The organism is Pantoea sp. SJZ147, from assembly GCF_007828605.1.
Classification (GTDB): Bacteria; Pseudomonadota; Gammaproteobacteria; order Enterobacterales; family Enterobacteriaceae; genus Pantoea; species Pantoea allii.
The window spans coordinates 1-57,671 of the sequence record NZ_VIVB01000004.1 but is presented as its reverse complement, the minus strand read 5'-3'; the positions used below and the strand labels follow the sequence as shown (position 1 = coordinate 57,671).

General features: G+C 50.4%; 51 protein-coding genes, 1 tRNA gene and 3 pseudogenes (1 of these 55 running past the window's edge). 7 read left to right on the top strand and 48 right to left on the bottom strand.

Features of this window, described 5'->3' with window-relative positions; translation table 11 throughout:
- Positions 1-423: the 3' portion of a hypothetical protein gene (locus FBY13_RS07395; RefSeq protein ID WP_063879992.1), read on the top strand. The gene continues 798 nt to the left of window position 1, outside the view; 423 of the gene's 1,221 nt are visible here — the last part of the coding sequence; its start codon lies beyond the left edge, outside the window; its stop codon occupies positions 421-423.
- A gap of 90 nt (positions 424-513) precedes the next feature.
- Here the strand turns inward: FBY13_RS07395 and FBY13_RS07390 are convergent, their stop codons facing one another.
- From FBY13_RS07390 to FBY13_RS07375, 5 genes are all read right to left on the bottom strand, one after another.
- Complete coding sequence (locus FBY13_RS07390) at positions 514-696, bottom strand: YodC family protein (protein WP_063879993.1); 183 nt, start codon at positions 694-696, stop codon at positions 514-516.
- Between the two features lie 172 nt (positions 697-868).
- Positions 869-1,000, bottom strand: a complete 132-nt coding sequence (locus tag FBY13_RS23695) for a hypothetical protein (protein ID WP_255474456.1) — start codon at positions 998-1,000, stop codon at positions 869-871.
- Between the two features lie 35 nt (positions 1,001-1,035).
- Entirely contained in the window at positions 1,036-1,947 is a 912-nt protein-coding gene (locus tag FBY13_RS07385) for a DUF808 family protein (RefSeq protein ID WP_145393855.1), read from the bottom strand.
- Between the two features lie 90 nt (positions 1,948-2,037).
- On the bottom strand, positions 2,038-2,325 hold the full coding sequence (locus FBY13_RS07380; RefSeq protein WP_145393854.1) for a hypothetical protein: 288 nt from the start codon (positions 2,323-2,325) through the stop codon (positions 2,038-2,040).
- Between the two features lie 65 nt (positions 2,326-2,390).
- Positions 2,391-2,870: a very short patch repair endonuclease gene (locus FBY13_RS07375; RefSeq protein ID WP_096010441.1), complete on the bottom strand. Its 480-nt coding sequence runs from the start codon at positions 2,868-2,870 to the stop codon at positions 2,391-2,393.
- Positions 2,871-3,109: 239 nt separating this feature from the next.
- On the opposite strand from FBY13_RS07375, the gene dcm reads away from it, so the two are divergent.
- Entirely contained in the window at positions 3,110-4,489 is a 1,380-nt protein-coding gene (gene dcm, locus FBY13_RS07370) for a DNA (cytosine-5-)-methyltransferase (RefSeq protein WP_096010440.1), read from the top strand.
- 111 nt (positions 4,490-4,600) lie between these two features.
- Positions 4,601-6,217, top strand: coding sequence for a methyl-accepting chemotaxis protein (locus tag FBY13_RS07365; RefSeq protein ID WP_145393853.1), 1,617 nt, complete (start codon positions 4,601-4,603; stop codon positions 6,215-6,217).
- An 85-nt stretch (positions 6,218-6,302) separates the two neighbouring features.
- Here the strand turns inward: FBY13_RS07365 and FBY13_RS07360 are convergent, their stop codons facing one another.
- Positions 6,303-6,554, bottom strand: coding sequence for an Arc family DNA-binding protein (locus tag FBY13_RS07360; RefSeq protein WP_063879999.1), 252 nt, complete (start codon positions 6,552-6,554; stop codon positions 6,303-6,305).
- A gap of 72 nt (positions 6,555-6,626) precedes the next feature.
- On the bottom strand, positions 6,627-7,331 hold the full coding sequence (locus tag FBY13_RS07355) for a phosphohydrolase (RefSeq protein WP_145393852.1): 705 nt from the start codon (positions 7,329-7,331) through the stop codon (positions 6,627-6,629).
- Between the two features lie 612 nt (positions 7,332-7,943).
- On the opposite strand from FBY13_RS07355, the gene FBY13_RS07350 reads away from it, so the two are divergent.
- The 3 genes from FBY13_RS07350 (at position 7,944) to FBY13_RS07340 (ending at position 9,748) form a co-directional block, all read left to right on the top strand.
- Complete coding sequence (locus tag FBY13_RS07350; protein WP_063880001.1) at positions 7,944-8,621, top strand: hypothetical protein; 678 nt, start codon at positions 7,944-7,946, stop codon at positions 8,619-8,621.
- 171 nt (positions 8,622-8,792) lie between these two features.
- Positions 8,793-9,560, top strand: a complete 768-nt coding sequence (gene mtfA, locus FBY13_RS07345) for a DgsA anti-repressor MtfA (protein ID WP_255474455.1) — start codon at positions 8,793-8,795, stop codon at positions 9,558-9,560.
- A 112-nt stretch (positions 9,561-9,672) separates the two neighbouring features.
- Positions 9,673-9,748, top strand: a tRNA-Asn gene (locus FBY13_RS07340).
- A gap of 465 nt (positions 9,749-10,213) precedes the next feature.
- On the opposite strand, the gene FBY13_RS07330 is transcribed toward FBY13_RS07340, so the two are convergent.
- The 6 genes from FBY13_RS07330 to hemH form a co-directional block, all read right to left on the bottom strand.
- Complete coding sequence (locus FBY13_RS07330) at positions 10,214-10,432, bottom strand: hypothetical protein (RefSeq protein ID WP_145393850.1); 219 nt, start codon at positions 10,430-10,432, stop codon at positions 10,214-10,216.
- An 87-nt stretch (positions 10,433-10,519) separates the two neighbouring features.
- Entirely contained in the window at positions 10,520-11,515 is a 996-nt protein-coding gene (locus FBY13_RS07325) for a phosphoglycerate dehydrogenase (protein WP_145393849.1), read from the bottom strand.
- Complete coding sequence (locus FBY13_RS07320; protein WP_063880005.1) at positions 11,496-12,827, bottom strand: MFS transporter; 1,332 nt, start codon at positions 12,825-12,827, stop codon at positions 11,496-11,498. Before FBY13_RS07320 ends, FBY13_RS07325 begins: the two co-directional genes overlap by 20 nt.
- Before the next feature lie 67 nt (positions 12,828-12,894).
- Entirely contained in the window at positions 12,895-13,815 is a 921-nt protein-coding gene (locus FBY13_RS07315; RefSeq protein WP_145393848.1) for a dihydrodipicolinate synthase family protein, read from the bottom strand.
- 37 nt (positions 13,816-13,852) lie between these two features.
- Positions 13,853-15,058, bottom strand: a complete 1,206-nt coding sequence (gene rbsK, locus FBY13_RS07310; RefSeq protein ID WP_063880007.1) for a ribokinase — start codon at positions 15,056-15,058, stop codon at positions 13,853-13,855.
- A 956-nt stretch (positions 15,059-16,014) separates the two neighbouring features.
- Positions 16,015-16,977, bottom strand: coding sequence for a ferrochelatase (hemH, locus tag FBY13_RS07305; RefSeq protein WP_063880008.1), 963 nt, complete (start codon positions 16,975-16,977; stop codon positions 16,015-16,017).
- 758 nt (positions 16,978-17,735) lie between these two features.
- On the opposite strand from hemH, the gene FBY13_RS07300 reads away from it, so the two are divergent.
- Positions 17,736-18,974 (top strand): MFS transporter, encoded by a 1,239-nt coding sequence (locus tag FBY13_RS07300; RefSeq protein ID WP_063880009.1) that lies wholly within the window; start codon positions 17,736-17,738, stop codon positions 18,972-18,974.
- A 336-nt stretch (positions 18,975-19,310) separates the two neighbouring features.
- On the opposite strand, the gene FBY13_RS07295 is transcribed toward FBY13_RS07300, so the two are convergent.
- The 35 genes and pseudogenes from FBY13_RS07295 to FBY13_RS23675 form a co-directional block, all read right to left on the bottom strand.
- On the bottom strand, positions 19,311-20,063 hold the full coding sequence (locus FBY13_RS07295) for a macro domain-containing protein (protein ID WP_145393847.1): 753 nt from the start codon (positions 20,061-20,063) through the stop codon (positions 19,311-19,313).
- Positions 20,057-24,169: an RHS repeat-associated core domain-containing protein gene (locus FBY13_RS07290; RefSeq protein ID WP_145393846.1), complete on the bottom strand. Its 4,113-nt coding sequence runs from the start codon at positions 24,167-24,169 to the stop codon at positions 20,057-20,059. Before FBY13_RS07290 ends, FBY13_RS07295 begins: the two co-directional genes overlap by 7 nt.
- A gap of 10 nt (positions 24,170-24,179) precedes the next feature.
- Positions 24,180-24,308, bottom strand: coding sequence for a hypothetical protein (locus FBY13_RS23685; RefSeq protein ID WP_096010432.1), 129 nt, complete (start codon positions 24,306-24,308; stop codon positions 24,180-24,182).
- Positions 24,305-25,855 (bottom strand): hypothetical protein, encoded by a 1,551-nt coding sequence (locus FBY13_RS07280; RefSeq protein ID WP_145393845.1) that lies wholly within the window; start codon positions 25,853-25,855, stop codon positions 24,305-24,307. The genes FBY13_RS23685 and FBY13_RS07280 overlap by 4 nt, the downstream gene beginning before the upstream one ends.
- 12 nt (positions 25,856-25,867) lie before the next feature.
- Positions 25,868-28,081, bottom strand: coding sequence for a type VI secretion system Vgr family protein (locus FBY13_RS07275; protein WP_145393844.1), 2,214 nt, complete (start codon positions 28,079-28,081; stop codon positions 25,868-25,870).
- A gap of 320 nt (positions 28,082-28,401) precedes the next feature.
- Complete coding sequence (locus FBY13_RS07270; protein WP_257469387.1) at positions 28,402-29,379, bottom strand: iron ABC transporter permease; 978 nt, start codon at positions 29,377-29,379, stop codon at positions 28,402-28,404.
- A gap of 29 nt (positions 29,380-29,408) precedes the next feature.
- Positions 29,409-30,338: an ABC transporter substrate-binding protein gene (locus FBY13_RS07265; RefSeq protein ID WP_186440804.1), complete on the bottom strand. Its 930-nt coding sequence runs from the start codon at positions 30,336-30,338 to the stop codon at positions 29,409-29,411.
- Positions 30,339-30,372: 34 nt separating this feature from the next.
- A complete protein-coding gene (locus FBY13_RS07260) occupies positions 30,373-31,173 on the bottom strand; it encodes an ABC transporter ATP-binding protein (RefSeq protein WP_186440797.1) in 801 nt (266 codons plus the stop codon).
- Between the two features lie 257 nt (positions 31,174-31,430).
- Positions 31,431-31,727, bottom strand: a complete 297-nt coding sequence (locus FBY13_RS07255) for a hypothetical protein (protein ID WP_145393840.1) — start codon at positions 31,725-31,727, stop codon at positions 31,431-31,433.
- Positions 31,728-31,806: 79 nt separating this feature from the next.
- A complete protein-coding gene (locus FBY13_RS07250; RefSeq protein WP_145393839.1) occupies positions 31,807-32,295 on the bottom strand; it encodes an Hsp20 family protein in 489 nt (162 codons plus the stop codon).
- 220 nt (positions 32,296-32,515) lie between these two features.
- Positions 32,516-33,688: a carbohydrate porin gene (locus FBY13_RS07245; protein ID WP_145393838.1), complete on the bottom strand. Its 1,173-nt coding sequence runs from the start codon at positions 33,686-33,688 to the stop codon at positions 32,516-32,518.
- A 42-nt stretch (positions 33,689-33,730) separates the two neighbouring features.
- Entirely contained in the window at positions 33,731-35,638 is a 1,908-nt protein-coding gene (locus FBY13_RS07240; RefSeq protein WP_145393837.1) for a PTS sugar transporter subunit IIA, read from the bottom strand.
- Between the two features lie 2 nt (positions 35,639-35,640).
- Positions 35,641-38,274, bottom strand: coding sequence for a mannosylglycerate hydrolase (gene mngB, locus FBY13_RS07235; RefSeq protein ID WP_145393836.1), 2,634 nt, complete (start codon positions 38,272-38,274; stop codon positions 35,641-35,643).
- A gap of 26 nt (positions 38,275-38,300) precedes the next feature.
- Entirely contained in the window at positions 38,301-39,404 is a 1,104-nt protein-coding gene (locus FBY13_RS07230; RefSeq protein ID WP_255474453.1) for a PTS fructose transporter subunit IIC, read from the bottom strand.
- Between the two features lie 13 nt (positions 39,405-39,417).
- The gene (locus tag FBY13_RS07225) at positions 39,418-39,741 is read right to left on the bottom strand and encodes a PTS fructose transporter subunit IIB (RefSeq protein ID WP_063880021.1); all 324 of its coding nucleotides are present in this window, start codon (positions 39,739-39,741) and stop codon (positions 39,418-39,420) included.
- Entirely contained in the window at positions 39,738-40,199 is a 462-nt protein-coding gene (locus tag FBY13_RS07220; protein WP_145393834.1) for a PTS sugar transporter subunit IIA, read from the bottom strand. Before FBY13_RS07220 ends, FBY13_RS07225 begins: the two co-directional genes overlap by 4 nt.
- A gap of 384 nt (positions 40,200-40,583) precedes the next feature.
- A complete protein-coding gene (locus FBY13_RS07215) occupies positions 40,584-41,165 on the bottom strand; it encodes a hypothetical protein (RefSeq protein WP_145393833.1) in 582 nt (193 codons plus the stop codon).
- A 208-nt stretch (positions 41,166-41,373) separates the two neighbouring features.
- Positions 41,374-41,694 (bottom strand): hypothetical protein, encoded by a 321-nt coding sequence (locus FBY13_RS07205; protein WP_145393832.1) that lies wholly within the window; start codon positions 41,692-41,694, stop codon positions 41,374-41,376.
- 8 nt (positions 41,695-41,702) lie between these two features.
- The gene (locus FBY13_RS07200; protein ID WP_145393831.1) at positions 41,703-42,002 is read right to left on the bottom strand and encodes a hypothetical protein; all 300 of its coding nucleotides are present in this window, start codon (positions 42,000-42,002) and stop codon (positions 41,703-41,705) included.
- 214 nt (positions 42,003-42,216) lie between these two features.
- Complete coding sequence (locus FBY13_RS07195) at positions 42,217-42,426, bottom strand: hypothetical protein (RefSeq protein ID WP_145393830.1); 210 nt, start codon at positions 42,424-42,426, stop codon at positions 42,217-42,219.
- 273 nt (positions 42,427-42,699) lie between these two features.
- Positions 42,700-42,981, bottom strand: coding sequence for a hypothetical protein (locus FBY13_RS07190; RefSeq protein ID WP_145393829.1), 282 nt, complete (start codon positions 42,979-42,981; stop codon positions 42,700-42,702).
- Positions 42,982-43,421: 440 nt separating this feature from the next.
- Positions 43,422-43,808: a hypothetical protein gene (locus FBY13_RS07185; protein ID WP_145393828.1), complete on the bottom strand. Its 387-nt coding sequence runs from the start codon at positions 43,806-43,808 to the stop codon at positions 43,422-43,424.
- Between the two features lie 262 nt (positions 43,809-44,070).
- Complete coding sequence (locus FBY13_RS07180; protein WP_145393827.1) at positions 44,071-44,286, bottom strand: hypothetical protein; 216 nt, start codon at positions 44,284-44,286, stop codon at positions 44,071-44,073.
- A gap of 234 nt (positions 44,287-44,520) precedes the next feature.
- Positions 44,521-44,766 (bottom strand): hypothetical protein, encoded by a 246-nt coding sequence (locus FBY13_RS07175; RefSeq protein ID WP_145393826.1) that lies wholly within the window; start codon positions 44,764-44,766, stop codon positions 44,521-44,523.
- Between the two features lie 383 nt (positions 44,767-45,149).
- Positions 45,150-45,536, bottom strand: a pseudogene (locus FBY13_RS23885) (hypothetical protein); the annotation flags it as partial.
- 698 nt (positions 45,537-46,234) lie between these two features.
- Positions 46,235-46,519 (bottom strand): hypothetical protein, encoded by a 285-nt coding sequence (locus tag FBY13_RS07160; RefSeq protein ID WP_145393825.1) that lies wholly within the window; start codon positions 46,517-46,519, stop codon positions 46,235-46,237.
- Positions 46,520-46,521: 2 nt separating this feature from the next.
- Positions 46,522-46,905, bottom strand: a pseudogene (locus FBY13_RS23405) (RES family NAD+ phosphorylase); the annotation flags it as partial.
- Positions 46,906-46,947: 42 nt separating this feature from the next.
- Positions 46,948-50,932: pseudogene (locus FBY13_RS07155) on the bottom strand (RHS repeat-associated core domain-containing protein); the annotation flags it as partial.
- 3 nt (positions 50,933-50,935) lie between these two features.
- Entirely contained in the window at positions 50,936-51,376 is a 441-nt protein-coding gene (locus FBY13_RS07150; protein WP_096010411.1) for a DcrB-related protein, read from the bottom strand.
- Positions 51,377-51,388: 12 nt separating this feature from the next.
- A complete protein-coding gene (locus FBY13_RS07145) occupies positions 51,389-52,189 on the bottom strand; it encodes a hypothetical protein (protein WP_255474450.1) in 801 nt (266 codons plus the stop codon).
- A gap of 1,068 nt (positions 52,190-53,257) precedes the next feature.
- The gene (locus tag FBY13_RS07135; protein ID WP_145393823.1) at positions 53,258-53,605 is read right to left on the bottom strand and encodes a hypothetical protein; all 348 of its coding nucleotides are present in this window, start codon (positions 53,603-53,605) and stop codon (positions 53,258-53,260) included.
- A gap of 285 nt (positions 53,606-53,890) precedes the next feature.
- Positions 53,891-54,583: a hypothetical protein gene (locus tag FBY13_RS07130; protein WP_255474449.1), complete on the bottom strand. Its 693-nt coding sequence runs from the start codon at positions 54,581-54,583 to the stop codon at positions 53,891-53,893.
- Positions 54,584-54,593: 10 nt separating this feature from the next.
- Positions 54,594-55,154, bottom strand: a complete 561-nt coding sequence (locus FBY13_RS07125) for a hypothetical protein (RefSeq protein ID WP_255474448.1) — start codon at positions 55,152-55,154, stop codon at positions 54,594-54,596.
- An 82-nt stretch (positions 55,155-55,236) separates the two neighbouring features.
- On the bottom strand, positions 55,237-56,016 hold the full coding sequence (locus tag FBY13_RS07120) for a hypothetical protein (protein WP_145393822.1): 780 nt from the start codon (positions 56,014-56,016) through the stop codon (positions 55,237-55,239).
- 1 nt (position 56,017) lies between these two features.
- The coding region (locus FBY13_RS23675; protein ID WP_255474447.1) for a type VI secretion system Vgr family protein at positions 56,018-57,671 on the bottom strand (1,654 nt) is incomplete at its 5' end.

Below are 57,671 nucleotides of genomic sequence, written 5' to 3'. Positions count from 1 at the left end.
GAGATTGCGGATAACTATGACCACAAACATCAGCCGCTGGCGGAAGATGATGGCACCGGCGGCCTGAAGCGCATGAGCAACGATATTGTTCAGTCACTGCTGCGCAAGCTGGCGACCATGGGCGTGCCGTTAACCAGTGACTCCTTCCGGGTGCTTAAAGCGACCTATTACCGTAATGCGCTGGATATGATGGAAATCTACAATCACGAAGCGGCCATGAACGGTTTGAAATTCGATCAGCACGTTGAGGAAGCCGCCGTCGAAATGTTTACGCAGTCGATTCTTGACGCCGGACAGTCATTTATTGAGCGCCCAAATGATAAACCCTTTATCCCCAGCTGGAGTCGGGTCCAGTCGGCTTTTCCGGATATTCTGCAGCGTATTTATAAAGCGGTAGAAGAGGATAACGACGGCAACGTCTGATGCTGCGCGCGCCTTGTGATAACGGCGTGTAAGCCAGGTAGCATAAAATCGGCCAGGCCAGTGAGCAATCACAGGCCTGGACGGCAGAAATCAGGACGTAAACTGGGGCTGCGATTCGCTGGAATGACTAAGCTCATCACTGCGAAAAGCTTCATTCCTGACCGCATAACCATCATACCATCGACATTCCACCATGCCGCTGGCATGTCCGGTCACCACCATCGTTTGCCCGCCTTCCTTATGCTGTACTTCATCACTGATTGCAAAAACCATGTTGCGCCCTCTTTGAGAATTGGCTGTCATTGAAACCATTTCTTTATAGCACGGTAAAAGAGTTGCTGCTGTTAAGACGCGCATAAAAATGGCTAATTCAGAATAACGTAGAAGGATATAGCGGAAATAAATAAAGCGGATAAGGCATTATCCGCTTCGGGGGTTGAGTAGATTAGATTTTGCAGCCTTCGCAATCGGCGTCGTCAATCAGGTCTTCTGGCACTTCTGCCGCCTTTTTTTCTGCCTTCGCTTCGGCCTGCTCTAACTGAGCATCAATATCAAATTCAAACATGTCGTCGCTCATAGTTTTCTCCCCAGAACGCGTTAAAGAATGCGCTTTTATACCGATGACTCACGCAGTTTGGCAATAAGGTTAACCACTAACAGCACGATTGACCCAATGATAAAACCAATCACTAAGTTTGCGCCGTTACTGAGCAGGCTTGAAACCAGCGCACTGAACGGTGCAATCGCATTTTCAATCAGATGATGTAATGGGGTCAGGCCATGGACAATAATGCCGCCACCGACCAGGAACATCGCCAGCGTGCCGACCACGGTCAGAATCTTCATCAACCAGGGGGCAGCGGCCAGTAATACCGCACCCAGCGCCTGCGCCACGCGTGAGGATTTTTCACGCAGCCAGAACCCCAAATCATCAATTTTAACAATGCCGGCCACAATGCCGTAGACGCCAATCGTGACCAGAATCGCGATACCTGCCAGGATCACGACCTGATTCAGTAACGGAGCTTCGGAGACGATGCCTAAGGTGATGGCGACGATTTCGGCTGACAGAATAAAATCGGTTCGCACAGCGCCTTTGATCTTTTTCTTTTCGAAATCGCGCGGATATTGTTTGGACAACTTATCCAGACGTGCCTGACGCGCCTCTGGCGAGTTTTCTTGTTTATCATGCTGTAGGCTGTGCAGCACTTTCTCCACGCCTTCATAACAGAGGTACGCCCCGCCAATCATCAACAATGGCGTAATCAGCCAGGGCGCAAACGCGGAGATAATTAGCGCCAATGGCACTAATATCAGTTTGTTCAGGAAGGAGCCTTTGGCAACGCCCCACACGACCGGCAACTCGCGGTTGGCTTTCACACCGCTCACCTGCTGTGCATTCAGTGACAGATCGTCACCGAGCACCCCTGCCGTTTTCTTTGCGGCGACTTTTCCCATTACCGAGATATCATCCAGCAGCGTGGCGATATCATCAAGTAGCGTTAATAAACTGGTTCCTGCCAAAATATTTCCCTTATTCGGTCATCAGCAACGGTTTCTGCCTGCATCAGCCGCAACACATCATCCTCGACGATGTGCAAGGCGATGCGGTGTTCACCGTGGTGCCTGTTCCGGTTCGTTATGTTGACAACACGGGCATCGTTCAATTTCTCTCACGGTCATATCAGCGATGCCCTCACAATCCCATTCGACACGCACTGCTTGTCCGGACGGACCCGCCATATGCAGATATTTACTGACCGGGCTTTCCGTCATCCCGGTAATCTCTTCCGTGGCCACCAGCGTTTCCCCAGCATAGATTCTGGCGGTGGCTTTGGTGTTCACCATGCGCTCATCACGAATCTGATAAAGGCGTTTAACCGTCAGTTTTATGCTGCTCATTTTGGGCTCCCGGTCACGGAAAAGCGTCTATCTAACCTTTTACGCGACGGATTAGCAAGGCTGGCTCATTCACTCTCGCGGTAATGATGAATGCCCTGGTGATCAATCTCGGCGCTGTCACTCATCGCCAGCAGCCACTCTTCCAGGCGTTCAAGCAGCGCCTCATCGTCCAGTTTGACTTTACCGCGTAGTGCACATTCCCAGATGATCAGTACCTTCCAGCCATTTTCCCGTAACTGCCGGACGTAACGCTGGTCGCGCTCCACATTGCTGTTAATTTTGCCCGTCCAGAATTCGGTGCGCGTGGCGGGCACTTTAAACAAATAACAGTGATGGCGATGCCAGAAGCAGCCATGAACAAAGATAATGGCCTGATGCGACGTCACGACAAAATCGGGCCGGCCCGGAAGATTTTTATCCTGTACCCGGTAGGTGAATCCACGATCTTTGAGCAACAAAGCTATCCGCTGCTCGATGGCTGTGTCCTGCTGACGAATGGCGCGCATATTTTTACTGCGCGTTTCGCTGGAGTGAACGTCGACCATAGCACCTCCTTAATAGCGACTTATTCAACTTTAGTCGCCGTCCTGAAAAGTGAAAGCCAGCACCATGAAAGTGGGGCAAATATTTAGCTTGATGTCCACGCGTTCCGTGACGACGCGGGCAACAATTGTCTCTTTTTTGAAGCCCGCGCACACGGAAACACCGTCTAACCCCGTGCCTGCGGATTTCCTCATTGAGCAAGGAGTGTTAGCATAGGCGCTTCACTGTTAAGGATATTTGCATGCACGCCGTCGCACCCGCTGAACCTCTTCTCCCTGCCGCTCTGCATTCCGATGAACTGAACATGTTACACCAGGTGCTGTCGATCTATTCCGTCCGGGATGTGGTCGAACGTTTGCATCAGGCAGGCTTTTCGCACTGGACGCCGCCGCTGCTGAACAGTATTCGTCAGGGCAAGCGCGCGTTGCCCTCTCTGGCCTCTGCGGAACGATCACTGTTACAGGCGTTATTGCCTTCACGGCCGGCGCATTATGATTCACCCGATTTCCGCTTTATCGATCTGTTTGCCGGTATCGGCGGCATTCGACGTGGGTTTGAACGTATCGGCGGTAAATGCGTATTTACCAGTGAATGGAATAAAGAGGCGATTCGTACTTATCGGGCCAATCACTACAGCGATCCGCAGGAACACCATTTTAATACGGATATCCGCCAGGTGACGCAGCCCGCCGGGCTCACGGACGAACAGGCGATTTATCAGTCAATTGATGCGGCAATTCCCGATCATCAGGTTCTGTTGGCCGGCTTTCCTTGTCAGCCTTTTTCCCTCGCCGGGGTCAGCAAGAAAAATGCACTGGGCCGGGCGCATGGGTTTGAATGTCAGGCTCAGGGCACGCTGTTTTTTGATGTTGCACGCATTCTGGCGGCCAAGAAGCCGCCGTTCTTCGTCCTGGAGAACGTGAAGAATCTCAAGAGCCATGATAAAGGCCGGACCTTTGCGATCATTATGGAAACGCTGAATGAGCTGGGATACGACGTGGCGGATGCAGATGCCACGTCCCCCGATCCTAAAGTGATTGATGCTCGCTATTTTCTGCCACAGCACCGAGAACGTATCGTTCTGGTCGGCATCCGGCGGGACATTGCCGGTTCAGAACAGTTTACGCTGCGCGATATCCGCAAATTTTTTCCTGCACAGGTCCCCAGCTTACAAAGTTTGCTGGAGCCTCAGCCTGACGAAAAATACATTTTGTCGCCTGTATTATGGCGTTATCTCTATGACTACGCCAAAAAGCACAAGGCACTGGGGAACGGCTTCGGCTTTGGCCTCAACGATCCGCAAAATCAACAGTGCTGTGTGCGAACCCTGTCAGCCCGCTACTATAAAGATGGCTCGGAAATTTTAATCGATCGCGGTTGGGATCGGGAAAAAGGCGAAGCCGACTTTCTTGATGCCCGTAATATGGCACGACGTCCGCGTCGTTTAACGCCACGGGAATGCGCGCGATTAATGGGGTTTGATACCGCAGACAGTCAACCGTTCCGTATACCGGTGTCCGACACCCAGGCCTACAAACAATTTGGTAACTCCGTAGTGGTGCCGGTATTTGCCGCCGTCGCACAGCTACTTTCACCGTATATCCGCGATTTAAAAGCCTGACTCACACTGAAAGTTGCGCTTAGGCGCAACGATTCCTCTCTTTTCCTGCTACCCGGTGGGATTGTCACAACATCGTCACGCAAGCCCAGAATACTGCTGCTTTTTCACTTGATGGGTAGAATGATGTCACCTCTCACTTTATTGTCGCTGCGCGTTCTGAAGCAACGCCCCAGGTTTATACTTCCCGCCATCCCCACCTGGCTGACCAGCCTGCGCGGGAATTTTATGCTCTTTGTGGTGCTGTTCTGTTTATTGCAGTCCATCGGTATTGTTCTGCTTACCGCTCAGGTCAGCCATACTCAAGTCAACCTGACCCAGGCCAGCGCCATGCGTGACCGGCTGGCTTTGCTGGATCGTGCGCGCGTTGAGCTGCTGACAGCCAGCGATAACAGCCATCGCGCCGGCCTTTATCTGATGGAAGATCAGAAAAGCGGTTCCGTTGACAGCTGGAAAAGCCTGGCGGAGACCGCTAAATCGTCTTTGCTGCATGCGGAACAGCTTTTTGCCAACTATCACGCGGCGCCTGGCGGCGAACTTCAGCAGGGATTTGTGTTGCTGACCCAGGGATTAGAAGAGCAGTTGAAAGGTCTGGAGGCGAACAACATCGATGCCTTTTTTATGGTACCGATGCAGGCCTATCAGCAGCAGTTTAATAGCGCATGGTTTAACGAAATCACCCAGACCAATAAGCAACTCACTGCCGTAAACAGCCTGACGCTGCAAACGCTGACTGAAAGCCGCAACCTGTCGCTGATGGTAACCGCGCTGCTGTTTACGCTGCTGCTCACCGGCGGCGTACTGTTGCTGCGAGGTGTGATCATTCCATTACGCCTGGCCAGCCGTCAGTTACAGGATATTGCAACCGGGGACTTAATTAGCTGCCCGATTCCGCCCCGTTTGCAGTCGCTGGAAACCGCTAAACTGTTCAATGCGGTGGCGGAGATGCGCCAGGGGCTGCGCACCATTGTGGTAGAAATCAATACCATTGCAGCAAGTGTGGCAGACGGAACGCGTGAAATGCAGCACACCAATGAACAGGTGAGTGAGCAATATACAGCGCAAAACAGCAGCTTTAGCCATATTTCACAGCGTTTACACCGCGTGTCTGAAGAAGTTGAAAACAGTACCCTGTTTTCACAGCAGGCCTCCGAGCAGGCCCATTTCGCCGATGACCTGATGCAGCAGTGTACGCTTCAGGTGGATGAAATGGAGGTTCAGATGCGCCACATTGTAGATTCCTCAGGGGAAATTGCCGGTATCGTTGAGATGCTGGATGGTCTGTCGTTGCAAACGCGTTTGCTGGCGCTCAACGCCGCGATTGAATCCGCCCATGCGGGGGTTTATGGACGCAGTTTTGGCGTGGTTGCGAAAGAGATGGGAAATCTGTCCAATAAGAGTGGCGAATCTGCTCAACAAATTAATGGCCTGGTAAATAATACGCAGCTGCACATTTCAGAGGGCTTCAATAAGGTGAAATCGCTGGAAGCGCTGTTTAACCAGATCAGCGCATCAGTCAGCGCCGTCGTGGCGCAGCTAAAAGAGCTGCAGGAAAACGCCACGGCACAAAGCCGACGCGTCACCGGCATTGCCGCAGAAGTGGTGGCGCTGGACAAACAACTTCAGACGAATGAAGGGCTCAGCGCCCGACAGGGCCGCACGGTTGATACCTTACAACAACAGGCTGCACGCCTGGCCGAAAGCGTCCAGCAGTTCCGTATCACGCTGTAGCCGTAAAGCTTGAGTCGTAAAAAAGCCGCCTGTACTAAAGGCGGCTTTTATCTATTGTCTTAACGGCATTCACGTCGGATTTTTGTTATTTCTTTTTCTTGCTCTGCTTCTTAAGCAGCGTACGGAGCTGCTTAATTTCGCTTGAGTTTAATGCATCCGAGGCTTCTTCCTCTGTGTTCTGGCTGTCAATGATGGGCTGAGAAGGCGCATTCAGGCTCGCCTGAAGCCGTTGCACGATTTCCTGGCTCATTGACACCTGATTTTCGAGCGCCAGCTGTTTGATATGTTCTTTCAATGCAGGATCAATTTTAATCGTTAAATTAACAGTTTCGGTCATTTCATCACTCCTTTTTGTTATTACTCCCACGCTACCGGATGACTGTATCGATTCCTATACTGTCATAAAAATTTAATATTCAGCGTGTAAGAGACTAAAATCGCGAAGCACCGACTCATCCAGGCCCACTAAATTGCCTTGCAGCTCCGCACACAGCTTGGCCATGTAGCCTACCAGGAAGTCAGCATTGTGTTCTGCCAGCATGCGCCCCGCTTCGGTTTGCATGGTTTCTGGCAACCGCAGTAACTTGGTCTGGAAGTGATCCAGCGTCCACTTTACATCATTGAGTTCCCGATCTTTGCCAAGCGGATCCGCACTGTTAAATAAGGGGCGATTCATCGTACCTGCCGTGTAAAACACCCGCGCAAGGCCGATTGCACCAAGCGATTCCAGCCTGTCGGCATCCTGCACAATTTTCGCCTCCAGGGTTTTAGGCGTAATGGCCGCGCTGAAGCTGTGCGCCTGAACGGCATGCATTACCTGCTCGATCAGTTCCTCAGGAAAATCGATGAAGTCCTGCTGTAAAATGCGCTGTGTTTCGCTGGCGGCATAGGTAGATGCCTTATGACGCTCAGGATGATTTTTCGGTAAATTCACCACATCGTGGAAATAACACGCGGTCAGGACCACCAGCGGATCGGCCTGGGTGCCGGTCATAATGCGCTGAGCGCTCATCCACACGCGGCGTAAATGTGCGATATCATGCGCGCCATCATCATGAATCCAGTTGTTTTCAAACCAGGTTTCATAGCGAGCCTGCCAAAGAGTGAGTGACATAGTCTCTTTCCTGTCGGGGTTGAAGTGCGTCCTGATTGACGACGATTTAAGCGCTTACGGCCTACCATCATAGCGAATAGCTAATGACATTTTCTTTACACAGCGGACGTTAATCACCTTTTGAACCTTTAAATTCTTAAAGAAAATGAGACGCTGATCATTTTTATAGCATTTTGACGTAATTAAAACGGCCATTTGCCGCTTTTTCAGCCTTGACTGATTTAATTGCAGGCAGGTTAATTAGTTTAATAAATGTAATGATTCCTGAAAGGCATTTTATCGACGAGGCACAAAAAACATGACATAACCCGATCGCACTTATCAATAAAATCGGCGAAAGTGACAGACAGATAAATCTGAAAAGGTTCCTATTTTTGCCGATATAACGTACTGTATTCTCACTATCAGATGTCCCGGAACGCGCATTAACACCCGCGTTGTTGATTTTTTATCCGCTCCCCTTTTTCGGGGCAAAAATCTCCAATGCTCAGATGGCTATAAGACAGCAAATTGTTAAGGGTAATGATTTATAGTTTTTATGATATTGCCACCATTTAGATGCCCTTGTTGTTTTAGCAGTAACCGGGTTCTACTAATAAAAAGAGGTAATCCATGAAAGAGCGGCCGATTCTTTTTTCCGAACAGCGGGTTCGTGCCCTGTTAGTTGGCCAACAAACGCAAACCCGGCGCATAATGAAAACGCAGGCTTTCGGTCCGGGGCAGGATCACCATGAAGGGGTTCATGCTTTTGATGTTCAGGCGAACCACCTGCATGGCGATAAAATGATGACAATGAACGACATTCGTTATCACTGCCCTTATGGCATGCCGGGCGACCTACTCTGGGTGCGCGAAACCTGGCGTGGCCCGATTGTGCCAGAAAGTGCGCTGGCGGATTATGAACGCGATCCCGTGCCTTTCCGTTCGCCAGAATTTTGCCAGTACCGGGCGGACAGCAATGAACTGGGGCAGCATACCTTGGGTGGACCGGACGCCGAGCAGTTTGGCTGGCAAACGGCGATACATATGCCGCGCTGGGCCAGCCGTATAAATCTGCTCATCACGGATGTGCGTGCGGAGCAAATCCAGGACATTAGCGAAGATGACATCATGGCGGAAGGCGTTCAAACCGATTCGCACTTTCTGAATAATTTTTTCACCATGAATGTCAACTCAGAAATGCCAAAAGAAGCCTATCGCAAGGCCTGGCAAAAGCAGTACGGCGCAACCAGCTGGCAGGTAAACCCGTGGGTGTGGGTGATCGAGTTTCAGCGCGCCGAACGTGAGTAAACTTAGCCTGCGCTTTGCGGGCTGAATCACAGACAATTTTCTTGCTAACAGGTTGAATATAACGTCTTCATTCCTGAAGCCCGACAATGCCAGCATGAGGTTCTGATGCTGGCATTTTCCTGTCCGGTCTCTCAGGATTCTGCGACAGCTGGATTCAGTGCGGGACTTACGATGTTCAAATGGCCATGGAAAACACATAGCGACACTGCCGTGATCGAATTGCCCTGGCAGGCCGGTCTGGCACAGCCGATTTTTACCCTACTCCGCCCCGATGAACAGCAATGGTTGATTGAACTGGGGCAACGCTTTCTGCAGCAAAAGAAACTGGTTCCGCTTGAAGGCTGTCAGCTTGATGCGCACCGCACCGTCCGTATCGCTCTGCTGTTCTGCCTGCCGGTGCTGAAACTGGGGCTTGACTGGCTGGATGGCTTTCATGAAGTGCTCATCTATCCTGAACCCTTTAATGTGGAAGATCAGTGGCAGGATGAAACGGGTCTTGTCCATCATGCGCCTGCTGTCCATGCCGGGCAGAGCTGGACCCAGGGCCCTGTTATCCTTAACTGGCTCGATATTCAGGATTCCTTCGACCTGTCAGGCTATAACCTGGTCATTCATGAAGTGGCACACAAGCTGGATGCCCGCGGCAGCGGCTACACCAGCGGTGTCCCGTTGATCCCGCTCCGTGACGTCGCCCAGTGGGAAAAAGACTTGCGTGAGGCGATGGCGGACATCGAAAATGAGGTTGATTTAGTCGGTGAACAGGCGGCCAGTATCGATCCTTATGCCGCCAGCGATCCCGCAGAATGTTTCGCAGTGCTTTCCGAGTATTTCTTTACCGCCCCTGCCCTGTTAACGGAACGTTTTCCGGCGATGTATGCACATCTTCAGCAATTTTATCAGCAGGACCCGCTAAGCAGAATGCAGGCCGGGGACGGCTGATCTGCTTACTTCGCGAACGCTTTGCATTAAAGCTAGCCAGTTGAATGCTAAACGCTTTTTTGCTGTTGACACACCAGAGCGTCCTCGCTAATATGCGCCTCGTTCACACGATTCCTCTGTAGTTCAGTCGGTAGAACGGCGGACTGTTAATCCGTATGTCACTGGTTCGAGTCCAGTCAGAGGAGCCACATTCTTGTTTTCATGCGTCTTCACGAATCTTTATACGATTTAAATTCAACAAGTTAGCGTGAAAATCCTTCCCGATGCATTTTCAGTTTTCCCTTCGCATCGGGCAAGATGGGTGGTCTTATTGGGTGTCATTTCAGTTCGATTATAGCGTGACCAGCCTACGTCTCTGAACGGCACGACCATCCGCAGCCTAAACTCATCCGCTCAACCTTTCAAAGTATCCTATTCTCATGGCCTGTCCCTTTTAATCAATCCAGGCAGTTCACGTCTCTGGTATCTCAACTATCGGATCAATGTGGCGAATCCCGGCCTGGCTCAGGGGCTATCATCAGCGCCACCACCACGCCCTGATTAAAGGCTTCCTGGCTCGACCCATGCAGCGCGTTGGATTATGCCGCATCAATCGCTAGCGCCTTCCCGCCTTAAAAGATCAGGTTTTGCAGCTGGCCTGCTGCTGCGCGGCGTTATCGGCGTTGACCCGGTTGGTTTGCCACTAATCCCTGCCTGATGCCGTCTTCCGCTGCCGGGTTCCAGACAGTCATTATCTGCTGGCACCAGGTATTTCCGGCAAACGAGCGGCTGAGAGCGATCGTGATATCCGCCGGGCAGGTGCCCGCAAAGGCAGAAGCAGAGAGAGCCGAAAACAGTGACAACGCGGCGATATAACGGTTTTGAGGGTTCATTAGATGAACGTTTTTAATGTTATATCGGGTACGCGTTCACGGGTGCAGGCAGAGCCCACACCGGTTTTCACCGGTGCGGTATGCTCGTTACTTCAGGGTTTCTGGGTTGATAACGTAAGGTTTCAGGGCGTCTTTCTCCCCTTTCAGATAATTAAGGATGTTGTTGATGCAACGCTCGGTGACCAGCCTTTCAGCCATGCGGTCCATACCGGAAACGTGTGGTGAAAGCAGAACATTGTCGAACTGGCGTAGCGGTGAGCTGGCCGGTAACGGTTCCACTTCGTAGACGTCCAGCCCCACGCCGCCCAAATGGCCGCTTTTCAGGGCCTCAACCAGTGCTTCTTCATTAATCAGCGGTCCGCGAGAGGTATTCACCAGGATCGCGCCGGGTTTCATCATCGCCAGGGTATCGGCGTTGATGGTATGGCGACTTTCCGGGGTGGACGGCGCATGCACCGAGACCAGATCTGCGTTACGCAGCAGGGTTTCCAAATCGACCCGCTCGGCGTTCACACTGGCCAGCAGTTCGTCGCTGGCCCACGGATCACACACCAGGATGCGCATCTCCGCCGCATGGCAGCGGCGCGCCATGGCATAGCCGATGCGGCCCAGGCCGATCACGCCCGCGGTACGCCCCCAAAGACCAGGGTGGAAGCCGTCAAAGAACCACTCGCCGCGCTTGACCATTGCATCTCGCTGCGGCAGACGACAGGCCAGAGTCAGCGCCATCGCATAGGCGAATTCAGCCACGCTTTCGTGGTTGGCACCAAACGCCATCGCAATCGGCACGCCGGCAGCGGTAGCCGCTGGGACGTTTACCTTGTCATAGCCAACTCCCCAGCGGGCAACGATTTTCAGATTAGGGGCCTGAGCGAAGACGTTTTCGGTATAGGGTTCGCCCCCGGCAATGGTCGCCACCACGTTCTGCTGAAGTTTGCTAATCAGTTCCTGCTCATTGGGCAACCTGAAGGTTTCATTTACCTCAACGTCATAGCCAGCCTGTCGCAGCGGATCGAAGACAGGATCGCTGTTTTTAAACTGCTCGGTGAATACTACGATTTTTTCAGGTGTTGTTGCGTTCATAATTCTTTCCTTTGATTTCTGATGTTTTTTTCTCTTCCGAAGGCAGTAAAACAAACAGGGCGACGGCAATCACGGCGGCAATCGCCAGCGCGTAGAGACCGGCAGCCGGCGTCTGGAAGTAGATTTCAGCCCAGGTACGCAGGTTCGGCGCAACGAAGCCCCCTACCGCGCCGCAGCTGTTGATCAGGGCGAAACTTGCCGCCGCCGCCGCACCACCATAGTAGCGGGTAGGCCAGGTCCAGAAGATGGGCTGGGCGGTCATAATCCCCATCGTGACGAAGCTGAGTGCGACAATGGCTAACAGCGGGGAAGCATGGGCGGAGACGATCAGACCAAACGCAATGCAGCACAGCGAAATGGCCCCAAACAGGCGAGCTCGGCCCAGACGGGCAGCCAGCCCCGGCCAGGTGGCTCCGGCAACCAACGCGCATAACCAAGGAATCGCGGTCACCAGGCCGACCATCAGACCAATCTTTACGCCCAGCAGCGCGGCAACCTGGGTAGGCAGATAAAATGCGACGCCCAATCCGGTAATTTGGATCAGGAAGTAGATGGCGGCAAAGTGCAGCAGTACCGGGCTTTTAATCGCGTCGATGAAGCGGGTATGTCCGGCGCGAGCCTTGTCGGCTTTCTCTTCGTCGAGCGCGGCAGTCAGCACCTGTTTCTCTTCCGCAGTCAGCCAACTCACCTCCTTCGGTGAATTACGCAGGAAGAACCACAGAACCACGCCCAACACACTTGCTGCCAGACCTTCTACCGCAAACATAATCTGCCAGCCTTCCCAGCCGCCAAAGCCGTGCAGATCCAGCAACAGACCGGAAATCGGACCGCCAATAATCAGCGCAATCGGAGAACCAAAATAGAAGATCCCCATGATGTGGGCCCTAAAACGCGAAGGGAACCACTGGGCGATAAAATAGATCGCCGTAGGGAAGAATCCGGCTTCAACAATACCCAGCAGCACGCGCAGAAAATAAAAGGTCTGCTCGTTCCAGGCAAAGGATACTGCCGCAGAAACCAGTCCCCAGGTGACCATAATCCTTACCAGCCAGGCGCGGGGGCCAACGCGGTGCATCAGCAGGTTACTGGGTAATTCAAACAGCGCGTAGGAGAGGAAGAAGATCCCGGCACCAAAGGCAAAGGCCGCATCGGAAATACCGGTAGACGCCTGATAGGCCGATTTGGCAAAGCTGACGTTCACCCGGTCAAGGTATGACATCAGATACATCACTATCAGGCAGGGAATAATCCGCCATTTTGCTTTATTTACCGCACGGACTAATACGCTATCGTTTATGGCTTGCTTACGCATTGAATGCACCTTCATTTTGGGCGCCAGAGAGAGGCATAGCCTCTGGTGCTGGTACAGGGTGGATAAATCAGCTGATTTTATTGTTATAGAATTCTGTTCCGCTGCGGATCTGGTCGAGAATCACTCCCAGCCCCCAAAATTTTTCCAGCACATTTTCTTTGTTTACCCGGCAGGCTTCGCTCTCGAAGGTGCCCAGGCGCTGATGGAAGATTTTGGCATTCTTCGGATAGCCCAGCGTTTCCGACACGGCAGTAAGAGACAGGAATGTCGCCAGCTCATTGGCCAGAGCCGGATCTTTCGCGTGGTGGTGATAAAGCCAGACGTACAGCTCTGGATGGAAATTGGTAAATACCCCGCTGAAACCTTTTGAACCGGCCTGCATGGCGGGCCAGGCAATAGCGGCATTGGCGTTAATGATATTCAGCCGCGTACCTTCGGCCAGCACCACGCGGCGTTTTACCGTGTCCAGATCGCAGCTTACGTCCTTCAGCACCGTGAAACGTCCACTGCGGGCGCACCATGAGAACTCATCATCCGTCAGAAGGCGGCGATAAGGTGCCGGGCACTCGTAGAGCCCCAGTGGCAGGCTCTCCGGAAGCGCGTCCAGCAGGGTTTGCAGAGTGGCGTAGAACACCTCGCTGCCCTGGTTCTTCGGATCGAGATGGTTGGTAACCAGCACTAATGCATCGGCACCGGTAGAGGCCATCGCCAGCAGCTCTTCGCGCTGATCGTCGATATCATCACTGATATGCCCGGAAACAATCACCGGCACGCGGCCTGCGGTTTTCTCCACAACGAAGCGGCCCAGCTTTACGCGCTCTTCCAGCGTTAAAAATTGCATTTCGCTGGACTGACATACTGCGAACAACGCATCAACGCCTTTCTGTAGGTACCACTCAATCAGGCGCTCCAGACCAGGCCAGTCGATTTCGTTCTGCGCGTTAAATGGGGTCAGCATGACGGGTACAACACCGTTAATCTCTTTCATTTTTTTTCCTTACAGCCACAGTGTGGTCAGAAAACAATTAAACTTTGCTTTTCAGTCTGTTAAGCGCCTGCTGGCGCTCCGGCATATTTGATGCGCCTTCGCGCTCAACGGCCAGCGAGGCAAAGGCAGAGGCAAAGGTTGCCGCCTGCATCAGCGGCTGACCGTCGGCAATTGAAGCAGCCAGCGCGCCGTTAAAGGCATCTCCTGCACCTGTGGTATCAATACTCACGGCGGGGAAAGCGGGAATGTGCTGAAACTGCTGATTCTCATACAGCAGCGCGCCGCGGGACCCCATCGTGATAATGATGCAACGAGCCCCCAGCTCGGCGATGGCCGTGGCAGCACGACGGGCGCTCTCCAGATTGGTGACCTCAATTCCGGAAAGCAGCGACGCTTCCGTTTCATTAGGCGTAATAACATCCATATATTCCAGCGCTGGAATAATATCGGAGGAATAAGGTGCAGGGTTCATAATGACTTTTACGCCCAGCGCTTTTGCCAGCTTCATGGCATTCAGCGTGGCGAAAAAATTATTTTCCAGTTGTAGCAACAGAACGCTGGCATCTTCCAGCTCTTCTTTCAGTTCCGCGATTTCTTTTTCACTGATTGTTTTATTTGCACCGGAATAGATAGCGATCATGTTTTCGCCATTCTCCTGTGAAACATAAATAATTGCACTGCCTGTTGGTTCTTCTTCTGACTGATAAAGTTTAAAAGAATAAATTTCAGAGGAAGAGAGATGCTCCATAGCAAACTGGCTGAACTGATCTTTCCCTACTTTAGAAACAAAATGCACTTTCGCCCCGGCACGGCTGGCTGCCTGCGCCTGGTTTGCACCCTTCCCGCCCGGCCCAAGCGAGCTACCCAGCGCCATCAGCGACTCTCCGCCTTTCGGAAATCGAGCCACTTTCGCCACGATATCGACGTTAAAAGAGCCGAGAATACAGACTTTATTTTTCATATTATCCACTGAACCTTTCTCATATTTCCTCTGCTTGATATTTTTCAATAAAACTTCAAAATCATTGTCAGTTTCGGAAATTAATTTTGATTGCAGGCTTTTACGAATAATAATAGCGCCGCCATGACAGCGTTGAATATATCCCTGCTGTGCCAGCATTCGCAGATCACTGCGTATGGTTTCTTTCGTTACGCTAAAATACTGAGCCAGATGCTTTACCGTTGCACTATTATGTTTATCCAGAAAATTAAGGACATTGATCCTCCTCTCGTCCATAAACATATTCACCCCCCGTTGCTGACTGAAGCATAGGGTAGGCGCATTGGCTAAAAAGTGATGAACATCCTGGAACAATCAAAAAAACAAAAACAAACAAAAACCAAACAATAAAGAAACAACGTAACCCTCGGTTAGTTATAGCGTTAATCCTGATTCGCGGCGCGGCATGTGAGAACGCGCTAAGGGAAGTCAGTCCCGATTGTGTGGTCTGAGCAATCGCCCACTATCCCATGCCAACACCCGAACTGAGCGGTGTATCACAGCACCCATCCTCCGCTTGATGCAGAAAACCATTCACAACATGCGAGACAAGAACCTTGCCCCAGGCTCAATGCCATGCTGATGCTGCTCCGGCTTTGACAGTGCCAGAGGTGTCGTGTCAGACGCTGGATTAACGGGTGTCCCCTGGATAGCCATAGTGTAGTTCAGGAGAGGATTGCCGTATTTTAATACTGAGTTCTAATCATATGAATACATGAGCTTATTTATACCGCTCCCTTTTCGAACTCTTAATATCCCATAGTTAATTTTGGTGGTCATTCTGCTGGTTTAAACAGAAGGGAAACTCAGGTTTAGCTAACTTATTAGCCAGTGAGTAACAGAGGCGGTCCCCGTCAGAGAAGCCAGATGGAGAAAAGCCTGCTTGCGAGCAGGCTTTGTGCTTTCTGACGTTCACCATCGGGTCTGATCCTGGCGTAATCTGCGGTCTGACAAGGCTCTTTCCGTTCGGAGTTACGCGTTGTTCTGGCAGGCGGGTGCAGAGAGATGAGGGGTTTATCAGAACAGACTGTCGCGTTATCCCGCCCTTTTTATCTGCTCAATAAACAGCACGCGGAATAGGTTGGCGTGGTCAGAATAACATCACCTGACCACGTTACGGAAAAACGGCGACATCGGGCATCACAGTGAATCACGCCATAGCCGCCTGCTGACCGGCATCTGGACATCTTGCCTGATGTTTACTTCGCGCCGTCAACCAGCTGTCGCAACATCTCAATATGAACGGGTTTATCATTGAGCGCCGGTATGTAAGTAAACGACGTTCCCCCCGCATGCATGAAGATTTCCCTGTTCTGCTCATCCAGTTCTTCCAGCGTTTCTAAACAGTCTGCTGCAAAACCCGGGCTGATTACATGCAGGCTTTTGATGCCTTCATTCGGCAGATTTTTAATCGTCTCATCGGTAAAAGGCGTTAACCACGGCTCTCGGCCGAATCGGGACTGGAACGTCATAATGATCTTCAGCGATGGCATATTGAGGGCGTCAGTGAGTAACTGGGTCGTTAACTCACAGCGTTGCTGGTATTTATCACCCTCACTGGAAAACCTGACCGGTATTCCGTGATACGAAACCAACAATGCATCCGGCACACCGTTCGCCTCAAAAGACTCAAGCACCGAGGTTTTTAATCCCTCAATGTAGGCCGGATGATCGGCATAGTCATTGACGAAATTGATGGCTGGTGTGTAGCGGTTCTTCATTTTTTGCAGGTGACGGCTCACGCTATCCCAGACAGATGAAACCGTTGAAGATGAAAACTGCGGGTACATAGGGATAACAATGATTTTCTCGACGCCTTTTGCAAGAAGTCGGTCAATTGCCCCCCCGATACTCGGTTCACCATAACTCATCCCCAGCTCGACGGGCATCCCCGTCGCCTCTTGAAGCAGGCGGGCCTGACGGACGCTGTAAACCATCAAGGGCGAGCCCTCATCCATCCAGATAGAGGCGTACAGTTTCGCCACTCGCTTTGCACGCAATGGGATAATCACACCATGCAGGATCGGGCACCAAATGATTCTGGGTAAATCAACCACCCTGTAGTCGTGCAAAAATTTCGATAAAAATGTTTTAACCGCAGCAGGCGTGGGTTCTTTTGGTGTTCCAAGGTTAACAATTAAAACACCCTGTTTATTCGTCATTAGCTGGGACCTCTGAAAACCCATGGAAAAAAAGTGCCTGAATAATGTAACACACTCAAGGACATCATCACCTCCGTCTGCACCGCTTGCGCGCATTGACGCGAAACGGAGGTTTATATATTTACGCATCCCGGTTGATGGGCAACGGCCGTTCAACCCTGAGTTAACTGACTACGCGCTTTGTTGCCGTCGCGTTGACCGGCTTTCAGCACAGGCCGCCAAAAAACGTCTCCGCCAGCACCTGGCGTAGGCTGTCCGGTTTTAAAAAAGACCAATCTGCCAGTGACACGTTGAGGCGCCAGTGTGACGTTAAAACCGTCATGCGCAGCGACAGCCCCTTTTCTGATTTTTGACCGGGTTTTACTTACTCAGTCAAAACATCAGGTTGTATCTTATCATCGCCCTGTCGACAAAAGACCAATAGCTCTGATAAGTCACCTTTCATTTCACACCTGCTCGCTTTTTGTCCCCTTGCCTGACGAAAAGACAGCCGATCAATCATCACATTCATACCGGGTTTGATATCACATCTGGTCGACATTTCAATTAATCTAAGTGAATATTGAGCGTGCTAATATTTAGGAATCTATATTAACAGTGCTCTGGCAGGCGCATCTTCAGCCACATCTGGCGACCGCTTCACGCCATTCAGCGGAATTCACCTGCCGGAGCCTGGATAAAGTAAAACCAGATCGCAGTCATGAATCAGGCTGGTACCACCACTTTCGCCATCAGGCGTTTTCGGGACGGAAATAATTATGCGTACAGGGGTTTCTTCAGGCGAAGCATCGTTGCTGCAACACCGGTCATTTGTGGCGTTCTGGCTGGCCCGAACCTGTTCTTCATTTGGTTTTCAGATGTTTTCCGTGGCCGTCAGCTGGCAAATCTATGCGATTACCCACAGCGCCATGGCGTTAGGCATGATTGGCCTGATGCAGTTTCTGCCTTCGGTACTTTTGGCTTTGCCTGCAGGTCATTTGGCCGATCAATTTGACCGTCGTCGTATCGTCGTCATTGGGCAACTGATTGAGTGGGCTGCGCTGCTCGGCCTGGTGGCACTAACGTTACTGCACTGGGCAGATCAAATTGAAATTTGGGGGTTAGTTTTCCTGATCTCCCTTGCTAAAGCGCTGGAATGGCCTGCCATTACCTCGATGCTGCCTGCGTTGGTCCCGCCGCCGATTCTGGCGCGCGCGATGGCGGCCAGTTCCGTCGGCGGTCAGGCCGCGGTGATTGTCGGACCGACACTGGGCGGACTGCTTTATGTGGCGGGGCCCGAAGTCGTTTACGGGGTTTCCGCCCTCTTCTATTTGTTGTCGCTGATCTTAATAAGCCGCTTACGTTACGAACGCCCTCCTCAGGTGCGCGTGCCGATGAATCTGTCAAACATGTTTATGGGCGTGCGCTTTATCCGCGAACGTAAAGATGTGCTCGGCGTGATATCGCTCGACCTGTTCGCTGTGCTACTGGGCGGCGCAACGGCACTGCTCCCTATCTTCGCCCAGGATATTCTGCACACCGGGCCATGGGGCCTTGGTCTGTTGCGCGGTGCGCCGTCGGTAGGAGCGCTGTTGGTCGGCGTCTGGCTGAGTCGCCACAAGCTGGAAAAGCACGTCGGCATGATTATGTTCGGCTCCGTTGCCGGCTTTGGCCTGGCAACGCTGCTGTTTGCCCTTTCGACTCAACTGTGGCTCTCACTGCTGGCGCTGGCGGCGCTGGGTGGTTTTGATATGGTGAGCATGGTGATTCGCGGCGCGCTGGTTCAACTGGATACACCCGATACGATGCGCGGTCGCGTCAATGCGGTTAACGCCATCTTTATCAATACCTCAAACCAGTTGGGTGAGTTTGAGTCGGGGCTGTTAGCGGCATGGATGGGCGCGGTTCCTGCCGCCGTCATTGGCGGCGTCGGGACGCTGGTGGTGGTCGGGCTATGGATGACGCTGTTTCCGAATCTGCGGAAAAGGCAGAAGCTTGAGAATGAAACGGTGGAGTGATTGGGGCGATAAAGCCGGTCGTGGCGCTTTAAGTGATAGCGAGTAGAAATGTGCTTGAGTGGGGATCATCGTCTTAGCAAACAACACTGAGTGTAGGTTTGTAAGATCATCCTGCGAGGAAGCAGGCTAATCGTGTTGGACGATTCGACGTATCCGGAATACTGAAATTGACGCAACTTGCTGCGCCCAAGTCAGAACATCATTTAGGCTGAATCAGATGAAAGAAACAGTAATCACTTAACTGCATCGAATATCGTTACGTATGCTTTACATAAATGACTGCAGAAAGGAAAGGCTAAACCAAGCCTTCCTTTATTATCATAATCAAAGTTTAATTTAATTTAATTTAATAATGTGACAGTGGATTTTTTTATAGGCGAGAGTTTTTTTTATTATTTCAAGAATTACTTGCCAGTCTCCACCACCTAAACCCGCACCCAGCATTGGCATCTGGACCTCTAATCTATTACAAAGTGCAAAATCGCATACGGTTTTCAGGCAGTCTTCTAAACTTTCATAGGAAACATATCTTTTATTATCTTTATAGGATGTTTTGATGCCATCTTGTGCAACCATATTCGCCACAAATATTTTATCATTTTTGTTGACTTCAATGAACTGCACGTCTCCTATCTTATAACCGTTGGCTGCAGAAGAAAGATATACCTCTTTAGTCACTGGGTATTTTTTTGCCAAGGCAAGGACAAAACCTTTACCCCACTTCCCTAAATTATTAACAATGTGCAAAATCATAATAGATTCTTTTAAAGGTACTGACGCATCTCCAACATGACTGTGGATATAAGACATTTCGTCTTGATCGATAAAACCTTTCCGCCATTGTTCTTCGAAAATTTCTTCTGTAATCGTTTCAGATTCAGATAAATCCAACTCACTTTTCTTGCCATCATAAAGTAAGTAGCCAACATCTTGATCCCAGTCTGTAACTGAAGACGATGAATAATAGCTTCCGTCCAAAATGCTTATCTGCCTTGTGGCTATTTCACCGATAAACTCGGTATAAACGACACCCTCACCCTTAATAAACTCTGAATCTGCACGGTAGTAACTTTTATTATCCACTAGCATGAACTCCCACTACTCACTATTCGATTTGAAACATCAAGATCTTTATCATTCTTGACCAGAAAAGTACCTTTTCTTGGCTCTGTTATATTCAACCCTGTCACATCAACTTCAACATAATGCGTGATGCTACCAGACTTTCTGGCATCACCATATATATTAGCAGCCAGCTGGCCTAACGAAATTTTATCAGAGCCCTTAACGTCTTTTAATGTACGTCCTCCGATTGTATCAGGATGAATATTAGTGAAATATTGTCCGTCACCAAATCGTGCGTGTACGCCACCAGTAGAAGGCCTGATAACACGACTATCTTTAATTCCTTCCATTCCTTTCGCATCAGTGAAATGGAACAACGTTCTTATTTCTTCATTCGTCAGCCCAAGCGGGTCGATCCATACTAATGGATTCGGACCATAACGATAAGGGCTAATTCCCCCCGCTAGCCCTATCGGGTCCTGACTAATATACCCTGCAATCTCCGGATCATAGTACCGATAGCGGTTATAGTGCAAACCCGTCTCGGCATCAAAATACTGCCCCTGAAAACGCAGTGGGTTTTCAATCCTGTCAGCAAATACCTGGCCTTTTTCACCCCAGGCACCGGTTTTTTCTGCCCAGACAATCTCGCCGCTCACCGACGTCAGCCTGACAGGTGCGCCATTGGGATCGCAGTGATAGTGCCAGCTTTGCCTGCTGTCGCCCTGTTGCGTCAGCAAAGCCAGCGGACGAAACGTGCCGGGATAATACACATACTCCCGCATTGTACCGAACAGCGCCGCCTGAGCTTTTTGTCGCTTAAGGCGACTGCCGGTATCGAAGATACTCAGCGCCGCTAAGGATGCGTGCGTGCGGGTGACCGTCTCGCCCGCCAGCGCATCATCCTGCCAGTAGAACCAGCGGGTTTCGCTGCCGGTTTGTTTGAACACCCGGCGGCCCAGCCCGTCGTAGCCATAGCGTACCTGGCTGCTGCCTTTACGTACCGCGATCAGTTGTCGATTCTCATCCCAGAGAAAATCTTCTTTTTCGTCCTGTTCGCTCGTCGCCTCTGTCATTCGACGGCGCTGACGCAGCTCGCCCGCGCGGTCAAAGACATAACGTACGCCCTGATGCACGCCTTCACGAAACCAGCCTTCCGCGCTGTCGTTGACCTCACGGGTTTGCGTTTGCAACGGGTTACCCGGTGCATCCTGCACAAACTTTCGCAGTGCGCCGTCCGGGGCGATATGGGCCGTCAGCCTGCCAACAGGATCGTAACGGTAGCGATCACTGCCCCACTGGCTGTCCTCGCGCGCGGTGATATTCCCGCTTTTGTCATAGACAACGCCGCTGGCGAACAGCGGTAAATCGTTTTGCAGCACCTGTTGTGAGGTGAGCCGTCCCTGGTGGTCGTAACGCAGGGTGCGCGTAAGCGCCTCAGACAGCTTTTCATGGATACAGCGCCCCGCGGCATCGTAGTCAAACGTGATCGGCGTATCGCCATTCAGTTGCACCGTGCGTATACGTGCGTACGCATCGTACCCGTAAACCACCCGGTGGCCGCTGTCGCTTTCACGCACGCTCAGACGTCCCTGTGAGTCGTACTGATAGCGCAACTGAAAGCCGTCCTGATCGTCTGTCAGTAACCGTCCCGCGTCATCGTAGCGCCAGCTGAGTCGTCGCCAGGGGTTCTGGCAGAGCACCAGCCGCCCGCAGGGATCGTAATGAAAGGTCGCCTGCAAGGTATCACCGCTGCGCCGTTCACTCAGTCGTCCGGCCTTATCGTAGCCATAGTGCACTTCACGTCCAAGCGGATCGCGACGTGCGATCAGGCGGCTGCCCTTATCCCAGCGGTACTGCGTTTTCTGTCCCCAATAATCCTGCTCTGCGATCACGCGTCCGAGCCCATCGCGTTCCATCTGCCAGCGTTGACCAGATTGATTGATCACGGCCAGCAAGCGGTCCTCAGGATCGTATTCATAACCCAGTCGTGCGCCATCAGAGGTTTCACAGGCGGTAAGCATGCCGGTACCGTTATAGTGGAAACGCGTGGTCTGTCCCACTTCATCGGTAAAGGCGACCGGTTCATCTTCACGGTCATAGTCTATCCGGACATCGCCGCCCGTCGGGTCGACCGTAGCGATGAGGCGATCTTTGGCATCCCAGTAAAAGCGGGTCACGCTGTGACCGGCATCGGTCCGTTCGAGGAGATTGCCGCGCACGTTGTGCCTGAAATGCGTGGTGCCCGCTCCCGCCACGCTGACCGCCAGCAGGAAGCCAAAGCGGTCATAGCGATAATCGGTTTGCGGTGAGCCTGGCTCATTGGCCTGGGTAAGTTGCCCCAGACGATCGAACTGATACGTTGCCGTTATGCCACCCGGATCGACACTGGCAATCAGATTGCCGCTACTGTCGTAGTCGGCGTGCCAGACCGCGCCTTTCTGGTCGGTCATCGTCAGCGGCAGGCCGTCATCGTTGTAAACGGCCTGCACCATACTGCCATCGGGTAAATGCTCGGCCACCATGCGCCCCTGCGCATCGTAATCCCACCGGTGAACGCTGCCGTCTGGTTCAATCACTTCCACCGTTCGGCCAACGTCGTCGTAACGAAACACCGTATTGCCGCCACAGGGATCGATTTCAGCGATCGGCAGGCCATTATCATCAAAGGTGATACGTGAGAGATGGCCTAGTGAATCGGTTACCTCAACCTCATTGAGCAGCGGTTCGTAAGCAAAGTGATAATCCCAAACGCCGCCGTCGCCCCAGGCATGAATAACGCGCCAGTCTTCATTGTACTGGTAGTGAAACCCCTGACCGTTCCGATCAAAGTGGCTGACAAGATAATGGTGTTGATAGTCAAAACGTCGGGGATGCGACAGCGCATCAATTTCGGCACTCAGTTGGCCATTCGCGTGGTATTCATAGCGCGTGAGTGGTGTGATTTCACCGTTCAGCGCATTGTGCAGGCGCAGCGTGCTCAGGCGGCCTTTATCGTGGGTGACAAGAATTTCTCGTCCGGTCAGCCCTTCAATACTGAATTCGCGGAGCAGCGTCAGTGCTCCCTCGTGCCAGTCGAAGGCCCAGCCATTGCCGTGACGGTCGGATAACTGCTGTATCGGCAGCTCTCCATCGGCACCGGTGAAATGCCACAGACTGCCCCCTTCCTGTTCGACGCACCAGGTCATCCTGCCCTGGGCGCTGTCCCGCCACAGGCGGCTGCCATCCGGCAAGCCCATTACCGCATGTTCACGCCCGTCCGCCTGCGGCAGCGTGGCAAACAGTGTCATCCCATCTGGCTGGGTAAAAAACGCGACACCTTCTTTAGTCAGGATTTCAAGCCGCGTGTCGGCAGGCGTCAACCAGCCATAACCGCAAAGCCCTGCCGTATCAACATCGGCCGAGGAATAGGTCCGGTTCCAGGCCAGCGGCAAGCGGCCTGACAACACAAAATCCTGCTGTTCGAGGCTGACGCTGCCATCGCGGATATCAACGGGTTCGGCACGCAGTACACGGCATTTGAGAAAACCGGGTTCCATGTTGCGAAACAATTTGCGCCTGTGCTGGGCAAAGCGCTTCATGAAATTTTGCCACTTCACCGACTTCCTGAACGTCTTGAGCCCTTTACCCAGACCGCTTAATCCGGCGCGCATCAATAACGCCATCAGGTTGATGGTCGGCGGGCCCCCCACGATCACGTTGTTAGGAATGGCAAGATTAAAGGTCAGCGGCAATGTCAGGGAAAGCGGCTTTGGCTTGGTGGCGCGTTTGAGGCGGAACGGCGGGATCATGCCGATGATGTTACAGCTCAGCACCGGCATACCGATGCGTGAAAAGGGTTCGCCGTCGACTGAGACGGTTTTACTGCCCATGAACAGCTCGTCTTCAATCTGCGGACCGCCCGGCATACGCAGTGGCGGCACCCAGGCGCCGCCAACCGGAATATGTACCGACATTCCGCCCGTTCCGGCGCTGGCGCGTTTGATGCTGTTGACATGTACCGTGGTGCCAATCAATGGCAGATAGTCGAACACATCAAACACGATGCCAATATGTGGCGTCGGTAACGGCCAGGGATAGGTATGAATATCCAGCCCTAGCTGCGGATCAAAGTGCGCGCCGGAATGCATGGGTTATGCCTCAGAAGATGGCACGCAGCAGCGCGCGTAAAAAGGTTCGGACCTCGGTCGCCAGACCGCTGTCGGAAAGGCTCAGGAACAGCAGTGCGAGTACCGTTACGACGACGATAAGAATGATGCGATTTTTCATACTGCGTTGCTCCCTGCATTTTCAGGTGATGATGGATTTGCACTTCCCCACGCTGGCAGGCTTTGCCATTCGCCTGGAGGTGCATCAAAAGGATGGGCGATATCCGGCAGGCCGTTCCACTGGGGATGCAACTGCTCCCGTGCCAGTTGGATAACGCGACGAAAACTGTCGTCACCGTTACGAATAAGCGTTTCTCTTTCCTCGCGGATCAACAGGAAGGTGGCCTCAAGCTGCAGTTGCAGACGGCTTTCTGTTTTCCTCACCGATTCGGTGTTGGGTGGGCAAAGTAAGCCCGCCTCTGCCTGCTGGATCAGCCGCTGTTTATCATTCTGCCAGCGCGTGGCACAGGCTTCGATGGCCTCAGTACGGCGCTTATCGTGCATGCGCAACAAATCCTGGAAAACCAGCGGCAGTGTGGTTTCACCGCGCTCCGCCAGCGGGATGCCGCCTGCCGCCTGCACGGCTTTGCCGTACGCTTCCATCGCGGCGGCATGATGACCTGACAGCCACAGACAAAACCCCGACATGCGCCAGCCTTCAAGGGAAAAAACCGGATGCGGAATCGCCTGGGCTTCCAGCGCGGCCTGGCGATAGGCTTTTGCGGCCTGCAAATAGGCTTTGTTGGCGAACCATGCTCCGGCTTCACCAAAGGTACTTTGGGTACGAAGCTGGCCTTTTACAGCGGGATCGTCGATGGCGCTGGAGACGTTTTGTGCCTCACGGTAATGTCCGACCGCTTTGCTGTGGTCTTTGCTTTTAAGCCAGCCGCCTGCAATCAGGTTGTGCAACATCGCCTGCTGATCGTGCCAGCCGCGCCGCTGCGCGACGGCCAGAGCCAGGTTGCCCCGGGCGGCCACCTGGTCGGCGCTGCCTTTCTCCAGTAGCAACATGGCATCCGCCAGGTAACGACGCAGCAGCAAACGATCGGAATCGGTATCACTTTGCTGCTGGGCGGTCTGATGCATCACCTTCATGCCGTCGACATCATCGACAATCAGTTGTACGTGTTCAGGATGGGCCTCGTACAGCGGCTGCCACAGGGGCTGCTCGGTCGTATCGATCAGCAGCAAACGCGGTGCGGGCTCGGCGTCCTGCCGCCAGCTTTCGAGCCAGCGCATCAGGGCGCGCTCGTCGCTGACAGCGGCGGGTTTTAGCACCAGCATCAGATAACGTAAATCGTCGGGAAAATGACGGGCGAAGTCCTGCAACAACAGCCGTAACTGCGCCGCGGAATAGCAGGGTTGTAGCGCATCGCTGTTCCAGTCGGCCACATCGGGCGTGGCTTCGTAGTGCTCAATAAACTCCCGTGCCAGCGCCTCGCTGTAGCCATAGCCTGTTTCAAAGGCGGTCGTCAGGCTCAGAAACAGGTCAGGGACTGAACGTCCTTCGGGATGCTGTTGCAGGGCAAGAAAGGCGTCAAGAAGCGACTCGCCTGAAGCCGGTACGCGCCAGATAAACAAACGCGCGTCGCGGTTCTCACTGGCGGTGAGCCAGCTCAGCTCCAGCTCACTCATCACGCGTTCGGTTGGGTTCTTTGCAGCACTCATGTCACATCCCTGTCAGGCATTCAGCTCAATTTTTTTACCATTCACCATCACGCCTGCGGCATTAATGGTAATGGTCGATCCGCCAGCAGTGATTTGCACGCTGCCATTACTGATTAAAATCCCGCTCTCGCCCACATTAATATGGAACGTGTCTGTTGCGCTGTCCGCAACGCTGCCCTGGGTAAAGCGCGTATCACCGCCGGTAATACTCAGCGTGCGGCCTGCGCCGATCGTCACGTCTTGCTTTTGCGCAATCGTGCGCACCTCATTGCTGTTCACGGTGACGTGGCGATGGCCCGTCACGTCGAGCGTCTGATTTCCTGTGACCTGCACTGCGCGGTTTTGCTGCACGCTGACCTTTTCATTGCCCTGAACCGTGCGGGTTCGGTCCTGAATCACCGTCAGCGTTTGTTTCCCTTCCACCGTGCCGGTGTTGTTACTTTTCACCGTCGTCGTGTGATTGCCGGTAATGGTTTCATCGCGATTTTGATCCACGCTCAGGGTTTCGTTGCCCTTTACCGTTTCTGTGCGATTTTGCTGGATCGTCGTGGTTTCATTGCCGTTGATCGTTTTACTGCGATCCTGGCCGACAGTCACGGTCTCGTTGCCGTCTACCGTGCGCGTGCGGTTCTGTTTGATATGACTGGTTTCGTCTTTGCCTACAGTTTTGGTCCGGTTGCTGCCGACATCATGGGTTTCGTCGTTTTCAACTTCGGTGTCCATGTTGCGTTCGGCGTGCAGCCACAGCTGCTCCTGACCCGGTTTATCCTCAAAACGCAGCGCATTGGCATTGTCTGGCGAGCCGTCTTTAGAGCGGCTCATAAAGCCCATTTGGGTCGCCGCAGCCGGCAGCGCCCATGGCGGCATGCTGGCTTCGTTATAGACGCGCCCGGTAATAATCGGACGGTCAGGGTCACCATTGATAAAGTCGACCACCACCTCATCGCCCACGCGCGGGATCTGAACGCCACCGAACCCCTGGCCTGCCCAGGCGCTAGACACGCGCACCCAGCAGGAACTCGTATCATCCCCTTTTGCCAGCCGATCCCAGTGAAACTTCACTTTGACCCGACCGTAGCGGTCGGTCCAGATGCTTTCGCCCTTCGGCCCGACCACCTTCGCCGTCTGGGGCCCGCCGGTGCGCGGCCAGGGCGTTTTCTGCTCTGGACGAAACACCACGCTTGCCGGAATCACCGAGAAGGTCGTGCGATGGATGGTTGCGCTGTCGGGGCCGCTGGCGTAGCGATTCTCTTCGAACTCGTACTCCGCACCGGTAACCAGGTACTCTCCGGCATCGCTGAAGAATGCGGCATTGGTGAGTTGAAAGGTGCTGCCCGGCACAATGCCCATGGCGGTGGCGGTGCCCTGAGTTTGCTGATGCTCCACCTGCCAGCGCTCCTGACGGATGCGTGCATAAAACTCGCCGTGGCCGTGTTCAACAAAACGGCCCGGCCAGTCATAGACATCGATGGTGCCAGGAGAGGGTGACTGCGGGTTTTGTCGCGCCTGGAAAAGCCAGGCGTTGGGCTTACGGAAATCGTAGTCGTCCAGGCTGTACAACCCCGGCGTTACGCTGTCCGTCAATGCCCACTGGCTGATGCCCTCTTCGCTGGTTGTGCCGCCCGAGGGCGTTTGATGGTAGGGAATAAATTCGTAGCCGCTAAAGGGCTTGTATTGTGCAACGGCATCGGTGAGCACGATCGTGTGCTTGTAAGCCTCATGGCGAACGTGCCAGGCGATGCCTTCCAGCTCCATCAGGCGGCTGATGAAATCAAAACTGCTTTCCTGATACTGAACGCAGTAATCCCAGTTGCGGTAACTGCCTGTCAGGTTATTTTCCACATTAACCTGATACTCGCCGAATAACGTCTGCACAATCTGTGGAACCGTCTGTTCCTGAAAAATGCGCAGGTTGCGATCACGTTTCATCGGCCACAGGTCGGGCTCAAGCGTGAGCTGATAAACCGCATAGCGCGTACCGGATAACTCCACCGCGCTGACGGCAACCCGGGTGATCTTGCCGTTGAGATAGCGCGGGCGCGCCAGGGTTTGCGTTGGGATAATCAGGGTGGCGGATTTGCCCAGCAGCGCGCTCCGTTCGATGCGCGCATCCGTGCCCAATACCTGCAAATTCAGCGTAAAGGATTCGGACAGCGCCTCTCGTCCGGAGAGCTTCCAGAACAGCAGGCCTTCAACAGGTAACTGAACAGTAATACGATTAAGCATAAACCAGACCCTAACGTCAGACGAAAGCCACGCCGGGCTTCGTTGGTGCGTTTGTCGTTGTAGCGTAGAAATAGCCTGATAAACAGTTAAAGTAAATAAGACAATGTCCAATATGTTACTTAGATACTAAGAAGTGTGAGAGGCTATTACATTCGCGGCAGAAGCTTGCATTTCCTGGGGTGAGCGGCAAAAACCAGGCGCTGCAAAGGGAAAAAGACCGGCTGAGCGGCACAGGAATGCGCGCGAATAGTGAAATAATACTACTTAGTGACAAGTTGTTAGCATTCGTGCTTTCTGGGCTGTGCTGGCCTCGCTCAGCATCATGCACGCGAGGCGCGGGTCAGCAGCAGAATAACAAAAACACCGCCGATGCCTGCCGTTATAATCCCGATCGGCAACTCCTGAGGTGCCAGCAGCGTACGGCTGGCGATATCGCCAGCGCACAGCAAAACCGCCCCGCCCAGGCCACACAGCGGCAACAGCAGACGGTGTTTTACCCCGGCAACAGAGCGACACAGATGCGGCACCATCAGGCCGACAAAACCGATCACCCCGGTCAGGGCCACCAGCATTGAGGTCGTCAGTGCACAGCAGAGAAAAGTTTCGATACGCACACGACTGACGTTAATCCCCAACGAGAGAGCCGTTTGTTCCCCCGCCAGCAGGCCGTCCAGAGAACGGTGTCGTAGCAGAACGAAGCCACTCAGCAGCGCCACGCCGCTGAGCGCAACGGGCAGATTTTGCCAGCTGGCCAGCCCCAGACCGCCCAGCGACCAGAACATGACCGAACTGGCCGCCCGCTGATCGCCAGAGAAAATGAAATAGCTGGTGAGCGCACCAAACAAAAAAGAGACAGCCAGCCCACAGATGATCAGGTGCTCTGCGCTACGCCGTTTTTTAAAGTGGAACAGCAACATAACCGCCGCCGCAGAACAGAGCCCGCCCGCAAAGGCCGCAACCGGCAAAGTCAGTTCACCCAACCTGTCACCGAAACGGGTGATGACCAGCACCGCCCCTGCCGAGGCGCCGGAAGAGAGACCAAAGAGAAAGGGATCGGCCAGATCGTTGCGCGTGGTGGTTTGCAGCAGTGCCCCGACCATTGCCAGCCCGGCACCGGTTAACGCCGCCAGCAAGGTGCGCGGCAGCCGAAGGTCAATCACGATACGGTTGACCATTTCAGACGGGGGCGCAGGGAGTAGCGCCAGCGCGCCCAACACCTGCTTTAATGATAACGCGACCGTGCCTGTAGCAATGCTGATGAGCAGTAGCCCTGCCAGCAGAAGGACGCAACCGCACATGACCCAGGCATAACGGTGAGACACCGCACTCACGGCGCGGTCCCGGAAGACAGGGCATGCGCCAGTTTTTCTACGGCTGTGATAGTGGCGGGCCCTGGCGTCAGCTCGGCATACTGCAACTTCAGATAACGATGATGTTGTACGGCTGGCGTGAGTTTCATCAGCGGATGATGTTCCAGGAAACGCCGCAGCACATCTGCCCCGCCGCCGCTCTGATAATCCAGCAGAATAATAAAATCAGGTTCCGTTGCAGCCACGCTTTCCCATGATGTGGTGCCCCAGCTGATATCCAGACCGCCCATCGCATTGGTCGCGCCAGCGGCTGCAATAATGGCCGTTGGCATGGCATATTTTCCACTGGTAAACGGCTTATCCTCGCCGGAGTCATAAACAAACACCTTTACGGGCCGGGCCGAACTGGGCCGTTGAGGAATCTGCCTGAGGCGTTGCTTCCAGCCCTCCACCAGGGCCTGCGCCTCGGCCTGTTTGCCGAAGATTTTACCTAACGTCAGCTCATCGTTATAAAGCAGATCCATGCTGGCCTGATGCTTGTCTTTTTGGGTAAAAACACAGCTTTCACTCAATACCAGTGTCTTAATGCCGTACTGGCTTAACGATGCAGGCGTCACGTCGCCCCCCACTTTCATGCCGTAATTCCAGCCGGCAAAAAAGAAGTCGGGATTTACCGCCAGCAGCGTTTCAAGAGACGGATATTTAGGTGCCAGCTCAGGAATGGCTCCCATCGCCTGCTTAAATTCAGGCGTCATTTTGTACCAGCCGCTGATGCCCGTCAGCCCGACGATACGATCCTGCACATGAAGCGCAAAAGCCATTTCCGACATATTGAGGTCGTTAATCACGGCCCGTTTTGGTGGTGAATTAAACGTGACCGGCTGGCCGCAGCTCTGAATAGTGACAGGGAAATCGGCGGCAAAAGCGTGCCCGACAGGAATGCTCATCAGCCCGGCGGCAAGACAGAGCGTTAACAATGTTTCAGGCACAGTCTGGCACCTCGAAAATGCGTAAATGTTTTCCGTTAGCGGGATGCGGTACGGTAAAACTGTTTAACCCGAACACCGGCCGGAGATAACGGGATGACAAGGCTCGGGCTGGCGTATCAAAGACCACCTGCTCGCCCTGCGACAGAATTAGCACGCGGTCTGCAAAGCCGTCAATCAGTGACAGATCGTGCAACACCGCAACGGCCGTGATGCCTTTGTTTTTGATTAACGTCAGCAGCGCATGTCGTCCCAGGGGATCAAGGTGATTGGTCGGCTCATCCAGCAATATCAGCTGTGGCTTTTGGGCCAGAACGCGCGCCAGCATGGCTCTTTGCCGTTCTCCCCCCGATAGCGCATGTAACGAACGTCGCCGTAACCCCAGCAGCCCCGTTTCCGCTATCGCCTCGCTGACAATGCGCTGGTTTACAGAATGCGGACAGGTGCGGGCATGAGGAAGGCGTCCAAGTGCAACGTAATCTTCAACCGACAACCGCAGATCAGGCACGTCGTTCTGCGCCATAACGGCAACACATGTGGCTAAGTCCTGTCGGGTAAATGTTTTCAGGCAGCGCCCGTTGAGTGCAATCTCGTCCTGCTGTAGCGCCAGCTCGCGGCTTATCGCCCGCAGCAATGAGGTTTTACCACTGCCGTTCGGCCCGATAATGGCCAGGCGCTCACCTGCCCGGAGGCTGAAGGTAATGTCATTGAGCAGGCAACCGCCATCGGGTTTGTACAGCGCCCCAATGTTCACCCGCAGTATCGACTCCGTAGGACGTAACGTCTCAGGCCGCATTATGTTAACCCACTCGTTATTTGTTATGTTATAACATAACTATTGGGTTTTGAAAAAACAAGCATTCTGGCGAAATGAAAAAAGGTGCCGACTGAGCGGCACCAAAAGATGGGGATAACGAACGACAGAACAGACTATTTAAATCGGTTTTGAAACAGGCTGGCGGTAATGGCTAACATGCCAGCACCCAGAGAGCTATGTAGCATCAATGTATTCAACATAACCTATCTCCTCGATTTCACTGTAGGGACAAGCGGTTAAACCGCCTCAGCCAGCTTTTCCTCGTTGGCCTCTTTCTCAATCAAGCGCATCAGCAACGATACCCGGCGATCGGTACGCTCTGGGGTATCCGGTGGCAGGTTATAATGTAAGGTGTAGAGCTTGCCCTTCTCATTGTAAAAATCCACCACCAGCACAGGCAGAATTCCGCCTGGCACTTTATTGTAATTCACCGACAAGCGGGTCCTGCCCAGCTGCAGTTTGGCAGCCATGACGGTCTCGCCGACCAGTTTAGGATACAGGCTACGATCTTCGGGCACGCTGATGACTCTCATAACAGCCTCCTGATTATCCGCTTGATAACATAGTGCGGAGAGCGCTGTTCACGCTCCCCGCTGTCGGGTCAAACTGCCATTAAGCCTGATGTTCAATTGCCTCGGAGGTGCGGTGTTCAATCGGAATGCGGCGAGGTTTCTCGCTTTCTGGCACCTCATGATGCAAACCGACCCGCAGCAATCCGTCCTGCAGCCGGGCAGTGGTCACTTTCATATGTTCGGGCACGCTGTAGCTCAGACGGAAGTCTGAACGACTGATGCCCCGATGTAACCAGCCGCTGTTCTGACCTTCTTTGTCTGCCTCGTTATCCGTCACCTCCTCTTTCTGGCCGGTAACCGTCAGGCGACCGCCCGCCACCTCGATCTCCAGCTCGCTTTCTTTCCAGCCGGGTACGCTGACGGTGAGCTCATAGTGCTCATTGTCAGTTTGTCTGAGGTCATAAGAGGGTGAAACCGACACGGGCGCATCACCTGTCAACTGGCTAAAAAGCCGATCGATACGGTTAAACCGGTCAGAGAATGCGGAATCCGCGACAGAAGGAAATACAGGGAAACTACGTAATGCCATAGTGATAACCTCCTGAATTAATGGTTCATTCAAAAGCTCATCTGCGTGGGGACCTTCCCCGTTGCTCAGAGAAATTTATAGGATCGTTTCGGGGAATTTCAAGAGGATGAAAAAAATTTTTTTAAGGTGACTGTCACCTGTTCTGTTACAGATGTCACGGCCAGCAGGACCGCTCTCTGTATGACGCTTCAGAGCCAGTACAGAGAGCATCAGCCGGTGATCAGAAGTGATATTTGAACCTGACTCGGGTGCCGTAACGATCTTTATTTCCGCTATGGTTATCGGCATGAACCTGAGACCAGTAAGCGCCCAGATAGATATCGAAATTTTGCATATTCATTACATTGCGAAAACGGTACGAGGAGTGAACGGTGTGAATGTCATACTTCCCTAAAATGAAGTCGCTCAGGCTGGCTGCAGGGAGATGCTGCAGCGTAAATTCTTTAACATCGTTGCGCGCATAGATATAGCCGAGTTGAATATCACGCCATAAGCCATTCAGACCCGCACTGAAGTTTTGCTCTTTCTTCGCGTCCATGTACGCCGTGCTTAGATTGATGACTGCGCCATTATCCGGGTTGGCGCGCTGGCCATTCCAGCTTAGCGTTGCACCGTAACCGTTGCGCCTGGACTGATCCTGAAACTGACCATTTTGGTCCGTATAACCATACGCATTGCTCACCACATTGCTTTCCATGGCGACCGCCGCCGTTACATCGTTACCTTTCCAGGCGATAACCGGACGCAGATAGATGACATTCTTTTTATGCTCAAGCGTATTGCCATGGTATTCGCCATTTTGAAACAATTTGGTTCCGTCATTCGCCATGGTATTTAATTCAAAATAAAAACGCCCGATTGTTTTGCTCAGCTGGATGGCACCCGCAGATCCCCTGCCACGCGCCTCTTTCATCATGTAGATATAGCCATAGCCATCTTCATAGAGATCGTTAGCGGTATTGCCGGAATACTCGATAAGCGTGTCCTGGTTAAGCGGGAACATATCAAAGGCTTCGTAACGACCCACTTTCACCTTCCAGTCTTTTTCCTGACCGAAGAAAAAGGCGGCATCGTCTAACTCAAGCCCGCCTGACAGGTCAGCCAGCGGTTGCACGCTAAAGCCTGCAAAGGATTTATCCGCCATGCTACGGTAACCATCCAGCCCGATTAAAATTCGGCCATTGATATCCCAGCGTTCCGCCTCTCCTGCCTTCCAGTTTTTATCAGCACTGGTTTTTAATGAGGTAATCTGGCCCGTTCTGCTTGCACCGTCGAGATTGAACTCAACATCGCCATAGAGTGTAAGCGCACCTTGTTCTGTATCAAATGTCATCGCGGAAAAGGATGCTGAAGAGACAAAAACCAACCCCCAGAAATAATGACGGTATTTCATAGCCAACTCCTTATGCTAAATAACCCTGAGTGAATAAAACCTTTAAGGGAAGTATTTTTTTGAGGTCGTAATAAATTCGTTATAGTTATTACACTGACTGATCTTTTCTATAATATCGTCGTGCAGAATATTGGTGAGGAAATCATATATCAACATACTGTCAATGAAGTGGTCTTCACTGATGGCCAACATGAAAACCAGCTTTACCCGTTTGCCGGTATCCCATTCAATGCCATCGGGAAAAATGGCAACGGAGACCAGGGTACTTAACGCAATGGGCGCTAAAGGATGAGGAATGGCGATTTTGTCATCCAGCAGCGTGGATGCACGCATTTCCCGATCTAATACAGACGCCAGGAAATGATCATTCACCCGCGCCTGCGCGTTTAATCTGTCGCAAAGAAAGGTGATTAACGATGACTTAGTATAATCCCCCGCATTGAGGACAAAAAAGTTGTCAGCTGAGAAATAATTAAGCATCGCATTAACAGGTTGTGTTTCAGACACCAGATAATATTTTATATTCTCAAGCTGCCATCTTTCCGGAAACGGTGGTAATAGAATAATACGTTTATTCTTTTCAACGATATTGACCAGACTGATAACAATATCTTCTTCAACGTGAGACATCAGACTATATTGCTCAACGGAGATCTGCCTGACGATGTGCAAACCCGGATACAGGCTCATGATTTTTTGACAGACAACCCGCGTCGATGCCATTCCCTGATCGCTGACCACCAGCGCCCGCATCCCTTGACCACTCTGATGGCAGATACTTTCTTCCAGAATCGCACCAATATGCATCACCAGATAACCGATTTCATCGGCACTGACGGTAGCCGTGAAAAACTGATCTAATTCGCTGAATGCACTGAGCGTTAATTCATACATTAACGGATAGTGGCACTTTATTTGTTCAAGTAGCGGGTTAACGATCGTAATCGCGTTGTTGACGCGAACGCGCATGGCTCTGATATGGCTCAACAGCGTAGCCTGTGACAGCGCGTCGTAATTCACGTTAATAAACCACGATGTACTCACGTAGCTCAAAAAGTGATTCATGATTGTGCGTTCAACAGAATACGCCTCAGGGACCCAATCGTGGCTGGAGGTGGTGGTACAAAAGGCAATAAGGTTCATGGCCGTGAAATCTATTTCACTTTGCGGAAACGGCACGGCTGGGTTAATCCATAATGACTGAAGTAAGGCTTCAGCAAGCGTCTTCCAGCCAGGCTCGGCATCACAAAATTCAAAATCCAGTAGCCATTTCCCTCGCGCCATTCTCTCCTGGGCAATAGCGACGATCAGACTTAAAAAATGCAGGTTCGCGTCGCTTATTTCGAGCTTTTTATCGCTAAGAAAGCGACTTAACACGTTTCTACAGTCTGGATAAGCCCTGACCAGGTCGGTATTATTACCACAGTCAGTGGCCTGCGTGAGCCGCAGTTGGTGGTCGTATATACAGCGCCGAAAAGCAATTTCGCTGCCTTTAAGCTTAAAGATGTCATCGCCCTCCGACACGATACGCAACTGATAGAGAGAGACGTGACGCTTCAGCAAAGCCATATCGTTTCTTAAGCTGTAAATACTGATAAACCATTCGGCTTCCAGCTCAGCAAGCATCACGACCTGCTCATCAAACAGCAGTGCCTCCAGCAGGGCCGCGCGACGCTCCGCACCCGAACGTGTTTCTTTCCAGGGTTGTTGGCACTGATGCAGTAACAGATGCAAGGCATCGGGATCGCTAATCTGTAAAGAGAAGCCCTTTTTGCGCGTATAGATAAGACGGTTACCAGACTGCCTGACAATATCGCCCACTTCTTTGAGGTCAGTACGGATGGTTCTTGTCGACACCTTCATCTCTTTTGCCAGAGCGGACTGGGTGATATCGCCCTGCGCGAGTGTCATGAAGATGTCCCTGACCCGTTTGCTGGTGAACAGTCTCATGGTTATATCCGTTTAATCTGCACCGTCTGCACATCATTTGGCCTGAGCGTCAGGCGCGTCGGCATGGGCGTCACCTCATCCAGCATCACGAAGTGTGCATTGGGGAGTGATGGGATGGCGACGTCGGTTTCGAGATGGGGATTATAAAATCTGACAATGATTCCGCTGTGGTCTTCCGCACATTTCACCGCACTGACCAGCGCATCCCTGAACGTCGCGGGCAGGTTCAGCGCACTGTAGGTTTCGGGATAATCGCGTTTCTCATCGTTCCAACAAAAACGCAGTCGTCCGTTCAGGAAGTCGCTGTCCTGATAAACGGGAAACTCGGTCAGCCAGGTTTTCGACATGCGGGCATGTTGGGCCTCATCGAATGTGCCGCGATAAGTTCGCCAGCCAAAAGCAAAGGACAAGGTTTTCAACAGCTGGGCATCGGGCGTTTCTACGATACTTTCACCGGACGCGCGGCCCGGCCGATAAAGCAGATTTTCTTTACCCATAAAACCAAATGTGCGGAACAGCGTCAGCGAGAGCGTATTGAAATCATCCCCTACGATTTCGTATTCACGAACGCCATTGGTGTGCAGCGTAAAGCCGTGCTGCTCATCATGCACATTGACGTAGCTTTGCATCGGTTCAATCGAGATCGGCTTTTCCTGCCAGCGTTCTTCTTCCCACAGGTGAAGCGCATTAGTTAACTGCACAGGCCGGGTTACAACGCCGAACAATTGATCGGCACATGACACGTTGGCACAGATATCCGTGGCAAAGTGCACACAAAGGCGGTGGCTCAGGCCATTGTTATCAACATCCAGGGTAAACCGGATGAGATCATCGTCCTGCAACCTGATGTTTACGGACAAATTGAGCGTTGCAGATGTCACTCTTGCCGCCCTTTCGGTCAGATCACCCGGCACCTTAAGGGCATACGTAAGCAACAGACTTTGGCTGATCGCACTTTTCTGACTTTGCACTGCCGTCATGCTGTTTTCGGAGGTAATGATCCAGTCAGCACGCGGCGGGGAATAATTATAAGAATCGCCATCGTCACCATTTTCCACAAACAGCATCTGCCGCTTATAGCCTTTCCCACTCAGCTTATCGGTAATCGTCAGCAAGCCATTTGCTTCTACCTGGATGTGGTAATAGTCATTTTCGATACTGGTCTGGTTGCTGGTATCAGGCTTAGTGGCCCCATCTTCAGCAAAATCCATATGCCAACGGCAATAGCCCAGCGCGGGTAAGCCAGGACTTTTGGCGGTCAGTCGCGTGCGATAGACTTTTTCGGGTTTGTGCCAGGGCTTGCCCGGATCTAAACGGATACTCTGGTTGAGTACATACTGAGTGAGGTCCTGCTGCTGCTCAATAACGCAGGGAATAGCCTCACCATTGTTGTCACGTAAGGTAAAAGGCAACCCGGGCAACCAGGCCTCGAAAGTTATTTGCGGAGCTGCCTGCCACGGCAGAGGATTAAACACGGTAAAGGTAAAATCATGATGGCGCGGAATGCGCTCTGTGATAAGCCTTGTATGTAACTCCAGTAAATTCTGCGCCAGCCCTTTAGCTTCTTTATAGCGGAAGAAGACATCCTGATTGGTATCATCGCTGTTACATCCGCCGATGCTGTCATGCGCCGCGTTATAAAACATGCGTTTCCAGATGTCGGCAACAATATGCTTTGGATAATCATGCCCAAGGCTCTGGCTGATGGCCAGTATGGGCTCAAGCGTGTTAACCAGCAGCGCTTCAGTCTCATTGTTGAGTAGCTTCAGGTCAGCACGGCAGGAAAAGATCGTTTTATGTACCCGTGAATGTTTGGCTTCGGTGAGTTCACCTTCTAATGTCCGCGCGTCGGTGCCCACCTCCTGCTCCAGCGCCTTGATAAATGTCAGCGGGTTGCTGATTTGATAATGGCGGCTATCATCACGGGCATTAAACTGCTCGACTAATTCTGGCAAGTTGCGGCGCACGGGAGCCTGGTCGAAGCCATGAGGAAACAGCAGGTGCTGGCGATGACTGCGCGCTTCTATAGCCGCCATCTTCTCATCAAGAAAGGCTTTCATGGTTTCAGGCGTTTCATCCAGCAGGCCACCATAGTGGTATCCCCATGGCATTTGCAGGGCAAAAACCCGGTCACCGTTATCACCCTGCCAGAAAAATTCTGTTTCGTGCAGCGTATTATCGGCGATGCCGCGCCAGAACAAGGCGTGATTGATACCGAACTGGCGATAGAGTTGCGGCATATTGCCGCCCTGCCCAAAGCAGTCAGGGACATAGCCCAGCTTCATTACGTTGCCATGGCGTTGAGCCACTTCCATACCGTAAAACAAATTCCTGACAACAGACTCCTGATGAATCACCAACTGATCCGTTTGGGTAAACCAGGGGCCGGTCAGCAAACGCTCATCGGCGATCAGTTTCGTGAGTCTGGCTCGATCCTCAGGAGCCCACTGAAGATAACTTTCGATAAGTGAACTTTGCGCATCAAGTAAATAACAGGGAAAGTCTGGATTACCCTCCAGCACCTGGATAAGGTTTTTGATATGGTTAAACAAATAAATACGCGAACGTGATGAGGTAAAATACCACTCCTGGTCCCAGTGAGTATGCGTATACAGATGAACCATGCGTTTCTTCATGTTATTAACCTTACTAAAATAAATTTTTAGTCAAATTTGATTTCAATATCATCGGAGGCGTTATTGATATTTTCGTTGATGATTTCCGACTCATTAAAATTCACTAAGAAATTTGCACCTATGGCTATAATCAGAGTCCCGACCAATGCGCCGAGAAAGTAAGCCCATGCATTCCCCACGGTAAAGCCACCATACAATCCACCCAGTGGCGGCATAATGGGATAGGCTTTAAACAGCGCCACGGTCATTGAGCCCATGGCCCCCGCCAGTACGTTTAACGGAATTAATCGCGCCGGATTTTTTAAGGTAAACGGAATCGCCCCTTCCGAAATACCTAAAATGCCCATAATGACCGAGCCATTTCCGGCTTCTTTTAAAGTCTCACTGAAATTACCGGGACGGAGGAATCGTGCAGCAGCGTAGCCTAAGGGGGGGATAATAATGGCGACATTCACTAAAATGGCCGGTAAATACACGCCACTCATAAACAGCACATTTGCCGTTCCCCATGCGGCTTTATTTACCGGACCACCCAGGTCAAAACAGATCATCCCACCCAGTACCGCAGCCAGCACCACCGTATTGGTGCCGTCTTCGGTCATACGCTGGACCCAGGCCATCAGCGAACTGTTAAGCCAGGACAGGACATCGCCCAGCAGCAACAGCATCACCACAACCTGCAGCCCAACAGTAATAAACGGCAGGATAATAAGGGGCACAGATGAGGCGGCAGAACCGGTAATGCGGATCTTCCGGGATACCCATTCCGCGGAGTAGCCTGCCAGCAAGCCGCCCAGTACGGCGCCCAAAAAACCTGAGCCGGTGGCAGAGGCAATCAAACCGGCCGCAAAACCCGGAGCCAGACCTTTTTTACCTGCAATGGAATAGGCAACGTAAGCACCTAATACGTAATTCATTAAGCCAATAATTTTAAATCCGATATCCTGGGCCAGATACAGCCATTTTTCCAGCCCGCTACTGTGGGCAAAGCTGTCCAGATTAGGTTCGCCAAGCAGGATACCGATAATCTTGGCCACCGCGACCACTAACGATCCGGCAATAATGACGGGTAGCGCAAAAGAGATACCGGTCATTAAATGGTTTTTGATATTGACCATAGTTTTTTTCATTTTGTCACCAATATCACGGGTTACGGCGCGCCTCGACAGCCGCCACGCATTTTGTAATGACCTCGGCTGCATGTCCGACGCACTGGCTGATTTTTACCCTGATTACGGTCTTACCGGCGAAGCGCTCTTCTTCTTCAATCGAGCGATCGGCGGCAATCAGCACAAAGTCCGCTTCAGCAATATGTTCCGGGGTTAATTTATCGATCATCCCCATCGCCCCTTGCTGTTCGATATGCACCTGATGTCCCAACTTGCGCCCCGCTTTTTCCAGCGATTTCGCTGCCATCGGCGTATGCGCTAAACCGGCAATACAGGACGTGACGCCTACAATATTCATGCTTCCTCCTTAAACTGGATTCGTTGCATCATAAACTGATGCAGGGCATCCTTATTTTCGATCGTAAACAACGCTTGCCTGAAATCGTCATCGACAATCTGACTTGCGAGCGCGTTGATGATTTTTAGATGCAGAAAACTGGCACCCGATTTTGGCACCAACAGCGCGAAGATTATTTTGATGGGTTCACCATCCAGACTTTGCCATTCAATTGCGTCATTCAGACGAATAAAAATCACGCCGGCCTTTATTACGTTATCCGTTTTGGCATGAGGCATGGCGATTTGGCTCTCAAAGCCTGTGGAATATTCCTGTTCCCGCAGCCAGAGGTCGGTTTTTATTTCCTCCACGCTCATCGCCCATCCCTGAGCAACCGCATGTGAAGCGATAAAATCGAATACTTCGTCTTTACTGGTAAATGCTTTATTTAAGAATATGCTTTCGCGATCAATAAGCATGGTTTCCCTCTTGCCGGATTATTCCGTACCTTGATGAAAAGCCTAACGGAAACCTAAGGTATGTAAACACAAGCGGTTTCCGCTAAGGCGCGGAAGATGTCTGCGGCAGAGCGGGCCAGAAATGGGAGCGTTGTCTAAATAAAAAACGTTATGAGCGTCAGATCACTTGATTTGATAAGGGAAGGTTTAACAGAAGTAAGTAAGGCCGGAATCTATTTAGGGTGACAGGAAGGGATATATTTGGAGATATGTGGTGGATTTTAGAAGACGGGAGACAGCGTTATCGTGTTGAGTGTGATTCAACGCGAGGATAAAAAAGGGGATGTGGACGGAACGGGAGAATGAGTTGGTCTGCAAAGAGGATACCACAGACCAACCTGCGGGCTATTTCATGCGACGCTGCCGGGCAACGCTGGCGAGGCGTTGTGTCCGGCAGTAAATGGCAAACAGGATGAAAGCCTGCCCGTTAAGTATCCAGCGAGCACCAGCCAAAGCAACCAAAGCCAGAAGCAGCCACAGGCCCGAGTGGATACCCGTAACAACGCTGTAAATCAATAGTAAAACGGTCGATATAAGCAACATCGCACAGACGTAAGCCAGCCCCGCCACACCGGCTGTTTGGCCTCGCGCAAGCAGGTAACTGGCCGTGAGTATCGCGCCAATAATGACGATTGAGGGAACAAAAAAACTCAACGCATGTACCTGTGGGCTGAGCGGAGGTAACGCGTGCAGAAATGTCAGCAAATTAAATGCAAAGGCGACCAGCAACAGCATCAGAACTATTGCAACCGGGAAGCCGTTTTGCCTGGGAAGCGACCCGGAAGGCTGTGTAAAATAACGTTCAAGCTCTGGAGTGGAACGGGCTAGTATGGACTTATCCTGTCGTGCGATTACCTGATCTATTTCGCGACCATGTTGCAGTAATTCAGCGATATTACGCCCGACAAGCCATGATAAAAAATGCATTAAAATACCGCCAACGATTGAATGGTTCCCACAATATAGCGCCCGGTGCGCGGCACGTTACCGGGAGCAGCAATGATACCACTGACAGCACTGCCTGCCACAGCCGCTGCGCTCGTCACGACCTGCGCGAGTTGCTTAACAAGTTCTCTTTGCACTGGCTCAACAGGGAAACGTTTTGGGTAAAGTCCTGGATTGTAAAAACAGGTTGTTACCTTTCTGTTATAACGTAATTTCCTGACCCATTCCATGCTATTTCTTTATAAGACATATTGATTTTATTCTTTTCTTTTAAGTAATCCATGATCTGAGATGGTGCCCATCCCTGTCCATATGAAAATAAAGCATCGATTTCGATCAGCTTTGTAATCGCTATAATTTGTTCACTTTCGTTTTCAAAGCTAACGCAGTAAGATTTTCCTTTTTCCAGAAAGCCACGCGTTGAAAAACAAGATATGTCCTGGCCGCAACCTACCGATTCAAACACCACTTTCTTATCATCTAATATAGTTACAATTATGGCGTTTAACATATCAATCCTTAATGCTTTTTAAATTTAATTTTTGCCGTCTGTTTCAATTTCAACTGAAGCAACTTTGTTTTAAATTGCGTAATAAGGCTTATCCATTCCGCATAGGAAACATTTTTAACATAGTAATCACCTAACCATCTTGGATGACAGCGTGAAAGTAAACTTTCAATAGCTGAGAACCTCACAGGATCTATTTCGTTTAATGTGAGTACTTTACTCATTAGATTATTAATTTCTTCGGCTTCATTAGCGTAAGAGGATGACATCAAGATATCACATATTTTTTGACTCAACCCTTCTAAACCCATAGTAATCCTGTTGACCGTTAATATATGGCTGACCGCAGTGACCACTTTCCATCTAACTCATCAATTCCATTACAACTCTAGCGTAATGCCAACCTCAAACCATCGGCACTCTGCTTAAAAAATTAATATCTTATAATCAAAAAGTACTAAAAGCTGCATAACTATAACATTTAATTAATTTATACATTCTTGTAAGATATAAAAACACCAAGCCTTATTTATGATTTAATTTCTTTCTATTTTGAGTGAGTAGCATGACTTCATATGCATCTTGTGCACTTTGTTGAGCTTTCAGTGCTTCAACAAAAGTAATTTTTGATTCTTTTTCAAACATAGCAACTGTGCCATCGTCATATCGAACGTAGTAATCATCATTTCTTTTTATTATGTCTATTCCATAACCTGTAAATATGAGTTCAGTCACAGAGAATTCCTTATTGAAGTTACTTTTAATTATGCTTAAAGTAGCAACCTGAAGTCCAGCTATAGTATCACGAATGATATTTTTAGTACGTCGCCTTATAAATGCAATTACTTATTAATTAAAAAATATTTTTATTTAAACCTTGGTGTTATAAGAAATTTATAGTTCATCATTAATTTTAACAACCACGCCGCGATTCAATCAATTTCATACACTTAATGAATTTATCTATAAACTCATTAAGCTTCAACTCATTATGTCACTCTATTGAAGTCAACATGGCAATTCGATTAGGTACTCTTTAAGTTTTTTTAACAACACATCATCATTGAGGCAATCAATTGGTCGAATATTTTCCGACATTGCTATTTTTCTTTCACTCCATTCAAGACCACCTTTTAGACCGATCTTACCATTTACTACTATAGCTATATCGCTCATACCATTCATTTTTCGTGCTAAAACCTTCACATCCTCATCTGGGTAGGCCCAACTAAAGGAATCAACTAAATTCCTCCACGCGTCATCTCCAATATAATCCGATTCTATTCCCATTACCGCCTCAAATGGTATTAAATTTCTGCCTGTTGAATTACGAATTGACGGAGCGCGAAAACCTTCAATCAGAAAGATCTCTTGTTTAGTGGAAGTGAAAGAAATTACTAATCTATTACCAAATTTTACATTTCAATTTTCTTTATTAATATTAATTTTAGCTCATCCATGAAGGATGAACTTTTAACATATACAAAACTATGTTTACTTAAAAACAAGATACACATCTGCTTCTTATGGACCTGAGTCTTCATCTGATTTTCTTAATAAGACATCTTGTCAAAATCTGACTTATCAATCCATCCCAGCTCATTCCGCGTCTACTGATAAAGGTTAGCCTGCAGGTTGTTTAGTTGACCTTATCCACCAAGCTTTCCACTAAAAAGCCATAAAATTAAAAGACAAATGCCTCATTGCAAAATAACACTCTTGATTCCGAATCAAGAGCACTCTTTATTGAGGGCATTATTGTCAAATACTCCTACAAGATAGGACTCATAACGAGCAGGCTGTAACTCCTTATAAGTAAAAACAACTAAAACATCATGCAATTCATTTGAACATTTTGTTTCAAAAAATCTTAATTGGCTATTTTTATATCGATACTCTTGGGTTTCATTTCCAGTCAACTTCAACCCTTTAATACTGCTGACTACAGCTTTCATTTTCTTTTCTTCATACATATCTAAATCCGTTGAATTGTATAATCCATAATAAACCATGCCATCACAGTACGGACACGAAATCAGCTTATCATTCATCAAGAAAGGAGCTTCTAAACCATCGTGAATTAATATCTTTTTTTTCTGATAATTAATTAATTTCATACTTTTAGTAAATAGCCATTCTCGATTAGTTTATCAATTATTGAAGGGGTTTCATGTTGAGTTTCGTAGCTTGGTTAACCTAGAAAACACAGATAAGTGAAACATAGTTCTGAATTTCCTGCAGATAGGTCAGCATAGATAAAACGCCCTACACATTGAGGTTAAAAAATAAACTCTCTGACTTACACATTCATCAATAGAGAGTTTTTTGCTTTTAAAGCGGAATGCGTTTTTTAAAAGAAAGATATAAAATAATAATTTTTTATTTTTTCCTCGGTACCTTTATTATTTTGTCACTTAAAGAAATTATCACTTCACAAGCATCCCGTTGACTTTTTTGAACTTTTGCAGCTTCCTCTTCGTTAATTTCAGCTTCAAGGTATTCGGGAACAAGCTCACCGGAGTCGAACAAAGCAAAGATTTTCCCATCTCTATCTACAAGAGTTATGCCGTAATCACAAAATATTTTAATATCCACTTTCAAAGCCTATTAAAGAGCACGCCTTTGCCTTTACCGGCAGACCGTTAACCCGAAGATCCCGATGCGGACTTTTTCCCCGCGCACGCTACCGATCTGACATGACCTTCTCTAAAAACGCAGCGAACCCTGGCAGGCACTTCAGCGGATGAGCGCGGTGATGGCCTGACAGAAGGTTAAAGTAAAAAAACGGAAGGTTCGTTAAGATTGCTTCCGGATTAAACCTCGAAAACATTAACCAATCAACTTGATGATATCATTCTTAATATCAAAAGCTAATTTTACTATCTCACTATTGTATTTATCTGCATCCAACAACACCTTATTTATATGAAATTTAATTTTCATAAGAGCCTCACTAGATGTGGCGCTGTAATCAATAGCATCTGTAATATCCTTAGCAATATTCGCGCTATTGACCGACTGTTTCTCCAACTTGCCAGCTAGTATTTTTGAACGAGAATAAATGTCATTTTTCATAATTAAAAGAGATTAAAGTTCTGAATATCAACAGCATCCGGCGGAACCACTACTTCGATCCCACCTCCCAAGTTTTCTCCAACCCCCGGAGCAGGCCTCGTGACAAATTCAGCCCCAGGTTTTAAACGTGCAGTCATCAAGAAATTACTTCTGTCCACATTTTCCTGTGGGATTCCATATCTATTCGCATAGCCCGGCGAATGGGGATGTTCTAAAGCCCAGAATTGTGCACCTACTGTTTCACTACGCCCGGTCGTACCAACACGATATAACGTTGCCCCGTTTTCTACTTGTGATCTGGCTGCCAAAGCCTCAGGAGCGGTTGATTGAGTTGCTGGTCCGTATGGGGTTTCTACATCTTTATGCGTTGAACATCTACTCAGCCCCAGCGGATCATAGCGGAAGCTCACCTTAGTGCGTGGCTTATTGCGATCCCGCGGTTCGCTGATGACGTCCGTCAGGCGGTGTTCACCATCGTAACGGTAGCGCCAGCGGGTCTGGCCGTCATCCTTCTCGGTAGTACGGCCATGGATATCGTACTGCCAGCGGATACCGTTCAGCTCGGTGACGCGGTTATGCATGATGTGGGAAGCAGTATGGCGATCCAGCGGGTTGCCTGCGCCATCCCAGCGCCACTGCTCATTACCTGGCTGTGCGCCTTCCTGAGACAGCAGCCAACTTGCTTTATCGTAGTTCCATAATGTCTGGCTGAGCGGATTGTCGTCACGCTCTTCACGGCTCAGGTTGTTACCGTAACCGAAATAGCTCCGGAGTAACCTAGATATTACAGAGCTATCCTCACCTTCAATACTCACCAGTGGGCAACTTGCATCAAGTTTTTTGTTTTAAAGTTTGAGAGAAAAGGGGATGGTATGACGAGAGTCGCGGAATGCGTGTTCCGCGATAAGAGTAATGAAGACCTATATGGTTTATTTCATGCGACGCTGTCGGGGCAGGTGTTGCTTAAAGCTACGCAAGCTCTAATAATCATTGCGCCACAGGAAAGTGCTGTCGAGGCAATCTCCGTTTCCACTGATTTAGTGCTTACAGCTTAAGTAAGCAACTCGCCCGTACCAGATGCTGTTGCTTGCCTGGGCGTTTTGGTCATAATAAGGTGAGTGACGATAGCACTTTGAGTATTGGGATGACGCCAACCAAGCCGAACAAGATATCGCTGCGCGCCTTCTGCATAGATGATGCAGCCCGATGAAAATCACGCGTACAATCCATTGATGCACCCAGCACTTTGAAATCAAAATCATGTGCCCCATAACGTCTTCATGGTGCAATAAATTGCCCACGCTACCGCACACTCATACTAGGTTAGCTATGGTTGTGTGCCTTCTACGTCGAACACTACGGTATTTAAGATATCCCGACCGGATCATTACCCGGCCTGCATCGGGCTCGATGATAGAGTAATAAAAAAAACCGGAAGGATCTCCGTGATCGTTTCCGACTTTTTTTATTAGCATGGCATACGCATTAAAGCCGTTTTTAGACGTTTCAGTAATAATTCGCTTTTTAGACAGTCTTTCGGACTCACATTATCAAGGACAGGAATTTTTTTATATATCCAATCAAAACTTTCCTTTGGGCCCAATAGTCCATAAATGACAACAGCAATATCTAAATGCCCTTCTAATTCCCTTGCAAGACTACGAGCCGTATCATCCAAATAACTCTCCGAATAAAAACCAGAGAAATCATCCCACTTTTCATCACCTTTATAATAATTTTCTAACGGAGGCATACCTAAAATCCTGAGAATGAAATTAAATTAGAGCCAGTTGGGTTTCGTGCTGAAGGTGCCAATATACCATCATATCCTGCCCCTTTAGCCCAACTACCAATCTGATGAGTAACATCATATGAATCACCAGTAATGTCTTTTAGTGAAACACCAAGTTGGTTTCTGACATCTGAACTGGTCAGATCTAGAACACTATTGAGCTGTACTTTCTTACTGGTTAATTCACGAGTCGATAAATCTACGCCCCATGCATTTACCTCAGCTAAAGCGGTTTTACGTGAGTTTGCTCCATACACACCACCCAATCCCTCATCTGTATATCTATGCGATGCTTTAATATTACCCGGATGTGTTGTCCATGTCGTACTCATCCTGTCAGGCTGCTCAAAGCGATAAACTGTCCGATTAACCTTCCTTCCCTTCGGTGGGTTAGAACACTTCATCAACCCCCATGGATCCATCCATCCCAGCGCATTCGGCGCGTACTGGTAAAGATTGATCCCGCCCGCCAGCCCTATCGGGTCCTGCTGGGTAAACCGTCCGCTGTCCGGGTCATAATAACGAAACAGATTGTAGTGCAGCCCCGTTTCACGATCCAGGTACTGGCCCTGCATACGCAGGTTCTGATTGTAGCCCGGAACGCGCTGATTTGACTCGCGCAGCAGTTTGCCCCATGGGCTGTTCACACCTTCCCAGGTTTTCTGCCCTTCAACGTCAGTCAGCCGTTCCGGCGTGCCGTTTGCCGCGCAGTGAAACCAGAATATCTCCGGGCTTTCCACGCCATCAATACGGGCCAGCGGCTCATAGCTCTGGCTGTCGCTGTACACATAGGTAAGCGGAATGTCGTCGTGGATCTCCTGCAGCAGACGATAGCCTTCCCAGACAAAGCGTGTTGTAACGGCCCTGCCAGACGGCCTGCCCTGTAACAGTTGCTGGCTGGTTTTACTGATGCGTCGCCCCAGCGGATCGTAGCGAAAACTCACCTTAGCGCGTGGCTTATTGCGGTCCCGCGGTTCGCTGATGACGTCTGTCAGGCGGTGCTCACCATCGTAACGGTAGCGCCAGCGGGTCTGGCCGTCATCCTTCTCGGTGGTACGGCCATGAATGTCGTATTGCCAGCGGATACCGTTCAGTTCGGTGACACGGTTATGCATGATGTGGGAAGCAGTATGGCGATCCAGCGGGTTGCCTGCGCCATCCCAGCGCCACTGCTCATTACCCGGCTGTGCGCCTTCCTGAGACAGCAGCCGACCGGCGTTATCGTAGTTCCATAATGTCTGGCTGAACGGGTTATCGTCGCGCTCTTCACGGATCAGGTTGTTGCCGTAATCAAAGTCCCGCCGACGGGACCAGACGCGCGGCGCAGGGCGCTGTGCTTCCCCTTTGAAAACGTCACGACGGCGCAGCCTGCCCAGCCGGTCATACTCACTGCGCGTGGTCAGGCCGCCCTGCGTGCGGCTGAGTTCCCGATGCAATGTGTCACGGGTAAACTCGGTGACCGGCAGGTTGTCCAGCGCGATGCTCAGTAAATGGCCACTGCCATAGTAAAGCTGTTTCAGGTTACGGCCATCCGGCAGGGTTAAGGCCGTGCAGTTGCCCAGCGCGTCGTAATCCCAGGCCAGTGCGCCCTGCTCCCCCTGCTCACCTACGATGCGGCCCAGCGCATCATACGTAAACGTAATCTCCTGCTCGGCCTGCTGGCTCCACGCGGTGTCAGACAGCGGCAGATGCTGCGACACTTTACCCAGTTGACCACTACCGCTGTAGTGATAGCGCGTCTGGCCTTCCGGCGTGGTCCGCGCCAGCAGTTGCCCTGCACGGCTCCAGTGATAGCGATGGATAATGGACTGAGGATGTCCGGCGGCAAAGGTGCGTGATACCGTGCGGCCCGCAGCGTCATAATCGTATTTCGTGGCAACGCCATCCAGCCCAACCTGGGCCAGCAACAGGGAATCGGCACCCCACTCGAACTGATACTGCTCGCCGTTCTCGTTTTGCAGCGCCGTCAACCGGCCGCGGCTGTCCCAGCTGCGCTGAACCGTCTCACCCTGGGCATTACGGTTGGCGATTAAGCGTCCGACATTGTCGTAGCGGAATTCACTACGTTTACCATCGGCTGACTCATGGGCCAGTGGCAGGCCGTTGTCGCTCCAGCGCAACCGCTCTTCCCAGCCCTCTGCCCGCTCCAGCAGAACAGGACGGCCCGCTGCATCATAGTGATACCGGGTTTCTTCACCATCCGGCGCAGTCACACAGCTGAGCCAGCCAAGGGGATGATAGCGGTAGCGCGTCGTCAGCCCTGAACAGTCTGTTTCACGGATGACCTGGCCGGCATCATTGAATTCACGACGATAGCTGTTACCCGCCGCGTCAGTTTCTTCGACAACCAGCCCAAACTCATCCCGTTTATAGAAGGTACTCTGCCCGAGCGCATCGACCACGCGCTCAAGGCCATGATGGGGATCGTAATAGTATTTCGTTGTGGCACCGTCTGCCCCTGCGACGACCGTCGGCAGAGAGCGGTGTGACAGCCATTGCACCGCCTGCACACCGCCATCCGCATCTTTCTCTTCAACGCGGTTGCCCAGATCGTCATAGGTGAAGCTCACCGCGTTGCCCAGCGGATCGATACGACGCGTCAGGAGTTCGTTTTCATCCCACTCATAGCGCCACTTCTCGCCCCGCTCATCAATAAAGCAGGTGATGAGGCCTGCGGCATTCCAGTGGTGTTCGCGCTGTTGACCGTCATAGGTAGAGACGCGCGTGATACCGGCCTCTAAGTCGTAATGCATATGACAGCCGTCACCGGTATTGGTGCGGTTTTCAACGACGCGCCAGTGATCCAGTTTCTGCCAGCGATATTCGCTTTCCAGCCCGCCGGGCAGTTGATGCCAGACCATTAACCCGTCATCGTTGTAACGGAAGCGACGCGAGACAACGCCTGCGGCATCGGTGACGCTGGCAAGCTGGCCCTGTTCATTGTAGGTCCAGTGCGCTAATGGCCAGTGCTGATCACCATCAAAATGGCTGGCTGATGTCGGACGCCGTGTGTGCAGCCTGTCGTCGTAATGCAGGGTGACATCAATAGCCAGCGGCGCGTCATGAATACGCACCAGGCGAGCCTGCTCATCCCAGCCCATCTCCAGCGCATTGCCGTACTCGTCGCTCAGAGAAGCCAGCCGCAGCACTTGCGGATCAGCGGCCGTACGTCTGTACAGACGCCATACCGCACCGTCGTCGTCGGCGATGGCGATATCACCCAATTCGTTGCGCCGTACCATCAGCCCTTCGCTGATGCTGTATAGCACCTCTTTATCACCGGGAACCGCAAAGCTCAGCTCGCGCCCGTTGTCATCAAACCAGGTCGCCTGATTGCCATCCAGCGTTAAATAGCTGTCAAACACCGTCGCCCAGCCAGAACCAAATAATCCGCTGCGCTGGGTCAGGCTGTTATAGCTACGCTGGAAACTGAGCGGGAAGCGGCCAGGCAGGGAGAAATCGCGCTCGGCATCATCATTAAGAACTTTGACGCCGGTGGAGGCATGAACCGGGAACAGCGAGGAGAAGGCGGCGTTAATCGCCATATCCGCCATCATCCCGCCCACGGCGCTCGCCAGCGCGCAGGGCATATTTTTCAGGATCTGGCTGGGGCGACCACGAATCAGGGAAAGGCCGATCATCATCACGGCCAGGCCTGGCACCTTGCCACTTTTAATCTCTCTTACAGTGACGGTTTCACCACCAATGATGACATTGGGGGAAACATCGTCACTCACCGTGGCATCACAGGTGGTTTTATCCTTTGCCCGCACCGCAGGCTGGCCATTGATAAAGACGCGTTTCGATCCCTGCGCCAGATATTGCGGTGCACTGTGCTTTTCACAGGCCACTTTGTCCTGCTCCAGCGGAGAGGTGCCAGCATCGGCAGAGGCGACCGTGGGTTGCCACATTGCACTGCCAAACTGACCCACCGCAGAGAGCAGCATGCCGCCATAGTCTGCGAAACTCTTAGGCGATTGCGGTTCCGGTGGCGGCGTATCTCCAGGCGTAAGCATCCCGGCCGCGCGTGCAGCTAAAAGACCATTAACGTGAACATTCTCAGAGCCGCTGGCGATCACACCGGCTGGAGAAGGCGGGAATATCATGTCTCCCAGCCCATCGGCCGCTTTAGTGATGTCATCCGAAATGCCCGCAGCGTTCGCTAATACACCGCCAATAATGCCGCTGAGCAGACAGCTGGAACCAATCCGCAGCCATTCCTGCACCCAGCAATGGTGCTGCTGCTGTTGCCGCCGCACCGACCGCAGCGCCGATCACGGCGTAGGCTGCGCCTTCAGCAACAATACTGGTGATATCAGCGAAAATACTGGAGTGAATGATCTCATCGCCCACGCGGGCCGCACGGTTATCCATAGCTTATGCTTTCCGTGGGTTGTTCAGACTCAGGCTTTGTTTGAAGGCACTCCAGCGCTGGCCGTCTTCTTCATTGAAGGCGCGCATCGCGGAGAGGGTAAAAATCATTAAGATGTTGCTATCCGGAACCCGGGCCGCCAACTGTCGCTGCCACACGGCTTGTCCGTTACGATCGAAGGCGGTTTCAACTTCTACCGCACGCAAAGCGTTATCCGCGCCAGCCGTAACCCGAACAAACTCAGTCTGCTGAATGTGACCCATCTGGCTGCGCAACGTGTCCCACTGACGTTGAAACTCTTTTTCCGCATCGCTGTCCTCAGGAATCACACCCCGGCTCACCACTAATGCCAGTCCGCTGGCGTCATCCCGCAAAATATTCATGGTGGTGTCCTGCCAGGCAGCAGGAAAAAGCGCAAAAGCGCCTTCATTAAACTGATAATTCATAGGATGTCCGTTTTATTGATTGTTTGTGGCGGGTGGAACCAGGCTACGATAATCGCCATCAGCGTTATCGGCATTTGTGAGTATCTGTGTGTTATCACGAGCAACTTTGATATCAAAAAGCCGGGGAGAAATATCCGGGTCCCCGCCGCAACTGACGTCGTGGTTATCTTCACGAACCGTAATGATGTAGAACGCCTTCTCACTGGTGTCATCCAGGTCGTATCTCAGACATTGATCATCAAGCGCGGTGAGGTGATAAGTATGAATCGCGTTCGTCGCTACGGCGATAGCCTGATCAGCGCTGACTTCATGTTGCTCTGCACTCATGGTGGTATTCAACATGATGTGACTGACTTTTTGCTGGTCAATTTCGAACATCAACTGCTTCTCACCCATCTTATAGATAAGCCAGTGCTGATTATCACTGTTGTCTTCTTTTCCGGGTCCATAGGAAGCCCTGACCTGCTCTACACTATCGCCGACAGCGATGTTACGCGCCGTTGGCACCCCAGCACTGTTCAGGGAAATTTTCGCCAGAATCGTGTGACTGGCATTCCCAATCGCTGTCGCGCTATACAAATCGAAACCTTCATAGCTGTGATGGAAATAGTTAAAACGTTGTTTATCGATAACCGTTTCTCCAACGACCACCGAACTCAAGGCTTTGCCAGCACGAATAAAGCTTTGATTGCTCCATGCGTCGCCAGGCGTAAAGGCGAAATCGTTGAGTAAGATGGAAAAATCACCTGGATTAAGTGCAGGTGTTAACGTTTCCGTGCTGGATTCTGCATTGGCAATACATGTTAATAACAACAGTATTAATGCTGAAAAAGCGCGGCCTGGAAAACGATTTACGCTCATTGAGGTTTTTTATCAGGGTAAAGGGAGGAGAATACCAAATGAAATCGGCGTTGGCATCAGGTTATCATCGTGATCTTCAACGAATTGCCACAGCAGAGCAGCCCTTTTCAAAGTGGGGCTTATTCTTTTCATTCAAATTTTTTACGTTTCGACTTGCATCAGGACTTATCTCTTCTTGCAGCATCATTCCCACTTCCCCTGCTGATCTACGAGTACCGTTCCCGTTTTTATTACTGTCAGCGATAACGGATTGAACCTTATGACATACCTAACATCCGCATTTGTAAAAATCATACCTTCGACTTTTTTTGTCTGTTCAGCGTTTATAGTTTTACCTTAAAGAGTGATTTGTTTTCCATCTTTATTTCTGAAGCCAATGTATTTAACTCTATCGCAAACGTTAAAAAAATCACCGCAGCGGTTTAACAGAAGAACAGTGAAGTCCGATGTTGAGAAAACCTTAATTTAAGATTTTGAGAAATCTCTGTTTTCTTTAACCAATGCGTATCTCTGAGGGTAATCAACATCACCTTCGACAGGATTTTTATTTAAACCCAAGAAAGCGTATTACCCTTGCGAATCAGATTTGCTTCCCCTCTACCCTAACCAAAACCGGAGTTAAAAAAACTGTAGCCTGAGTCCCTTTTACAGTGCCATTGAGATTTTTATCTCCGTCCACAGAGCAATCTATTTTCTTACCGCTTCGGGTAACATAGCAGTAAGTTCCAATCAACCGACTGCCACGTTGTTCAATTTTTAGGCTTAAGGTTGAATACAATGTACCATCATTCTTTTTCTGGTCGCCGGCCCATTCACCCGAAAAAAGATCTGAAGTATTCAGACTGCATGAATATAATGATAAAACAAGAGAAAACTTAAACAGTATTTTTTCATATTAGTTTATAGATTTTTCGCATGTTAAATCAAGGAAGCCACTTAAACGACATTACTATAAAATCATTGAAGTACAATTCTTATCGACAGAACTTAGTAAGTTAATCTGGATGAAGCGTGCACAACTTAATCAGGTGAAATACCTTCATGCGTCTCAGTCAACCTTCCTTTTTCTACCCAACCTGTAATTTGATCGCCATCACGCGAGAGATACATAACACTATAGAAACTTTTGTATTCAACATAGGCGTATAATCTGTGCCCCGGAATGATAAAAACGCCTTTAAGCGCGCATTTTTTATTTGGTGCAGAATAAAACTGCAACCGCCCAACGCCGCTCACTTTGAAAACATTATCATTGTTATTTAAAATTACGCCTTTAGCACTTGCAAGCTTATCAAGGTCCGCACAAAAATCATTTGCTAAAACATTACATGGCAGTACCAAAACAGCAATCATTAATATCTTAATCATACTTACCCTAAGCTTTAACAACACTCACTCATTAATACAATTAATTTACACCAAAGAATTTTTCGATCAAAATCAACCAAAGCTAAAATGGATGAAGATGGATAAAATGGACAAGAACTTGATTAAAGCATCTCAATAAAGTAAATTAATTATTAAATAACTTTAAGACGAAAAAATATATTGCCATTTAGTTAATTATTACATAAGAGGCCTTCAATGGAGGGTTTACTTGTCAATACGGCTTATCTTTGACAATTACTTTCCCTCTTAAAAAATCATATTAGTTCATTGAATGGTAGTAATAGTAACGTTACTAAGGCAAATGGGTGTTTTCTGATTAAATGAAAAGGTGATCTCATGTTTATCCATATCAGAAAAACTCGTATAGCCAGTTGTCTCGTTTTCAGAATCGCCACGCGGGTAATTTGATAACTTCGCATCATGATAGTGCTTCTTGACATCACTGAGCGTGAAGCACTTTCCATTAAGTGAGAAACGCAGAAAAGGTGCCATACCTCCCGACGTTTTACTCAGACGCAATTCAATATCGGTTATCGTCGATGCATCTTCAAGCTTTACTTTTTCTCGAACCTGATAAAAATTGATATATTCATTCTGATTTATTAATTTGAACGCTAGCGGCGCACTATTAACATCATCTACAGAGAGATTTTTTACTAAAGGATTCATCTGCGAGATAAAATCCCATATATCTATTGCTTGTACCCTGGCATCAGCTACTCCACTTATCAAAACACTTAACAGTAACACTATTGCTCTAATATTGTGCTGACGATTTATTTTGTTGCAGTTAATATAAAGACATTGCACACTATTTTTTTGGGGTGACATTTTCGATATTATCATAGCATCTCCAATATCTTGATCAAGAAAAGAATAAAAAATTGGTAGCGAACTTAATAGCCCGCTACCAAAAAAAAGCACCTTAGCCGCCTGATTTATTTCTGTATGAAGCATCACACATTTTTTAGTTATCAGTGTTAAGGGTCATCATAACATGACTGATTTTTTCATGTTCAAGCTGAAAAGAGATGCGCTTATTATTAGCATCATAATATAGCCAATGTTGATTATCACTGTCAGCCGTTGTACCTTGACCATACTTGCTGACCAGCGCATTCTGCGTGTCGCCGATCTTGATGCCCCTGGCTGTTTCAATCGCGGGAGTGTTAATACTTATCTGCGCAATAAGGTAGCTGTCAATGTCGCGCTTTTCTTGTTGCCAGAATAGATTCGCAGTATAGATTTCAAAACCGTCAAATTGATGCTGGTAGTACTTATAGCTCATGTCTCCAGCAGGCACATCGCCAACAAAATTTTCACTGATCTGGTCGCCCGCCTGCTTCTGAATTTCACCGCTCCAAACGTCACCCAAAGCTAAAAAATGATGATTAATTATCACACGAAAGTCAGAAGTTTTTAGTTCAGTACTGGAACCATCAGCTATTACACCATGAGCATAAAAAGAAACAATAACTGCCAGCAGCATACCCAGGAGAAAATTAACTTTATTGTTAAGGCATGCCATTTAAAAAACCCCATTCAATAAGACGTGCAAACATCGTGTGTGACAGTGCGAAAACATAAAGCACTATCACACACGAATTTCATTACTCGGAAATGTTCTCCCACTTTCCGTTTTCTGATAGTACTATTTTGCTATTAACAACAACCGTAAGATTACTAATAACATTGTTAATAATATAGGTTGCATCATGATTGCGAAATTTATAGCTCAGAACCGGGCAGGAAGCTTCACCACAATCACTTTTCATGGCTTTTCCTTTTAATCTGACAACCGCCCCATCTGATTTCCTTACACCCTCATAACTGACGTCATTACACTCCGAACCAGCAGCACAGAGCGACGTTATCTTAATTTTAAACTTCTGCGTCTCGAAAACTTTCTCGCTATTGCTTTGTGTTTCTTTTGGACTTTTAGCGGGAGTAGCTGACTGTTCTTTATCAAAACGTTTTGCCCAAAGTGCAATATCTTCCTGCATTTTATTATTTTGACGATCATTACTTACATAACGTATTTCATTATCTTCAGGCAGCATCCATGCAGCGTAGACTTTACCGTCTGGCTGTATAACAAATGCTGATGCCTGCTCAAGATAAAGATCCTTTAACCAGCCCTCGACAAATATACCACCACTCGCTGTTTTGTGAGGTTCGCCAAAAACATCAAAATTCTGGATAAAGTTATTGTACTCACTACCTAGAACAGATTTTAAACTGGAAACGACATTCTGGTCATTAAAAATAGTTGAAACATTGCTCAGACTATTATACTGAGAATAAGTCGACTGGGTATCCGATGCAGTTGCAACACTTACTGAGCCACTTGTAAAAACAACCAAAAAAATTAACTTAATAAATAAATTCATTTTATTCACCTGAAAACTTTAAAAACTCAGCAGCTTCATTACTATAGCGCTTGGTCAAGCCGGTAGAATAATGTTCCCACCAGTTATAAGAAACACCATTTTTCACCGTAGTAGTTGAACCATATATTGACTTGTCATAATTCAACCTGGCGCTGACAAGGTCATTTTGGAATTCAGAAGAACCCATTTTTTCAACATAGTCAATTGATTTTTCAGTCAGTTGTGAAGACTTGACGATGTCATCACCACTCATCGAATTGAGTATAGCCTGAGCTCCCCCCACTCCTCTCATATGCGCTAATGACATAACAGCGGCTTGTTTCCCTGGGTCACTAAAATTAAGCGCTCCGGCTTTTTGAGCTGTCTGGTTCATATATTTTGACACCACCTCAAATTCTTCATCACTCCCCTGTCCATACTTCTTCCTGGCGGCAGCGATATCTTTATATGCAGGCCCAAATCCTTTTCTGAAACCGTACATTTCCGGAACACCGCCCTGTTCACCACCTGCTCCTTCTGACTTCATTATTGACCGGACAACACTATCATCGAGCTTCTTCGTATCACCAGAATTAGCGCTTTGTTTTAACGGCGCAGCGGCCCCTTTCGCCGGTGCCGCCGCTGCCTTGGGCGCAGCAGGCGCGGCCTGTCCTTTCTGCTTCGGTGGGAATAGATTCTCAACGGCCTGACTGATGTTCTGTTTATGACCTGAACCCGGAGCGCTTGTGCCCGGTTTCGCGCCATCCGTGTTCAGGTTCAGTTTACCGCCAGAGGTGGTGATATGACCATCGCCCTGCACGAAAATATTGAACCCCTTACCAACAATATTAATCTGGCCATTCGCGTTAAGTTCGATAGCGCTCTCACCGCATTCAAGCCGAAGTTTAGTCCCCGACCCAACGACATAGGTATCCACCACCGCATCAAGTTTTCCTTTACCGGTCAGCCGCTCTTCGCCCCCTTTTACACCGTGTACACGGTTGGTTTCAACGCGATAGAGTTCGTTACCGCCTGCATAGTGACTGTGATTGTTGGCAACGGAATGGCTGGAATCATTTTTAACATGCGTATCCATGTTCTTCTGCGCCTGGATCCACAAATGCTCCTCGCCCGCCTTATCCTCAAAGCGTAATGCGTTCGCGGTATCCGCAGTGCCGTCTTTCGAGCGACTCAAAAAGCCCATTTGTGTGGCGGCAGCCGGTAGTGCCCATGGCGGCATACTGGCTTCGTTGTAAACACGGCCAATGATCAACGGACGGTCCGGATCGCCGTTGATGAAGTCCACTACAACCTCATCGTTGACGCGCGGGATCTGTACCCCGCCGAAGCCCTGGCCTGCCCAGGCGCTTGACACCCGCACCCAGCACGAACTCGTGTCGTCCCCTTTCGCCAGACGGTCCCAGTGGAACTTTACCTTCACCCGGCCGTATTTGTCCGTCCAGATGCTCTCGCCTTTCGGCCCCACCACCTTCGCCGTCTGCGGGCCGTGCGTCTTCGGCCACGGCGTGTCCGGCTTCGCACGGTACGTCACCGCTGCCGGCAGCACCGTGAAGTCGATGTTGTGCCGCGTGGCACCCACGTCGCCGCTGGCGTAGCTGTTCTCTTCAAAGTCGTAGTGCGCCGACGTCACCAGGTATTTGCCGTTGTCGCTGAAG

Bases quoted from the DNA above. Each gene is read 5' to 3' on its own strand.
- FBY13_RS07225 (WP_063880021.1), bottom strand. From the start codon at position 39,741: ATGAATATTGTAGGCGTCACGTCCTGTATTGCCGGTTTAGCGCATACG.
- mtfA (WP_255474455.1), top strand. From the start codon at position 8,793: ATGTTCAAATGGCCATGGAAAACACATAGCGACACTGCCGTGATCGAA.
- FBY13_RS07200 (WP_145393831.1), bottom strand. From the start codon at position 42,002: ATGGGTTTAGAAGGGTTGAGTCAAAAAATATGTGATATCTTGATGTCA.
- FBY13_RS07175 (WP_145393826.1), bottom strand. From the start codon at position 44,766: ATGAAAAATGACATTTATTCTCGTTCAAAAATACTAGCTGGCAAGTTG.
- rbsK (WP_063880007.1), bottom strand. From the start codon at position 15,058: ATGTTTATGGACGAGAGGAGGATCAATGTCCTTAATTTTCTGGATAAA.
- FBY13_RS07150 (WP_096010411.1), bottom strand. From the start codon at position 51,376: ATGAATTATCAGTTTAATGAAGGCGCTTTTGCGCTTTTTCCTGCTGCC.
- FBY13_RS07130 (WP_255474449.1), bottom strand. From the start codon at position 54,583: ATGCTTCATACAGAAATAAATCAGGCGGCTAAGGTGCTTTTTTTTGGT.
- FBY13_RS07350 (WP_063880001.1), top strand. From the start codon at position 7,944: ATGAAAGAGCGGCCGATTCTTTTTTCCGAACAGCGGGTTCGTGCCCTG.
- FBY13_RS07315 (WP_145393848.1), bottom strand. From the start codon at position 13,815: ATGAAAGAGATTAACGGTGTTGTACCCGTCATGCTGACCCCATTTAAC.
- FBY13_RS07205 (WP_145393832.1), bottom strand. From the start codon at position 41,694: ATGTTAAACGCCATAATTGTAACTATATTAGATGATAAGAAAGTGGTG.
- FBY13_RS07245 (WP_145393838.1), bottom strand. From the start codon at position 33,688: ATGAAATACCGTCATTATTTCTGGGGGTTGGTTTTTGTCTCTTCAGCA.
- FBY13_RS07330 (WP_145393850.1), bottom strand. From the start codon at position 10,432: ATGAACCCTCAAAACCGTTATATCGCCGCGTTGTCACTGTTTTCGGCT.
- FBY13_RS07250 (WP_145393839.1), bottom strand. From the start codon at position 32,295: ATGGCATTACGTAGTTTCCCTGTATTTCCTTCTGTCGCGGATTCCGCA.
- FBY13_RS07185 (WP_145393828.1), bottom strand. From the start codon at position 43,808: ATGAAATTAATTAATTATCAGAAAAAAAAGATATTAATTCACGATGGT.
- FBY13_RS07290 (WP_145393846.1), bottom strand. From the start codon at position 24,169: ATGCATTCCGGCGCGCACTTTGATCCGCAGCTAGGGCTGGATATTCAT.
- FBY13_RS07120 (WP_145393822.1), bottom strand. From the start codon at position 56,016: ATGAATTTATTTATTAAGTTAATTTTTTTGGTTGTTTTTACAAGTGGC.
- FBY13_RS07365 (WP_145393853.1), top strand. From the start codon at position 4,601: ATGGGTAGAATGATGTCACCTCTCACTTTATTGTCGCTGCGCGTTCTG.
- FBY13_RS07375 (WP_096010441.1), bottom strand. From the start codon at position 2,870: ATGGTCGACGTTCACTCCAGCGAAACGCGCAGTAAAAATATGCGCGCC.
- FBY13_RS07275 (WP_145393844.1), bottom strand. From the start codon at position 28,081: ATGCTTAATCGTATTACTGTTCAGTTACCTGTTGAAGGCCTGCTGTTC.
- FBY13_RS07380 (WP_145393854.1), bottom strand. From the start codon at position 2,325: ATGAGCAGCATAAAACTGACGGTTAAACGCCTTTATCAGATTCGTGAT.
- FBY13_RS23695 (WP_255474456.1), bottom strand. From the start codon at position 1,000: ATGAGCGACGACATGTTTGAATTTGATATTGATGCTCAGTTAGAGCAG.
- FBY13_RS07355 (WP_145393852.1), bottom strand. From the start codon at position 7,331: ATGTCACTCACTCTTTGGCAGGCTCGCTATGAAACCTGGTTTGAAAAC.
- FBY13_RS07280 (WP_145393845.1), bottom strand. From the start codon at position 25,855: ATGAGTGCTGCAAAGAACCCAACCGAACGCGTGATGAGTGAGCTGGAG.
- FBY13_RS07390 (WP_063879993.1), bottom strand. From the start codon at position 696: ATGGTTTTTGCAATCAGTGATGAAGTACAGCATAAGGAAGGCGGGCAA.
- FBY13_RS07230 (WP_255474453.1), bottom strand. From the start codon at position 39,404: ATGAAAAAAACTATGGTCAATATCAAAAACCATTTAATGACCGGTATC.
- mngB (WP_145393836.1), bottom strand. From the start codon at position 38,274: ATGAAGAAACGCATGGTTCATCTGTATACGCATACTCACTGGGACCAG.
- FBY13_RS07240 (WP_145393837.1), bottom strand. From the start codon at position 35,638: ATGAGACTGTTCACCAGCAAACGGGTCAGGGACATCTTCATGACACTC.
- FBY13_RS07295 (WP_145393847.1), bottom strand. From the start codon at position 20,063: ATGCTAGTGGATAATAAAAGTTACTACCGTGCAGATTCAGAGTTTATT.
- FBY13_RS07160 (WP_145393825.1), bottom strand. From the start codon at position 46,519: ATGCCTCCGTTAGAAAATTATTATAAAGGTGATGAAAAGTGGGATGAT.
- FBY13_RS07360 (WP_063879999.1), bottom strand. From the start codon at position 6,554: ATGACCGAAACTGTTAATTTAACGATTAAAATTGATCCTGCATTGAAA.
- FBY13_RS07320 (WP_063880005.1), bottom strand. From the start codon at position 12,827: ATGCGTAAGCAAGCCATAAACGATAGCGTATTAGTCCGTGCGGTAAAT.
- FBY13_RS07270 (WP_257469387.1), bottom strand. From the start codon at position 29,379: ATGTGCGGTTGCGTCCTTCTGCTGGCAGGGCTACTGCTCATCAGCATT.
- FBY13_RS07125 (WP_255474448.1), bottom strand. From the start codon at position 55,154: ATGGCATGCCTTAACAATAAAGTTAATTTTCTCCTGGGTATGCTGCTG.
- FBY13_RS07265 (WP_186440804.1), bottom strand. From the start codon at position 30,338: ATGAGCATTCCTGTCGGGCACGCTTTTGCCGCCGATTTCCCTGTCACT.
- FBY13_RS07255 (WP_145393840.1), bottom strand. From the start codon at position 31,727: ATGAGAGTCATCAGCGTGCCCGAAGATCGTAGCCTGTATCCTAAACTG.
- FBY13_RS07300 (WP_063880009.1), top strand. From the start codon at position 17,736: ATGCGTACAGGGGTTTCTTCAGGCGAAGCATCGTTGCTGCAACACCGG.
- FBY13_RS07190 (WP_145393829.1), bottom strand. From the start codon at position 42,981: ATGGGAATAGAATCGGATTATATTGGAGATGACGCGTGGAGGAATTTA.
- dcm (WP_096010440.1), top strand. From the start codon at position 3,110: ATGCACGCCGTCGCACCCGCTGAACCTCTTCTCCCTGCCGCTCTGCAT.
- FBY13_RS07215 (WP_145393833.1), bottom strand. From the start codon at position 41,165: ATGCATTTTTTATCATGGCTTGTCGGGCGTAATATCGCTGAATTACTG.
- FBY13_RS07220 (WP_145393834.1), bottom strand. From the start codon at position 40,199: ATGCTTATTGATCGCGAAAGCATATTCTTAAATAAAGCATTTACCAGT.
- FBY13_RS07325 (WP_145393849.1), bottom strand. From the start codon at position 11,515: ATGAACGCAACAACACCTGAAAAAATCGTAGTATTCACCGAGCAGTTT.
- hemH (WP_063880008.1), bottom strand. From the start codon at position 16,977: ATGACGAATAAACAGGGTGTTTTAATTGTTAACCTTGGAACACCAAAA.
- FBY13_RS23685 (WP_096010432.1), bottom strand. From the start codon at position 24,308: ATGAAAAATCGCATCATTCTTATCGTCGTCGTAACGGTACTCGCACTG.
- FBY13_RS07260 (WP_186440797.1), bottom strand. From the start codon at position 31,173: ATGCGGCCTGAGACGTTACGTCCTACGGAGTCGATACTGCGGGTGAAC.
- FBY13_RS07135 (WP_145393823.1), bottom strand. From the start codon at position 53,605: ATGATTAAGATATTAATGATTGCTGTTTTGGTACTGCCATGTAATGTT.